The organism is Muribaculum sp. An289 (assembly GCF_002159555.1).
In the GTDB taxonomy this organism is placed as follows: domain Bacteria; phylum Bacteroidota; class Bacteroidia; order Bacteroidales; family UBA932; genus Merdivivens; species Merdivivens faecigallinarum.
The window spans coordinates 1-57,671 of record NZ_NFIV01000008.1; the positions used below are offsets into that span (position 1 = coordinate 1).

General features: G+C 51.0%; 46 protein-coding genes (1 of these 46 running past the window's edge). 16 read left to right on the top strand and 30 right to left on the bottom strand.

The window, feature by feature from the left end:
• The first annotated feature begins 390 nt into the window (after positions 1-390).
• From B5F83_RS07410 to tsaB, 5 genes are all read left to right on the top strand, one after another.
• Positions 391-2,403, top strand: a complete 2,013-nt coding sequence (locus B5F83_RS07410; RefSeq protein WP_087279282.1) for an oligopeptide transporter, OPT family — start codon at positions 391-393, stop codon at positions 2,401-2,403.
• A 16-nt stretch (positions 2,404-2,419) separates the two neighbouring features.
• Positions 2,420-3,640 carry a peptidase T gene (gene pepT, locus B5F83_RS07415; protein WP_087279280.1) on the top strand — a complete coding sequence of 407 codons (1,221 nt, stop codon included), beginning with the start codon at positions 2,420-2,422 and terminating at the stop codon, positions 3,638-3,640.
• Positions 3,641-3,658: 18 nt separating this feature from the next.
• Positions 3,659-5,065: an MFS transporter gene (locus B5F83_RS07420; protein ID WP_087279278.1), complete on the top strand. Its 1,407-nt coding sequence runs from the start codon at positions 3,659-3,661 to the stop codon at positions 5,063-5,065.
• Positions 5,066-5,126: 61 nt separating this feature from the next.
• Positions 5,127-5,624 carry a CvpA family protein gene (locus tag B5F83_RS07425; RefSeq protein WP_087279274.1) on the top strand — a complete coding sequence of 166 codons (498 nt, stop codon included), beginning with the start codon at positions 5,127-5,129 and terminating at the stop codon, positions 5,622-5,624.
• A 4-nt stretch (positions 5,625-5,628) separates the two neighbouring features.
• Positions 5,629-6,345 (top strand): tRNA (adenosine(37)-N6)-threonylcarbamoyltransferase complex dimerization subunit type 1 TsaB, encoded by a 717-nt coding sequence (gene tsaB / locus B5F83_RS07430; protein ID WP_204207355.1) that lies wholly within the window; start codon positions 5,629-5,631, stop codon positions 6,343-6,345.
• A 1-nt stretch (position 6,346) separates the two neighbouring features.
• Here tsaB and B5F83_RS07435 read toward each other — a convergent pair whose 3' ends face one another.
• The 12 genes from B5F83_RS07435 to xseA form a co-directional block, all read right to left on the bottom strand.
• The gene (locus tag B5F83_RS07435) at positions 6,347-7,498 is read right to left on the bottom strand and encodes a TlpA disulfide reductase family protein (protein ID WP_087279269.1); all 1,152 of its coding nucleotides are present in this window, start codon (positions 7,496-7,498) and stop codon (positions 6,347-6,349) included.
• A 16-nt stretch (positions 7,499-7,514) separates the two neighbouring features.
• A complete protein-coding gene (locus B5F83_RS07440; RefSeq protein ID WP_087279266.1) occupies positions 7,515-7,928 on the bottom strand; it encodes an HIT family protein in 414 nt (137 codons plus the stop codon).
• A gap of 19 nt (positions 7,929-7,947) precedes the next feature.
• Positions 7,948-8,421 carry a transcription elongation factor GreA gene (greA, locus tag B5F83_RS07445; protein ID WP_204207360.1) on the bottom strand — a complete coding sequence of 158 codons (474 nt, stop codon included), beginning with the start codon at positions 8,419-8,421 and terminating at the stop codon, positions 7,948-7,950.
• 209 nt (positions 8,422-8,630) lie between these two features.
• A complete protein-coding gene (locus tag B5F83_RS10640) occupies positions 8,631-8,780 on the bottom strand; it encodes a hypothetical protein (protein WP_156455348.1) in 150 nt (49 codons plus the stop codon).
• 31 nt (positions 8,781-8,811) lie between these two features.
• Positions 8,812-9,726: a riboflavin biosynthesis protein RibF gene (gene ribF / locus B5F83_RS07450; RefSeq protein WP_087279261.1), complete on the bottom strand. Its 915-nt coding sequence runs from the start codon at positions 9,724-9,726 to the stop codon at positions 8,812-8,814.
• Positions 9,717-13,952 carry an alpha-glucan family phosphorylase gene (gene glgP / locus B5F83_RS07455; protein WP_087279257.1) on the bottom strand — a complete coding sequence of 1,412 codons (4,236 nt, stop codon included), beginning with the start codon at positions 13,950-13,952 and terminating at the stop codon, positions 9,717-9,719. The genes ribF and glgP overlap by 10 nt, the downstream gene beginning before the upstream one ends.
• Before the next feature lie 35 nt (positions 13,953-13,987).
• On the bottom strand, positions 13,988-15,235 hold the full coding sequence (locus B5F83_RS07460) for a glycoside hydrolase family 57 protein (protein ID WP_087279254.1): 1,248 nt from the start codon (positions 15,233-15,235) through the stop codon (positions 13,988-13,990).
• A 13-nt stretch (positions 15,236-15,248) separates the two neighbouring features.
• Entirely contained in the window at positions 15,249-16,535 is a 1,287-nt protein-coding gene (locus B5F83_RS07465; protein WP_239383841.1) for a glycosyltransferase family 4 protein, read from the bottom strand.
• Positions 16,536-16,537: 2 nt separating this feature from the next.
• Positions 16,538-18,472, bottom strand: a complete 1,935-nt coding sequence (locus B5F83_RS07470; protein WP_087279251.1) for a glycogen debranching enzyme N-terminal domain-containing protein — start codon at positions 18,470-18,472, stop codon at positions 16,538-16,540.
• 21 nt (positions 18,473-18,493) lie between these two features.
• Positions 18,494-20,470 carry an alpha amylase C-terminal domain-containing protein gene (locus B5F83_RS07475; protein WP_087279249.1) on the bottom strand — a complete coding sequence of 659 codons (1,977 nt, stop codon included), beginning with the start codon at positions 20,468-20,470 and terminating at the stop codon, positions 18,494-18,496.
• Complete coding sequence (locus B5F83_RS07480) at positions 20,463-20,672, bottom strand: exodeoxyribonuclease VII small subunit (RefSeq protein WP_087279246.1); 210 nt, start codon at positions 20,670-20,672, stop codon at positions 20,463-20,465. The genes B5F83_RS07475 and B5F83_RS07480 overlap by 8 nt, the downstream gene beginning before the upstream one ends.
• Positions 20,650-21,798 carry an exodeoxyribonuclease VII large subunit gene (xseA, locus tag B5F83_RS07485; RefSeq protein ID WP_158094184.1) on the bottom strand — a complete coding sequence of 383 codons (1,149 nt, stop codon included), beginning with the start codon at positions 21,796-21,798 and terminating at the stop codon, positions 20,650-20,652. The genes B5F83_RS07480 and xseA overlap by 23 nt, the downstream gene beginning before the upstream one ends.
• A gap of 102 nt (positions 21,799-21,900) precedes the next feature.
• Here xseA and yihA point away from each other — a divergent pair, with 102 nt between their 5' ends.
• Genes yihA through der form a run of 4 tightly spaced genes read left to right on the top strand, consistent with a single transcriptional unit; the run spans position 21,901 to position 25,069 of the window.
• Positions 21,901-22,518 (top strand): ribosome biogenesis GTP-binding protein YihA/YsxC, encoded by a 618-nt coding sequence (gene yihA, locus B5F83_RS07490; protein ID WP_239383845.1) that lies wholly within the window; start codon positions 21,901-21,903, stop codon positions 22,516-22,518.
• A 14-nt stretch (positions 22,519-22,532) separates the two neighbouring features.
• Positions 22,533-23,483 (top strand): ribose-phosphate pyrophosphokinase, encoded by a 951-nt coding sequence (locus B5F83_RS07495; RefSeq protein WP_087279236.1) that lies wholly within the window; start codon positions 22,533-22,535, stop codon positions 23,481-23,483.
• The gene (locus tag B5F83_RS07500; RefSeq protein WP_087279233.1) at positions 23,483-23,755 is read left to right on the top strand and encodes a hypothetical protein; all 273 of its coding nucleotides are present in this window, start codon (positions 23,483-23,485) and stop codon (positions 23,753-23,755) included. The genes B5F83_RS07495 and B5F83_RS07500 overlap by 1 nt, the downstream gene beginning before the upstream one ends.
• 6 nt (positions 23,756-23,761) lie before the next feature.
• Entirely contained in the window at positions 23,762-25,069 is a 1,308-nt protein-coding gene (gene der / locus B5F83_RS07505) for a ribosome biogenesis GTPase Der (protein WP_087279230.1), read from the top strand.
• On the opposite strand, the gene B5F83_RS07510 is transcribed toward der, so the two are convergent.
• Together B5F83_RS07510 and rlmH are read right to left on the bottom strand one after the other, a co-directional pair.
• The gene (locus B5F83_RS07510; protein WP_158094185.1) at positions 25,056-28,700 is read right to left on the bottom strand and encodes an ATP-binding protein; all 3,645 of its coding nucleotides are present in this window, start codon (positions 28,698-28,700) and stop codon (positions 25,056-25,058) included. The genes der and B5F83_RS07510 overlap by 14 nt on opposite strands.
• Positions 28,701-28,734: 34 nt before the next feature.
• Complete coding sequence (gene rlmH, locus B5F83_RS07515; protein ID WP_087279224.1) at positions 28,735-29,208, bottom strand: 23S rRNA (pseudouridine(1915)-N(3))-methyltransferase RlmH; 474 nt, start codon at positions 29,206-29,208, stop codon at positions 28,735-28,737.
• A gap of 75 nt (positions 29,209-29,283) precedes the next feature.
• Here rlmH and B5F83_RS07520 point away from each other — a divergent pair, with 75 nt between their 5' ends.
• Positions 29,284-29,709 carry a DUF4783 domain-containing protein gene (locus tag B5F83_RS07520; protein WP_087279221.1) on the top strand — a complete coding sequence of 142 codons (426 nt, stop codon included), beginning with the start codon at positions 29,284-29,286 and terminating at the stop codon, positions 29,707-29,709.
• 88 nt (positions 29,710-29,797) lie between these two features.
• Here the strand turns inward: B5F83_RS07520 and efp are convergent, their stop codons facing one another.
• From efp to cmk, 3 genes are read right to left on the bottom strand one after another with little or no spacing between them, the layout of a single operon-like run.
• Positions 29,798-30,364 carry an elongation factor P gene (efp, locus tag B5F83_RS07525; protein ID WP_087279218.1) on the bottom strand — a complete coding sequence of 189 codons (567 nt, stop codon included), beginning with the start codon at positions 30,362-30,364 and terminating at the stop codon, positions 29,798-29,800.
• A gap of 32 nt (positions 30,365-30,396) precedes the next feature.
• Complete coding sequence (locus B5F83_RS07530) at positions 30,397-31,287, bottom strand: 4-hydroxy-3-methylbut-2-enyl diphosphate reductase (RefSeq protein ID WP_087279215.1); 891 nt, start codon at positions 31,285-31,287, stop codon at positions 30,397-30,399.
• Positions 31,278-31,976: a (d)CMP kinase gene (cmk, locus tag B5F83_RS07535; RefSeq protein ID WP_087279211.1), complete on the bottom strand. Its 699-nt coding sequence runs from the start codon at positions 31,974-31,976 to the stop codon at positions 31,278-31,280. The genes B5F83_RS07530 and cmk overlap by 10 nt, the downstream gene beginning before the upstream one ends.
• 112 nt (positions 31,977-32,088) lie before the next feature.
• Here cmk and B5F83_RS07540 point away from each other — a divergent pair, with 112 nt between their 5' ends.
• The 4 genes from B5F83_RS07540 (at position 32,089) to B5F83_RS07555 (ending at position 35,925) form a co-directional block, all read left to right on the top strand.
• A complete protein-coding gene (locus B5F83_RS07540) occupies positions 32,089-33,237 on the top strand; it encodes a sigma-54 dependent transcriptional regulator (RefSeq protein ID WP_087279207.1) in 1,149 nt (382 codons plus the stop codon).
• A gap of 89 nt (positions 33,238-33,326) precedes the next feature.
• Entirely contained in the window at positions 33,327-33,695 is a 369-nt protein-coding gene (locus tag B5F83_RS07545; protein WP_087279204.1) for a hypothetical protein, read from the top strand.
• 40 nt (positions 33,696-33,735) lie between these two features.
• Positions 33,736-34,506, top strand: a complete 771-nt coding sequence (locus tag B5F83_RS07550) for a hypothetical protein (protein WP_087279199.1) — start codon at positions 33,736-33,738, stop codon at positions 34,504-34,506.
• A 9-nt stretch (positions 34,507-34,515) separates the two neighbouring features.
• Positions 34,516-35,925: an aldehyde dehydrogenase gene (locus B5F83_RS07555; protein WP_087279197.1), complete on the top strand. Its 1,410-nt coding sequence runs from the start codon at positions 34,516-34,518 to the stop codon at positions 35,923-35,925.
• Between the two features lies 1 nt (position 35,926).
• Here the strand turns inward: B5F83_RS07555 and B5F83_RS07560 are convergent, their stop codons facing one another.
• The 3 genes from B5F83_RS07560 to B5F83_RS07570 all read right to left on the bottom strand — a co-directional run bounded on the left by B5F83_RS07560 (position 35,927) and on the right by B5F83_RS07570 (position 38,966).
• On the bottom strand, positions 35,927-36,442 hold the full coding sequence (locus B5F83_RS07560; protein WP_087279194.1) for a hypothetical protein: 516 nt from the start codon (positions 36,440-36,442) through the stop codon (positions 35,927-35,929).
• 76 nt (positions 36,443-36,518) lie between these two features.
• Complete coding sequence (locus B5F83_RS07565; RefSeq protein WP_087279190.1) at positions 36,519-38,219, bottom strand: putative transporter; 1,701 nt, start codon at positions 38,217-38,219, stop codon at positions 36,519-36,521.
• A gap of 6 nt (positions 38,220-38,225) precedes the next feature.
• Positions 38,226-38,966, bottom strand: a complete 741-nt coding sequence (locus B5F83_RS07570; RefSeq protein WP_087279187.1) for an acyl-ACP thioesterase domain-containing protein — start codon at positions 38,964-38,966, stop codon at positions 38,226-38,228.
• Between the two features lie 101 nt (positions 38,967-39,067).
• Between B5F83_RS07570 and B5F83_RS07575 the strand changes: the two genes are divergently transcribed.
• Positions 39,068-40,153: a glycosyltransferase family 2 protein gene (locus B5F83_RS07575; RefSeq protein WP_087279184.1), complete on the top strand. Its 1,086-nt coding sequence runs from the start codon at positions 39,068-39,070 to the stop codon at positions 40,151-40,153.
• Between the two features lie 11 nt (positions 40,154-40,164).
• On the opposite strand, the gene B5F83_RS07580 is transcribed toward B5F83_RS07575, so the two are convergent.
• From B5F83_RS07580 to B5F83_RS07595, 4 genes are all read right to left on the bottom strand, one after another.
• Positions 40,165-40,917 (bottom strand): energy transducer TonB, encoded by a 753-nt coding sequence (locus B5F83_RS07580; protein ID WP_087279181.1) that lies wholly within the window; start codon positions 40,915-40,917, stop codon positions 40,165-40,167.
• A 141-nt stretch (positions 40,918-41,058) separates the two neighbouring features.
• Positions 41,059-42,213, bottom strand: coding sequence for a mechanosensitive ion channel domain-containing protein (locus B5F83_RS07585; RefSeq protein ID WP_087279178.1), 1,155 nt, complete (start codon positions 42,211-42,213; stop codon positions 41,059-41,061).
• 675 nt (positions 42,214-42,888) lie between these two features.
• Positions 42,889-44,217, bottom strand: a complete 1,329-nt coding sequence (locus B5F83_RS07590) for an ATP-binding protein (RefSeq protein ID WP_087279173.1) — start codon at positions 44,215-44,217, stop codon at positions 42,889-42,891.
• A gap of 122 nt (positions 44,218-44,339) precedes the next feature.
• Positions 44,340-45,749, bottom strand: a complete 1,410-nt coding sequence (locus B5F83_RS07595) for an MATE family efflux transporter (protein ID WP_087279170.1) — start codon at positions 45,747-45,749, stop codon at positions 44,340-44,342.
• 54 nt (positions 45,750-45,803) lie between these two features.
• Here B5F83_RS07595 and B5F83_RS07600 point away from each other — a divergent pair, with 54 nt between their 5' ends.
• A complete protein-coding gene (locus tag B5F83_RS07600; RefSeq protein ID WP_204207357.1) occupies positions 45,804-47,177 on the top strand; it encodes an MATE family efflux transporter in 1,374 nt (457 codons plus the stop codon).
• A 4-nt stretch (positions 47,178-47,181) separates the two neighbouring features.
• Here the strand turns inward: B5F83_RS07600 and B5F83_RS07605 are convergent, their stop codons facing one another.
• From B5F83_RS07605 to B5F83_RS07630, 6 genes are all read right to left on the bottom strand, one after another.
• Positions 47,182-48,099 (bottom strand): DUF4249 domain-containing protein, encoded by a 918-nt coding sequence (locus B5F83_RS07605; RefSeq protein ID WP_158094186.1) that lies wholly within the window; start codon positions 48,097-48,099, stop codon positions 47,182-47,184.
• Between the two features lie 42 nt (positions 48,100-48,141).
• Positions 48,142-50,256 carry a TonB-dependent receptor gene (locus B5F83_RS07610; protein WP_143822498.1) on the bottom strand — a complete coding sequence of 705 codons (2,115 nt, stop codon included), beginning with the start codon at positions 50,254-50,256 and terminating at the stop codon, positions 48,142-48,144.
• Between the two features lie 102 nt (positions 50,257-50,358).
• Entirely contained in the window at positions 50,359-51,033 is a 675-nt protein-coding gene (locus tag B5F83_RS07615) for an ABC transporter ATP-binding protein (RefSeq protein ID WP_087279161.1), read from the bottom strand.
• Positions 51,034-51,058: 25 nt separating this feature from the next.
• Entirely contained in the window at positions 51,059-53,395 is a 2,337-nt protein-coding gene (locus tag B5F83_RS07620; RefSeq protein WP_158094187.1) for an ABC transporter permease, read from the bottom strand.
• Positions 53,396-53,412: 17 nt separating this feature from the next.
• Entirely contained in the window at positions 53,413-55,737 is a 2,325-nt protein-coding gene (locus tag B5F83_RS07625) for an ABC transporter permease (protein WP_087279155.1), read from the bottom strand.
• A gap of 23 nt (positions 55,738-55,760) precedes the next feature.
• Positions 55,761-57,671, bottom strand: the 3' portion of a protein-coding gene (locus B5F83_RS07630) for an ABC transporter permease (protein ID WP_087279152.1). The gene runs 456 nt beyond the window's last position; 1,911 of the gene's 2,367 nt are visible here — the last part of the coding sequence; the start codon falls outside the window, past its right edge — the gene reads right to left on this strand; it ends in the stop codon at positions 55,761-55,763.

Consider the following 57,671-nt stretch of genomic DNA (forward strand, 5'->3'; position numbering starts at 1 on the left):
CGCGTCCTTCATCGCCTCCGGAAGCCCAGGCATCCACCGTGCGCCCTTTTCCGTTTCGCTCCGGTCTCCCGCGCGGGCGTCGCCGCCGGCGCGGGACCCCGGCGGGGACGGACATCCGTCCCCGCGGTGATTCCTTCAACCTATTATCTTAATTACATAATCTGTTTTGCCTCTCGTGTTCTTTCCTGGTAAGTCAATGAACTGCCGTTTTTCTCAAACGGGCTGCAAAGATACGGCTAATTTTTAATTGTGCAAATTTTTTTAAAGCATTTTTCTAAAAAAACATCCATTTTTTCGAGTATCCCGAAGAAAAGTCAAAACCCGCCTCATGTATTCCGATTTTTTCGTAGGTTTGCACATTATTATTAATCCTGACATACAATTTAATATATGGAAGAACAAGAAAAAATCCCTACGAAGCTCCCGGAAAACGCGGCGAGAGAGTTGAAAAAGGGGGAAACCTACAAACCCCTGCTTTCGCCAGACAGGACATATCCGGAAGTGAACGCATGGTCAGTATCCTGGGGTCTGGTCATGACGATAATCTTCTCGGCCGCAGCGGCTTTCCTCGGACTGAAGGTCGGACAGGTGTTCGAAGCGGCCATACCTATAGCAATCATTGCAGTAGGACTGTCAAGTTCATTCAAAAGGAAAAACGCCCTCGGTGAAAACGTCATAATACAGTCCATAGGCTCCTGTTCGGGAGCAATTGTGGCAGGTGCTATTTTCACTCTTCCGGCACTTTATATCCTTCAGGACAAATATCCGGAGCTGACGGTGGATTTCACGAAAATATTTTTCAGCTCCCTCCTCGGAGGAATCCTCGGAATACTTTTCCTCATTCCTTTCAGAAAATATTTCGTAAAGGAAATGCACGGGAAATACCCGTTCCCGGAAGCCACGGCGACTACACAGGTGCTTGTCAGCGGACAAGGCAACAGCAAAAACGCCAAACTGCTGCTTGTCAGCGGACTCATCGGAGGACTTTATGATTTTGCCGTATCGACTTTCGCGGCATGGAGCGACACCGTCACTACACGTATAATACCGTTCATGGAGACAGTGGCCGACAAAGCCAAGGTCGTATTCAAGATAAACACCAGCGCGGCGGTTCTCGGACTGGGCTACATAATCGGATTCAAATATTCGCTCATAATCTGCTGCGGAAGTTTTCTAGTATGGCTGGTAATCATACCTCTTATAAATATAATCTGGGGAGGGAACGTCATTGACCTGATGGGGTCCGGGATTACCCAGACCATCGGCCAGATGACACCGGAACAGATATTCGAAACGTATGCAAGGCACATCGGCATAGGAGGCATAGCTACGGCCGGAATCATAGGAATCATCAAATCGGCCGGAATCATCAAATCGGCGGTAGGCCTGGCCGCAAGCGAATTCAAGGGCAAGAAAAATGCGGCGGACAAGGAAGTGATGCGCACCCAGAGGGACATTTCGATGAAATTCATCGTCATAGGAATCGCCTTAGCCCTCGCTGCAATATTCGTATTCTTCTGTTTCGGAGTCGTTGAAAACCCATGGCATGCGGTCGTGGGCCTGCTGATTGTGGGAATCATAGCATTCCTGTTCACGACAGTTGCCGCGAATGCCATAGCGATAGTGGGTTCGAATCCGGTGAGCGGAATGACATTGATGACCCTGATACTCGCTTCGATTATCCTCGTGGCCGCCGGCCTTAAAGGAGTAGCCGGAATGACCGCATCATTAATAATAGGAGGAGTGGTCTGCACGGCCCTTTCAGTTGCAGGGGCATTCGTCACGGACCTTAAAATAGGTTACTGGATAGGTACGACCCCTAAAAAACAGGAAAGCTGGAAATTCCTCGGTGTACTTGTCGCGGCAGCAACCGTAGGAGGTGTCATGCTCGTCCTCAACAAGGCATACGGCTTCACAGGAGAGGGAGCCCTGATCGCCCCTCAGGCAAACGCGATGGTTGCGGTGATAGAGCCGTTGATGAACGGAGGAAGCGCACCATGGCTTCTCTACGGGATAGGCGCCGCCATAGCGATACTGCTCACAGTCTTCAAGGTACCGGCACTGCCGTTCGCCCTCGGAATGTTCATTCCTTTACAACTCAACCTCCCGCTGCTCGTCGGAGGAGCCATCGCATGGTTCGTCTCTTCACGCAGCAAGAACAAGGAAATCAACGAGGCACGGAGCGAAAAAGGCACACTGATTGCTTCGGGATTCATCGCCGGCGGAGCACTCATGGGCGTTGTCAGCGCAATCCTGAAATTCGCGAATGTGGATTTGGCGATAAAGAGCGAAGTTTGGAGCAGCACATTCGCCGAGCCCGTATCACTGGTCCCTTACATCGGACTGATGGCTTTCATGATTTGGATGATACTGAAAAAGAAAGGAAAACAAGTTTCGGAATAACAATTACTCGATAAAAATGGAAAAATTACTGGACAGATTCCTGCGCTATATAGCAGTGGACACGCAATCGGATCCCGGAAGTGAAACCCAGCCAAGCTCGAAGAAAGAGCTCGACCTGCTGAGGATTCTCAGGGACGAATTGGAAGCCATGGGCGTAAAGGCCGAACTGGACGAATACGGTTACGTCATGGGGACAATACCTTCCAACATCGGGGAGGACATACCTGCAATAGGGTTCATCGCCCACGTGGACACGTCTCCCGATGCCTCGGGCACAAACATCAAACCGCAGATTATCAGGAATTATGACGGGAAGGATATCCCATTGAAAGGAGTTGAAGGGCTCGCTTTAAAGACGGAGGAGTTCCCGGAATTGCTCAAATACAAGGGACAGACGATAATAACCACCGACGGCACGACCCTTCTCGGAGCTGACGACAAGGCCGGAGTCGCCGAAATAATGGATGCCGTGCAATATATCATGGCACATCCCGAGTTCAGGCATGGTGAAATCAAAATCGGCTTCACCCCTGACGAGGAAATCGGTCGCGGAGTGGTAAAATTCGATGTAAAACGCTTCGGGGCCCGCTACGCATATACGATGGACGGCGGAGAAATCGGCGAACTCGAATATGAAAATTTCAATGCCGCGGCAGCGGAAATCCACATACAGGGAAGAAACATCCATCCGGGATACGCCAAAGGGAAAATGATTAATTCGATGCTCGTCGCCATGGAGCTTAACGCACTCCTTCCGGTCGAGCAAAGGCCTGAATATACGGAAGGATATGAAGGGTTTTTCCATCTTACCGGGATAAACGGTACCGTAGAGGAAACGACCCTCAGCTATATCATCCGCGACCATGATATGGAGTTATATGAAAGCAAAAAGAGGCTCATGCAGGATGCCGTGGACTTCATAAACAGGAAATTCGGGAATGTCGCGACATTGAAACTGAAGCACCAGTATTACAACATGCGCAAAGAGGTGGAGCCTCATTATTTCATAGTAGAGAAAGCCTTCAAGGCCATGCAGATGGAGGGCATAGAACCGAATGTCAAGCCTATCAGGGGAGGCACGGACGGGGCAAACCTGTCATTCATGGGCCTTCCTTGCCCGAACATTTTTGCCGGAGGCCACAATTTCCATGGAAAAATGGAATTCGTGCCACTCGAAAGCATGGAAAAGGCCAGCAGGGTAATACTGAACATCATTTCGCTGTTCACGGAAAAATAGGATATCCCGTCCACCGCGATGATTAAACGAATCAGGCATTTTTACAAAATCAGCGGAATGTCCCAGACAAGGGTTCCGCCTGAAAAGGAAAACAGGAAATACAGACATCTACGGCTACAGACACTGATTGCGGCAATTATAGGCTACAGCCTGTATTATATCTGCCGCATCAGTCTGAGCGTAGTGAAACAGCCGCTGATAGACAGCGGCACATTGACGGCTGCCCAGCTCGGCGGAATAGGCGCCGCCCTGTTGTTCACATACGCGGTCGGAAAATTCGTCAACGGCTTCATGGCCGATTACTGCAACATCAAGAGGTTCATGGCTACGGGACTCGTCGTATCGGCGTTCATCAACCTCGTCATGGGCCTTACGGGACTGTGGGAATCGGCTGCCGGGATATCCAACATCGCGCTTTTCCTGTTTTTCGCAATAATCTGGGGCATGAACGGCTGGGCACAGTCCATGGGCTCCGCTCCGGCCGTGATTACACTGTCGAGATGGTTTCCGCTCAACAAGAGAGGTACCTATTACGGCTTCATCTGCGCGACCCCGAGCCTGGGCGAATTTCTGTCCTTCCTTTACATAGGAGCGCTTGTCACGGCTTTCGGCTGGCAATGGGGCTTCATCGGAGCGGCCGCCGCGGGCATTGCCGGTGCCGTAATAATCGCCGTTTTCATGCACGACAACCCTGAAAGCAAGGGTCTTCCTCCTGTAGAGGTCATCAATAAGGAAAAATTCGACCCACTCAGAAGGAAAAGCATCAAGCAATCTCAGAAACAGGTCCTGCTCACGTCGGGAATCTGGATTATAGCCATCTCGTCGGCATTCCTTTATATATGCCGGTACGCCATAAACGGATGGGGAGTGCTTTTTCTTCAGAAAGTAAAGGAATATCCGCTTGAGACGGCCACACAGCTGATAGCAGTGTATTCCCTCCTCGGAGTAGTCGGCACGGTGTTTTCGGGATGGATTTCCGATACGCTGTTCCGCGGGAAGAGGATGGTTCCGGCCATTCTTTTCGGAATCCTCGGGACCGGAGGGCTCCTGCTGTTCCTCTACGGAGACAATACAATGTTCACTAATATCACGGCCTTGGTTGCCTGCGGCCTGTCCATAGGCATACTTATGAGCCTGATAGGAGGGATAATGGCCATAGACATCGTTCCGCGCCGGGGCACAGGGGCCGCCTTGGGAATCGTCGGCATCGCAAACTACATATCGGCCGGCATACAGGACATTTCTACAGGCCTGCTCATCGATGCGAACATCACGGAAGTCACTACGGCAGCCGGGAAAATAGTCAAAGAATACGATTTCAGCCAGGTATCTGTCTTCTGGATAGCGGCATCGGCACTGTCTTTCCTGATTCCCGTGATATTCTGGAAGAAACTCAAGGCCAAGGGGGACGAAGATTTGTCATGACCGTTTTGTATACAAGAGTTTTTTTGATTAATTTTGGACTTTAATTCTAATACATCCATACATGAATCCGGTAGACATAGTACTTATCCTGTGCTTCATCCCGGCCGTAATCAGCGGGTTGCGGAAGGGCTTCATAACCCAGATAGCGGGGATAATCATCATCATAGCAGGCATCTGGCTGTCCTTTGAGTTTTCAGAAACAGTCTCCGCCTGGATTTCAGGCTGGTGGGAAGCCGCAAACCCTGAAGTGCTGAAGATAGTATCGTTCGCCGTCATCTTCATCGTCGTGGCCTTGCTGCTCACATTGGTGACACGGCTGATAGAAAAGCTGCTGAATGCCATACTGCTCGGCTGGCTTAACAAATTGCTCGGCTTCCTGTTCGCCATACTCAAATATTCAATCATACTCGGGATTCTTGCATATTTTTTCAACATCATAAACGGCTCCGGGAAAATCGTTCCGGTACATTTGCTGGACAATTCGGTAATATACGGGCTGTTGTGCAAGCTCAACGAGCTGATTTTCCCTTATCTTCAAGGATTCATAAACTCATTCTAACATAATGGGGAAATATAAAAACGGAAAACCGGTGCTGATATTGATTGAAACAAGCACCGTGGCCTGCTCGGCCGCCATAAGCTGCGGAAACAGAATCATAGGATACAAAGAATCCGACGAGCCGAAAGCCCACGCCTCGAAACTTGCCGTATTCATAGACGATTTGTTACGCGAAAACGGGATTACTGCGAAGGACTGCGACGGGGTAGCCGTAAGTAAGGGGCCGGGGTCATACACAGGACTGAGGGTCGGGGTATCCACGGCAAAGGGCATAAGTTTCGGAGGCGGCATACCCCTCATTTCCGTAGGTACGCTCGACACGCTGGCATTTCAGGCTATTACCGAAAAACTCCTGCCGGAAGGCTGCCGCCGCATCGTTCCGATGATAGATGCGCGGAGGATGGAAGTGTATTGCTCCGAATTCGATGAAAAGGGAAACGAGACAGGGGAAACGGCAGCCGTGGTTCTTGATGAAAATTCGTTCCGTGAGAACCTGGCGGCCGGAAAAACATTGTTCATCGGAGATGGCGTTGAAAAATTTTCAGAAATAATGGCCGGAAACGCCAACGCATATTTCGTGCAATGCTGCCCGAAAGCCTCGGCGATGCTGCTGCCGGCACTCAGAAATCTTGAAGAAGGCATCATCGAGGATACCGCCTATTTCGAGCCTTTCTATCTGAAGGAATTCGTAGCGACGAAAAGCCGCAAGAAAATACTGTAACCTATATTTCGGCCCTTATTATCCTTTCGAGCTGCACCTTGTTGAAGGAGCCGCTGTCCACCACGGTAGAGCCTGCAATCACATAAGTACGCGGAAGTTCGGTCACATTATAAATCCCGGCGGAGGACGAGGTGAAATCGTTCACGTTAATCCACCCGGTATTCTGTTCCTTTACTATTCCAGCCCACAAGGCCTTGTCCGTGTCGAATGACACTGCATAAATCTCAAGCCCTTGTCCTTTGTACTTGTCATACAAAGGTTTCAGCACCTGCGTATTGTAGATATTATGGGAAGCCTCGGAGGCTGTCCAGAAATGCAGGAGCACCAATGGTTTTCCAACGGATGAAAGCTGGACATAGTTTCCATTTATATCCGGAAGAATCAAATCCGGGAAGCCTGTTTCACCGGAATTCTCGAGTTTGATGCGAAGCGCAAGGGCGTCTTCGCGGGAAGATATTTCCTCATCGAGGGACGGGAGGTATTTCGAGTGGGGATAAACCGCCGCAATCGAATCGCGCACCCTCTTGAAATGGGCGACATCGGTATCGGTGGCAAAAACGCCGAGATTGTCGCCTACCCTCTGGAAGAGCACGCTCACCGAAGCCATGGACGAAGGATGTTCCATGACGAAGGCCACACATTCACGGTAGTGCGACACGAAGAGTTTTCCCATTTCCCGCCTGAACCCGTCGGCCTTGTCCACATCCTTGTAATTGGCGACAAGCCTGTCCGACAGAATCTCGAACTGCTCGGTCACCTCGCGGTACTTCGCTTCGGCTTCCTGCAACAGGGAACAGTCACTGGAACCCGTCACACTGAAATTGCCGGAACCGTCGGCCTTGACTTCCACCTTGTCACCGCCGGCAAGGACGAGCGATGCAATCTTGTTTCCGTCCTCATACAGATAGAAGAAATCAGGATTGTCCTCCGGCACTTTCACGGCATACCTCAAATGCCCCGACTCATCACAGACAAGTGTGTCCACGACACTGTTCTTGTTTACATCCAGCCTGGTAAGCACGACCTTCTTTCCTCCGCCATCTTCGATGTCGAGGTTTATGACCGCCTTGCCGCCCGGCTGGCAGGAAAACAGGAAAAGGGCCGCGGCTACAAGCGCAGCCGCCCTTCCGAGATTGCCGATGAGATTTCCCATAACTGTGTATCAGCGATTATTGTTTGTGTTGCGATTCGTAGACTTCCGATATCCTGCGGGCGGTCTCCGCAAAAGTCTTTTCGTCAAGTTTCAGTTTTTCCTTCCGGAAATCCATATCCGCCTCGCTCTGCAACGGGACAAGATGGATATGGGTGTGGGGGACTTCCATGCCGAGTACGGCCACGCCTATCCTTTTGCAAGGCACGGCCTGCCTCAAGGCCCTTGCGACTTCTGCCGCAAACTTCATGAGGCCGGAATATGTCCTCTCGTCAAGATCGAAGATATAATCCTTTTCGGTATGCTTCGGTATTACGAGCGTATGCCCTACGGCCATGGGATTTATATCGAGGAATGCGTAGAAATCGTCATTCTCCGCAACCTTGTAGGAAGGAATCTCCCCTTTCGCTATCTTCGTGAAAACAGTTGCCATCTTTTACTATATCGAATTATTATATCGAAATATCCAACACTTCAAGCCTCAGCATGCCGGCAGGCACCTGCACGTCAACGATATCCCCTTTGCGGTGGCCTATCAAGGCCTTGCCTATCGGAGTGGTCACGGCAAGTTTTCCGGCCGCAAAATCGGCCTCGCTCTCCCCTACGAGAGTATATTCCACAACCATCTTGTTGTTGAGATTGCGGAGTTTCACCTTGTTCAGCATCTGAATCTGGTCCGTAGTTATCTTCGACTCGTCGATTACCCTCGCATTGGCGATAAGGTCCTGAAGCTTGGATATCTTCAGTTCCAGAAGGCCCTGGGCCTCCCTTGCCGCATCGTATTCGGCATTTTCCGAGAGGTCGCCCTTATCCCTCGCCTCCGCTATCTGTCTCGAAATCACAGGCCTGTTGGCCAAAGCTTCCGCCAATTCCTTTTTCAGGCTGTCCAGACCTTCCGCTGTAACATAGTGTAAATTAGCCATAATCGTTATTAATCCTTCTTACTGTTTTTATTATAAAAACTGTTCAAACATCCTAGAAGCTGTTTTAAACAACTTCAATAAAATTATTAAAAAAAGGAATTCCGTCTGCGGACGGAATCCACTCCTGTTTTCATAAACCTCTGCAAATATAATTATTTTTTCTTTTCTTTGTCAAAGGATGTTAAAAATTTTCCTACCGGCCGGACACCACTTCACTCACGGAATTTCGGAGACATTATCTCTGAAAATATGATGAGTTTTTTGGGGTCATCGACAAGCCGTGTCTTTTCGGCTTCCTGCTCCGCTCCGGACGGCCTGTCCGCCGGTTCGTCCAATCCGTCAAAAAAAACGTCCGTTTCCATTATCGTATTTTTATATTTTCTTTACAATTTCCTAACATTCAATAAGTTCCTCCACAACCGCCCTGTCCACGGCAAGCTGCTTCCTCAGCTCCTCCATGGAACCGAAGCGTATCTCACCCCGTATCCTGGACAGGAATTCCAAAGTGATGTCGAGCCCGTAAATGTCGGAAGAAAAACCGAAAATGTTCGTTTCTATCGTCCATTTGAGGACCGGAGCCTGTAAAACGTCAGACGATACGGCGGAAACCGTAGGGCGGCAACCGATATTCGTCATGCCGGCATATTTCTTCCCGAGCACATCCGTATAAACGGCATAAACGCCGTCTCCCGGAATGAGTTTCAGAGGTTCGTAAAGTTCCATGTTGGCTGTCGGGAAACCGAGTTCGCGTCCGATTCTGTTTCCGGAAACCACTACTCCATGAAGGCTGTAACGGTAACCGAGCATGGTATTGGCCCGTTCCACATCCCCAGCCGACAGGGATTTCCTTATTGCCGTGGAACTTACCGCCATACCGTCGAAATCCTCCTCGGCAAGCCTGAAGGTTTCGAGCCCCAGACGGCGGGCAAGGCATTCGAGCTCCTCCCGGGACATGGGCGGACCGCCGCCGAGACGATGGTCGTAGCCGAGAACCAGCGTCGTCGCCCCGAATTTCCCGATAAGGTAATCGCGGATAAATTCTTCTGCGGTAAGACGGCTGAACCCGTGCGTAAATCCGATTACTTCAATCCTGTCGACACCAAGGCCGTACAGCATCCGCTTCTTTTCCTCCAGGGAAGTCAGCAGCCTGAGTTCGGCGGCATCCTGTTGCAATACGGTCCGTGGATGAGGCCAGAATGTGACGACCATGCTCTGCTCGCCACGTTCCCGCGCAATACGGCACAAGGTGGAAATCACCGCCCTGTGCCCGATGTGTACGCCATCGAAAAATCCCGTAGCTATAACCATCTCACCAAATCAAAATCCTGTCTGTGCGGCAATTCCGGGCTCTTGGCATAAAACCTCCCGGCGACTGAGAACTGACCTGAGCGGTCCGGAACGATTTCGACACTGTATTTCGCTATGCCGTCCTTGTACTCCACCGGAGTCATTTCATATTTATCCTCAATCCGGATATTCCCGTTTCTGTCGGTAGTGGCCACGATTATTTCAACGCCTATTTCTTCAGGGGAAATGTCACCTATGCTGAGTTCCACCTCCGAATGTATTTTCTCCCCGAGGAAGACCGAATGGTGCGAAGAATCGAAACGCACGAATGACAATGCCTCAACGTTCTTCCAGTCGCGCTTCATGCGGCGCTTCCACTCCGCAATGTCTTTGGCCGCCCTGAAATCATCCTTTATCAGGTGCGCCCCTCTCACGGACAACGGAATATAATATTTTTCGAGATAATCGTTCAACATCCTGTTGGTGGTAAAATTGCAAGCCACCATCGCCACAGTATTCTTGATATATCTTATCCAGCCTGAAGAAAGCCCGGACCTGTCTTTGGCATAATACAAAGGCACGATTTCCGACTCCAGCATATTGTATATGGTAGCGGCATCCAGTTCGTCCTGATAGCTCTGGTCTTCATAGGTCCGCTCCATCGGAAGGGCCCAGCCGGCACCCTCCTTGTAACCTTCTATCCACCAGCCGTCAAGCACGGAAAAATGCATGACCCCGTTCATGGCCGCCTTCTCGCCACTGGTGCCAGAAGCCTCCAAAGGACGGGTAGGATTGTTCATCCACACGTCCACTCCCTGGACCATGAGCTTGGCAAGGGAGATGTCATAATCCGGAACAAAGACAATCTTTCCTATGAACTGGGGCATCTTGGATATGTTCGCTATCTTCTTTATCAGATCCTGGCCTGCCTTGTCGGCCGGATGCGCCTTTCCGGCAAAAATGAACTGAACCGGCCTTTCCGGGTTGTTCACTATGGCACTCAGGCGGTCGAGGTTGCTGAACAGCAGGTGCGCCCTCTTGTAAGTGGCAAATCTGCGTGCGAAACCGATTGTAAGTATGTCCGGCCTCAACGTATTCTGTATCGTGACAATCTGCCGCGGGGAATAATGGCTCGAAGCCTTCGGGTCGGACAACTTGTCCTTGATATAATCCATAAGCCTGCGGCGGAGGACGTTACGCACGTCCCAGACGGTCCTGTCGTCCACTTCGTATATGCCGTTGAAGCAGCTCTTGTCATAATGATGGCTCATAAACTGGCTGCCGAATACCTTGGCATGGATGTTCTTCCATTCGGGTGCCGTCCAGGTGGCATAATGGACTCCGTTGGTCACATAACTGATATGCAGTTCTTCCGGAAGATATCCGGGCCACATGCCTGCAAAAATCTGCCGGCTCACCTTGCCGTGCATCCAGCTGACACCGTTTATCTCCTGCGAAAGATTGGCGGCAAGTACACTCATGGAAAATTTTTCATTCCCGTCCGAAGGATTGAAACGCCCGAGCCCCATAAGGGTCGGCCAGTCGATTCTCAGACGAGAAGCATAATGGGCAAGATACGTCCGGAGCATATCCTCCGAGAAGGAATCATGGCCTGCCGGGACAGGGGTATGGGTCGTAAAAAGCGATGTGGCCCTGACTACCTCCAGGGCTTCCGTGAAAATCAGTTCCGACTGCTCCACATATTCCCTGAGCCTCTCTATGCCGGTAAAGGCCGCATGTCCTTCGTTGCAATGATATACATCGGCATTTATGCCGAGCCTGCGGAGGGCGGCGATACCGCCTATTCCGAGAAGTATCTCCTGTTTCAGCCTGTTTTCCCAGTCCCCTCCGTAAAGCTGGTGGGTAATGGCCCTGTCGTCCTTGCGGTTATCCTCGAAATCGGTATCGAGAAGATAAAGGTCCGTCCTGCCCACTTCCACCTTCCAGAGACGGGCATAAAGGTTCCTTCCCGGGAAAGCCACGCTGATTATCACCCAATTGCCATCGGAATCCCTTACCGGGGATGCAGGAATACGCATGAAATCCTGGGCATCGTAGGTGGACACCTGGTCTCCCGAAGCCGAAAGTTTCTGGGTAAAATATCCGTAGCGGTACAGAAGGCCCACGGCAACCATGTCCACATTCATGTCGCTGCTTTCCTTGAGATAGTCGCCGGCAAGGATTCCGAGACCTCCCGAATATATCTTCAGGGAAGTATCGAGGCCGTATTCCATGCAGAAATAGGCAATCGAAGGGCCCTTCCTGTCCTTTTTTTCCTCCATATACGCGGAAAAGGCGGCATACACTTCGTCCATCCTTGCGAGGAACCCCTTGTCCTCCGACAATTCGACATAACGTCCCATCCTCACCATATCCAACATCGCGATAGGATTATGGTCCGACAAATCCCACAGATCCGGGTCTATGCTCGCAAAAAGTTCCTTTGCAGGCTCGTTCCAGCACCACCACAGATTGCGCGAAAGCTTTTCCAGGGCGGAAAGCCTGTCCGGAAGGTGGCTGTTTATCATTATCGAGCTCCATACGGGCTTATTGACTTCGGCTTTCGCGAAAGTGTCAGGAACGTCCGGTACCATGTCTGGATACTCTCCCCTGGCCTTTACCAGATTGTCTATGGACGTGGAATAAGCTTTCCAATAGAACTCCATATTGTTCTTCCACAAAGCTATTTTCGAAACCTCCACGGCATTCTCCCTCCATGAAGCCAGCTCCTCATCGGAAAGCCCCGCCGCTTCAAGCATGCGGGCCACCGTGCAGTCCACGACATGCTCATAACCGGCATCATCCCTGTCGACGACGGCAAGCCCGGGATGTTCCCCTTCGTAATGTTCGCTTACCCAAAGCCCGAAACCGGCAAGTGTGGTCGTAAGCGAAGGCACATGGAAAGCCAGGCTTTCGAGCGGGGTATAGCCCCAAGGCTCATAATATGACGGGAAAACGGTCAGATCCATTCCGGCAAGGAGTTCGTAATAAGGCATGTCGAAGACCCCGTCGTTCCCGTTCAGATATGACGGAACGAAAAACACCCTTACCTTGTTTGAGGACGAATTGACAAGGCCGCGCGCACACAACGTCTTGGTAATTATATCGTTTTCCTGATCTACGAGATAATGTGTCGTAAGTGTCGAATAGCCGCTCTGCTTGCCCGACAGCACGGAAAGAAGGTTTCTGTCCGCCCCCTTGTTTCCCGAAGGTATCATGAAAAAAGCGCAAATCCGTTTTCCGGAATATGCCGACGAATCTATCTTCGACAAAGCATCGATGAACACGTCTATGCCTTTGTTCTTGAATTCGTAACGTCCCCCTATGCCTACTATCAGGCTGTCATCCGGCATCACTTCGGAACACATAGCCGAAGCCACCTTCAGCAGCCGCGCCCGGGAGGCCGCCCTTATTCCGTCCAGACGCCCGTCGGAAGGGACCAGCTCTTCGGAAAATCCGTTAGGCGTAATGATGTCAGGTTCTTTTCCGAGAAAACGGGCGCACTCCCTTGCGGTTATCCCGCTGACCGTGGTAAAGACATCGGCATTGGCGGCCGATTGTTTTTCAAGGGAATGACGTGCCTGCACACCGAGCTCCCTCGCCTTCTCGTCGGGGACATAATTGTCCAGACCGCTGTAAAGAGGCAGATTGTTCCCTGCGAGGCAGCGGCCGAGCACAGTGGCATGCGTGGTAAAGACGGTAGCCACCGGAAGGTTCCTTTCCTTTATATAAAGAAGCCCGGCTCCCGTCATCCATTCATGAAAATGGGCCACGACCTTATTGTGGGGGCTCAGATTGAATTTTACGAAACTCTCGATTACCATCCCCGAAGCATAACCGAAGAGGGCCGCCTCAATGTAATCCCAGTTGCCGGTAAGCGAATCCACCCCGAATTTTTTCCACATCGACGTGAGTATCTCGTCCTTGCGTGAAATGTACGGGGTAAAATCCACAAGAAAGGCCACGGGATTCCCCGGGATGTTCCACCTTCCGATACGGACATTGAGCCCTTCCTGCGAAAGTTTCTGCTTCCACGGACGGAAAAGCGACTTGTCTTCCGTAAACTCGGGATTCTGCTCCGTATCCATCCACACGTCCGGCCCTACCGTAATATAATTTTTCTTCAGTTCTCCTTCGACAAGAGCGGATTTTGTCGACAATACAGTATGTATGCCTCCGATCTTGTTGCAAACTTCCCAGCTTACCTCGAAAAGGCAATCCGGAAAAGACTTTTTGATTTGCTCCATCTGACTCGATAATTGTATATATTAAAAACCAACCTTCAGGCCAGCCGCCTCTTTGTTTTCACGGGAGTTGGCCCGGCCTCGGACGATGCCGTGGAAACAGCCTCGTCCACACGTGCGATAAAATCGCTCAAAACATTCATGTAATTGATAAAAGCCTCATACGGGGTATCGTAAGGGTTGAAGTACTTATGCACGGCCCCGTCCGAGAAAAATTTGGTACACATATAATAAAAATGGTCGCTCTCCTGGAGTTTTCCGAAATCGGAACGTATCGACATATCCTTTATATCGGCCATTTTTTCTTCCAGGGCGTACAATTTCGAAAACGCCTCGTTCTGGAGCTCGTTTCCGAGCCACGCCGAAGTATCCCTTTCCTCATCGGCCCAGGATATCGGATGCCTGACCTCAAGGCTCCCGACGGACTCATGCTTCGCGACAGCCTGGGAAGGAGTGAGGAATTCGAAATTCCCCGAAGAAACCACCGTCTGCGGAAGCCATGAAAGAAAATCGAAAATGCCCGTCTGGGCTTGCTGATGCTCGCCGAAGGTCTCATAGTCCATGAACAGATTGACTATCTCGCCGTTACCGGCATCATCTCCCAGCCATGACACGAATTTGTCCGCCGTGACCGGCCACCCCTGCCAGGACGTGTCAGAAAACCTGAAAGCGATGTCATCGCTCAGGGCGAAATTGCGCAACAGGAGCTTCTGGTCGGGATGTTTCGGACTGTTATAAACGAAATCCGGGCTCTTCCAGCCGAGTATGTGCTTGGCGCCTTCAGTCAGAACGGTCTTGAATCCCAGGTCGTACAGCATCGAGGCTATGTCGTCCGAATAAATCAGCTCCGTGTTCCTGAATGCCGACGGTTCCTTGCCGAAATATTCCCTGACGGTCCGCCTGTGCTTCTCGACCTGCGAAGCGAATTCCTTTCCGGAAACGAGGCTCGCAAGGGAATGATAATAAGTCTCGCAAAGGAACTCCACGCATCCGGTATCGGCAAGAGCCTTGAAACTGTCTATCACCTCGGGAACATAACGCTCGAACTGTTCCAGTACGGAACCTGAAATGGAAAAGGACACACGGAAAGCCCCCTTGTGCCTTTCAATCAAATCGAGCAACAGCCTGTTTGCCGGGAGATAACATCTCTCCGCCACCCTTTTCAGGATAGTCCTGTTTGCGAAATCGTCATAATAATGGGAATCGCGGCATATATCGAAAAAGCGGTACAGCCTCAACCTGTCCGGCTGATGTACCTGAAAATACAAACAGAGAGTCTTTTTCATAATATTTTATCTTTTATTGTTTTCCAGTAACCGATTCATATACTTTTTTTATACGGGCGGCAGCGGCGGTCCACTTGAGGGCGTTGACCTCGTCCATCCCGCACCTTGCCGCCATTGCAGCCATGGCCGGATAATTTATCAGGGCATATATGGCATCGGCCATCGCGTTTATATCCCAGAAATCCACCTTGATGGCATATTTCAGCACCTCAGCCACTCCCGACTGTTTGGAGATTATCGAAGGGACATTGGTCCTCATGGCTTCGAGAGGCGATATGCCGAACGGCTCGGAAACCGAAGGCATCACGTATACGTCCGAAAGGGCGAACATCCTCTGCACATCGGCCCCGCGCAGGAATCCGGTAAAATGGAACCTGTCGGCAATCCCGAGCTTGGCTACATGCCTGACACATCTGGCGAGCATGTCGCCGCTGCCGGCCATCACGAAACGCACGTTGTCGCACCTTTTAAGTACTTTGGCCGCCGCTTCGATGAAATACTCGGGTCCTTTCTGGAAAGTTATCCTTCCCAGGAAGGTAACTACCTTTTCCTTCACGCTTCTGGACACTTCCATGTCGTCGCGGCCCCCGAAATCCACGGCATTATGGACCGTAACCACCTTGGCCGGGTCTATGCCGTACTTGTTTATGACGATGTTCCGGGTGAGGTCGCTGACAGTTATGACCCGGTCCGCCTCCTCCATCCCCCGTTTTTCGATACCGTAGACTTCCGTATTTATGTTTTCCCCGCTCCTGTCAAATTCCGTTGCATGGACATGGATTACGAGCGGCTTTCCGGAAACCCTTTTTGCGGCAATCCCGGCAAAATACGTAAGCCAGTCGTGCGCATGAATCACATCGAAATCGTTTTCCATGGCAATTTCGGCACCCACGGCGGCATAACGGGCGACCTCTTCCATGAGATTCTTGCCGTATTTTCCCGAAAACCTGTATTTGGAACCGAACTGTATGCGGAACTCGTTTTTCTGCCTGAGCCTCTCCTCCTCAACGACGTATGGGAATTCTTCCGGAGAGACGTACGGAACCATATTCGAGCCTATATGCAGGAAACTTACTTTTCCGAGGAACTCGTCTATGTCATCCGACACCATGCGGCAACTTACATCGCTGGCATTGATAATCCTTACGCTGCTCTGGTCTTCATCGCCGGAAGCCGACGGCATGACGAACAGGACCTCCACGCCGTTTTCCGCAAGGCCCTTTGTCATTCCGTAACATGCCGTACCGAGACCGCCGGCTATATGAGGCGGAAATTCCCAACCGAACATAAGCACTTTCATAACTATTCCCCCCTGTTTTTATCGATTAAGGACTTTACTCTTATGATTTCGGCCACCGTCAGCGCCGAAGATATGGCTCCGTGAGGGGAATGAGGGGGATCGCCGTCGTATATTTCGGAAAACGTCCCTATGCCGTGGACATTCAGGTCTTCGCCGAAGCCCTCTATAAGGCTTTCTGCCTGAGATTCAGTGGATTTTCCGAAAAGCCTGTATGCCGCCTTGACATAGATGCCGAGAAGGAAAGGCCGTGTACATCCGTTGTATGAAGCCTCGTCCCTCATGTTCTGATTGCCCTCGTAGACCCCTTTGTACCTCCTGTCCTTAGGGGAAAGTGTCCTTATGCCCCGGGAGGTTAACAGTTCCCGTCTGACCACACGCATGACCGCCGCCTGGACGAATTCATCGACAGGGGAATAATCCAAGGCCACGGCATAGAGCTGGTTCGGCCTTGTCTCCTGGCTCATGCCGTCCGGCCCGACATAATCAGCAAGATGCCCCAGGGAATCCGACCAGAAGGTTTTGGTGAAGTTGTCCTTTATGCTGTTCCTGACGGAAGTCCAGAAAGACACGGCACCTTCGTCCGTACCGTACCTGGACTCCATGTCCACGACGAAGCATACCGCATTGTACCACATCGCATTGACCTCTACCTGATAACCTGGACGTTCATTGACGGGACGCCCGTCTATATACGTATTCATCCATGTCAGTGCGACATTGTCCTTCTGCGCCCATATCAGGCCGTTCGGATGCATTGCGGCCTCGGCGCGTTTTCCCGGAAGATAACTTTCCAGTATACCTTTCAGGGTGCTTCCGTATTTGGCCCACAGCTTGCGCGGGTCCGCCCCGTAATGCATGTACTGCTGGATGGTATCCGTAAGCAGAAGAGGCGCCTCTATCTGGGTAGTCCTGAAGAAAAGCCGCTCCTGATTGTCCGCTATCAGGCTGTCGAGTATCTCCTCGAAAAGTTTTCTGTCCTTCAGCCCGTACAGGGCTATGCCCGGAAGCGCAATGACCGTTTCCCTCAACAGCCCCGGCTTCAGCCACGAGTAGCCTGCATATATCTGCCTGCTTCCGCGAGGAGTCTTCCATACCATCATTCTTGCGGAGGCGAGGAGAAGGTTTTCGTATGAATCGGCAGGAATCATACCGGACAGGACCCGTGTAAAACGGCTTTTGATACCTTTCGGATTCACCATGTCGGTAGAAGCCGAGACCACCACCGTTGTGCCCCTTTTGACCTGGAACGTAAAACTGCCGGGAACCAGCAGATCTTCCTTGCAATCGAAACCCCTGCGGTATTCGTCGCTATAGGTGATTCCCATATACCATAACGGATTATGGCTGTATTCGAATTTTTCGCTGAACTGTAGGTTCAAATCCGGAAAACCTCCGTACATGTTATAGGCGACCCCGTTGTCAATCTCCCTGTAGGAAGTGTTGGCCTCCCCGTTTTTATGCGTAAGGGCATGTGTCCTTCTGAAAGCGAGGAAAGGCGAAAGCGACATCGTCGTGTCGGCCGGAGCGTCCACAAAGGTATATTTGATCATTATCTGGTTGCTGTCAGGGGAAAACAGGAGTGATTTGCGCAGCACCATCCCGCCCACCTCGTAAGTGATTACCGGATTCGGATCCATCTCGAAGTCCCTGATGTACTTATGCCCGCGGGGTTCGTAAATGTCCCCGTAGGCATGTATGCCGAGATGGAACTCCTTGCCTCCGTGCCTCAGGGTCTCGTCCAGCGAGGACAGGAGCACGTAACGCCCGCCGTCGAAATTGTACACCGGGACGGCCAGCAGGGCATGGTACTTACGGGTATTGCACATGCAAATCGTGGTATTTCCGTAAGACCCGGTGCTGCTCCCGGCGATAAGTTCGCGCCTGAGAGCATACTCCAGATTGACCAGTTCGGATTTGTTAAACTTGATATATGCCATAAAACAAAATTTTGAAGCCGATTACATTTTTTTCAAAACCAACGCGCTCCGGCAAGGGAGGTACAGCGAAACCCGGTCCTTTCCGTCCTTCGGGAACGTAAAATGCTCCACCTCCGGATTGTTTCTCCCGAAACCGCCGTACCGGGGCGAATCGCTGTCCAGCACTATCCTGTAACTGCCTGGAGCCGCATCCAGCCAATAATCGCCGAATGACTCTTTTACATTGAAGTTCAATGCAAATATACAATTTCCGCGCTGGAATGCCAATATCTTTTTCCCTTCATCGCAGCAAAGCATCACTACAGGTTCCGACAATATCCGCTCCGACAAAAGCAGGTGAATCATGTCCCTGTCGAATTCCCACAGAAAACGGTATCTGAGATTGCCGTCATCCACAAGATGCCACTGGCGGCGCGCATATTTGTAGGACCAGCCGTTCCCCTCCCTCGGAAAATCTATCCATTCGGGATGGCCGAACTCGTTACCCATGAAGTTGAGATAACCGCCCCCGGCAGTAGCCGCCGTTACGAGGCGTATCATCTTGTGCAAAGCCATTCCCCTATCGATGACCGGACTTTGATAGGATTTCTCCATACCGGTATACATCTCCTTGTCCATAAGGCGGAAGGCTATAGTCTTGTCCCCCACCAGGGCCTGGTCGTGACACTCGGCATAACTGACGGTCCTTTCATCCGCGCGCCTGTCGGTAAGGGCCCAGTAAATGTCCCCCATGCTCCAGTCCTCATCCGGAACCTCTTTCAGGAGCTTTATCCAATAGTCGGCTATGCCCATGGCCATCCGGTAATCGAACCCCAGTCCGCCGCGTTCTACCGGAGAAGCGAGTCCGGGCATGCCGCTCACATCCTCCGCAACCGTTATGGAAGCGGGATTGATTTCCTTAACCAATATGTTTGCAAGGGCAAGATATGTTTCAGCGTCCCTGTCGGTATTTTCACCGAAATAATCAGCATAACCGCCGAATACACGCCCGAGACCGTGGTCGCGGTAGAGCATACTCGTCACGCCGTCGAAACGGAAACCGTCCAGATGATATTCTTCCATCCAATATTTGCAATTGGACAAAAGAAAATGCCTCACCGGCCATTTGCCGTAATCGAAACAAAGCGACCCCCATGCGGGATGCAGCCCCCTTTCACCGGAATGGAAATAAAGGGAGCGGGTACCGTCAAGCAGGCCTATGCCCTCCTCCGTATTGGCCACGGAATGCGAATGGACAATGTCCATTATCACGGCTATGCCCATCGAATGCGCCTCGTCGACAAGCCGCTTGAACTCTTCCGGAGTGCCGAAACGGGAACTCAGGGCGAAAAAACTCGAAACCTGATAACCGAAAGAGCCGTAATACGGATGCTCCTGCAAGGCCATGAGCTGCAATGTATTGTATCCGAGCTGCGAAATACGCGGGAGCACGTTGGTGCGGAATTCATCGAAACAGGCCACCTTCCCTTCCTCCGAGCTCATGCCCACATGGGCCTCGTATATCAGCGGCGAGGAGATTTCGACCCTCGGATTTTTCCATTCATAGGGCCTTTCCGGCTCCCACACCTGGGCACAGAACACCTTGGTCTGGGGGTCCTGCACGCATCTCGTGGCGTATGCGGGAATCCTCTCCCCTCCGCCCGAAGGCCATTCCACATAAAGTTTGTACAGCATCCCGTGCGAAAGGAAGAAAGGCCCGAGACGGATTTCCCAGTCTCCGTTCCCGAGAGGCGACAACTGATAGGCCGGGACCCTTTTCCAATTGTTGAACTCGCCTATCAGATATATTCTTACGGCATTCGGCGCCCATTCGCGGAACACCCAGCCATCCTTGTCACGGTGCAGCCCGTAATAAAGATGGTTGTTCACCGCTCCGGATATTTTCCCGTCACGGGACAGTACGGAAACGGCGGCGGCAATGTCATCGCGGCGCCCGTCTATCGCCCCGCGATAAGGCATAAGCCATTCATCGCCTTCATATATCATTGTCCTATCCATCCAGACCGCAGGAGTCCTTTGCCTCCCTCAAATATGCACGACATCTGCCAATCAGCCCCGCGGCCTCTTTCAGCAGGGCCGCCGAAGACGAAATCCGGAAATCGGCAGACTCGATTATGGATATTATCTCCTCGACCCGTTTTACCGCCGCATCATAATCGAATCCGTTCCCTTCCTTTTCAAAATCCTTTATTTTTTCCATTTTCCTGATTTTTTCCGTTCTTTTCAACCGACTCGACCTTGCATCCGAGCACTCCGTCCGACATCATCACCGAAATCCTCTCTCCCTCGCTGCGCCCTTCCACCGAACTGAACCTCCGGCCGGAATCGTCGAGAAGAAGCACATACCCCTTTTTCAGGATATTTTCAGGAGCCGAAGACTGCAAACGCTGTTCCAGCATATCGAGTTTCGCTTCCATCGACATGAATTTCATTCCTACGACCTGCCTCAGGGACACGGCCAACGATTCCAGCCTCGCGTCCTCGGAAATGAAACAGTCCAGAATCAGGTCGGCTATCGCCGTAGGTGTCTTGACACTGTAGGCAGCCACCATGTCGCATATATGGTTGTCATGGTCATGGCCGATTCCCGTAATGACAGGCAAAGGGAACTGGGCGACGTTCACGGACAGCCAGTAATCGTCGAAGCAGGACAGGTCGGCTCCCGAACCTCCGCCACGAAGAAGGACGAGGGCATCGAATTCGTTTTCGCGCAAAGCCGCCCTTTCCATTGCGGAAACGATGGAAACCGGAGCCTCACGGCCCTGCATCACGGCAGGGAAAAGCTCGGTGTAAAACCTGAACCCATATTGGTTTTCATGCAGATGTTTCATGAAATCCCTGTATCCTGCCGCTGTTTCCGAAGAAACGACGGCGAAACGGCGGGGCAGACGTGGCAGCCGCAAGGTGCCGTTCATTCCGAACATGCCTTCCTCTTCGAGCCTCCTGACGGTCCTGCGCCTTTCAAGCTCGGCCTCGCCCACGGAAAACGAGGGTTCTATGTCGGTCACCGACAGCGTAAGGGAATAAAGCTCGCTGTACGAAACCTGGATTTTTACCAGTATTTTCATTCCCGGTCCGAGGGAACGCCCCGTCTCGTTTTCGAAATACGGAGCGATGACACGGTAATTGGAGTTCCATATCACGGCCTGGGCGCGCGCCCCTGCACCCGAATCATCTATCAATTCCATGTAACAATGCCCGGAAGAACGTTGTTTGATTTCGGCGATCTCCGCTGATACCCAGACGGGAAAGGGCATCGCACCCTCCACCCCCTTCTTGACTGTCAGGAGAAGTTCCTTTAGCGTAAGAGCATTTTTTATATCCATATTCTTTCCCGTATACGGATGCATATCGGTGCAAATTTACAAAAAATTACAAACATTTGATTACCTTTGCGGATAATTAGAATTGAGACCGAAATGCCACAATTGAAAATCAAGACCGCCGTCTACACGGACAGCAGCACGGGTGTTCCGGCACGGCAGGAGCGCAATTTGCCCGAATTCGCCTTCATCGGACGGTCGAATGTCGGAAAGTCGTCGCTTATAAACATGCTGAGCGGCAACAGGAAACTCGCCCACATATCGTCCACGCCGGGAAAGACCCAGACCGTGAACCGGTTCCTGATAAACGAATCGTGGTACCTGGTGGACCTTCCGGGTTACGGTTTCGCCAAAGTGTCCAAGAGCCAGCTTGCCAAACTTGACAAGATGATATGGGACTATATAGACAGGTCAGAAAACATGATACTGCTTTTCGTCCTCATCGACAGCCGCCACGAACTGATGAAGACGGATCTGGAGTTCCTCATAAGACTGGGTGAAAAAGGAATCCCGTTCTCGATAATCTTCACAAAAGCCGACAAAAGCGGGCCTGTGGCGCTCGCCGCGAAAATAGACTCGATAAAACGGAAAATATCGGAATACTGGGAAGAACTCCCGCCGTGTTTCGTGACCTCGGCGGAAACGAGGGCCGGAAGGGAGGAAGTCCTGGAATACATAGCGCAGACAATAAAATCAACGGCAAACACAAGTAAAACTGAATAATCACATTACAAACCATGGAGCACGAACACACATTGAAAATCTTTGCTTGCAGCGGTTCCGAAGAACTCGGGGCCAAGATTGCGGCAAAACTCGGACTGTCCCTCGGAAACTCGCAGCTGATGAAATTCAGCGACGGCGAATTCGAACCTTGCTACCTTGAAAGTGTCAGGGGAGCCACTGTCTGCATAATACAGTCCACCTACCCGCCTGCCGACAATCTGATGGAGCTGCTTCTGATGATTGACGCGGCGAAAAGGGCATCGGCGCACAGGGTAATCGCCGTCATGCCTTACTTCGGCTGGGCACGCCAGGACAGGAAAGACCGTCCGAGGGTTTCCATCGGAGCGAAACTCGTAGCCAATCTCCTTGAGGCGGCAGGCTGCGACAGGGTCATGACTATGGACCTGCACGCTGAACAGATACAGGGATTCTTCGACCTTCCTGTGGACCATATATACGGAAGCATGATACTTCTGCCTTACATCAGGGAGATGAAACTTCCGAATCTTGCCATAGCCGCGCCTGACATGGGAGGAGCAAAACGCGCCAACGCATATTCGAGAACCCTCGCCTGCCCTATGATAATATGCCACAAGTCAAGGGAAAAGGCCAATGTGGTAGGTTCCATAACCGCCATCGGCGACGTTGAAGGGAAAGACATCGTGATAGTGGACGACATGATAGACACCGCCGGCACCATCTGCAAGGCAGCCAACGTACTCATGGACATGGGCGCATCGAGTGTCAGGGCCATAGCCACGCATCCGGTATTCTCCGGGCCAGCATACGAAAGGCTCGCCGAAAGCAAGCTGGAGGAAATCATCGTGACCGACACCATCCCTCTCCTGCGCAGCCAGGACAAGGACATTTCGAAGATAACAGTGCTCTCTGTCGCCGATATTTTCGCGACAGCAATAAATAAAGTATACAATTACGAATCCATAAGCGAAGACTTCGTATATTAATGACGGCGACAATACTCATAGCTGCTGTAATATTGACGGGATTCGCTGTTTTCGCCCTGTGTTTCAACATCATTTTCCGCAAGAACGGACAATTCCCCGACACGGAAATCAGCCATAACAAGGAGCTGAGGAAAATGGGGATAATCTGCGCCAAGGAAGAGGAACTGAGACTTTGGGGAAAGAAAAACGGAAAGAAGGCCGACGGTTCCTGCACCCCCGACGGGTGCGGGGACTGCCATGCCTGCTCAATCGGTAACATAGAAAAAAATTAAATCTTCATGAGTTTAGTAGCCATAGTCGGACGCCCGAACGTAGGGAAATCCACACTTTTCAACCGCCTCGTAGGAATGAGGCAAGCCATCGTAGACGAGACTGCCGGAGTGACACGGGACAGGCATTACGGAAAATGCGAATGGTGCGGCCATGAATTTTCAGTGGTCGACACGGGAGGATATACTTCCAATACGGACGATATTTTCGAAGACGAAATCCGCAAGCAGGTTGAAATCGCCGTGGAAGAGGCCGACCTGGTACTGTTCATGACGGATGCCGATACGGGTATAACGGACTATGACGATGAAATCGCCGCCATGCTCAGGAAAAGCCGGAAACCGGTAGTCGTGGCGGCAAACAAGGTAGATACGGGGCGGGACCTGTCCGACTCGTATCAGTTCTATTCATTGGGACTCGGCGAAGTATGGCCGATAGCGGCAGCCACCGGAAGCGGAACGGGAGACCTGCTCGACGACATAGTTTCGAAACTTCCCGAAGAAAAACCGGCCGAAGACGGACATGAAAACCTTCCGCGGATAGCCATAGTAGGACGCCCGAACGTAGGAAAATCCTCCCTGACGAACGCCCTCCTCGGCAACGACAGGAATATCGTCACGCCGATAGCCGGGACTACGAGGGACTCGATAGAAACATATTACAACAAATTCGGGCACCAGTTCATGCTCATCGACACCGCCGGGATGAGGAAGAAAGGGAAAGTAAAGGAAGATCTGGAATTCTACTCCACACTCCGCTCCATCAGGGCCATAGAAAACTCCGACATCTGCGTGCTGATGATTGACGCACAATGCGGAATGGAAGCCCAGGACATGAACATCTTCAACCTCATCCAACGGAACAAGAAGGGCTGCATCCTCGTAGTGAACAAATGGGATCTCGTGGAAAAGGAATCCAACACGATGAAGGTCTATACCGAAGGGATACGCAAGCGCATGGCGCCGTTCAACGACGTGCCGATAATATTCACCTCGGTCATAACCAAACAGAGGGTGTTCAACATACTTGACGAAATAGACAAGGTATACGGCAATTATTCCCAGAAAATACCTACGGCCAGGCTGAACGAAGCCATCCTGCCGGAGATTGAAAACTTCCCTCCGCCGGCATGGAAGGGAAAATACATCAGAATCAAATACCTGACCCAGCTTCCGACCAAGAGCCCGTCATTCGCATTTTTCTGCAATCTCCCGCAATACATCAAAGAGCCGTACAAACGGTTCCTCGAAAACAAAATCAGGGAAAAATTCGATTTCTGCGGCTGCCCTATCCAAATATATATCAGGCAGAAATAGATTCAGGGACAATGACACGGAAATCAGCGCCTCCGAGTTCTTCAGAGGTGCTGTATATTATCGTACCCCCTATCTGCTCCACTACGCTCTTGCAGATGGCGAGTCCGAGTCCCGAACCGCTGTTCTTCGTCGTGAACTTAGGGGTGAACAGCTTGCTCCTGTTCTCCAGGGACACGCCAGGGCCGTTGTCCTCGACATCCACCCTCACGTACCTTACTCCCGGGATGCCCCATGCGGAGTCCTGGTCGGCCGTATATTTCGTCAGAGTCACATAAATCCGTCCCCGCGCGGAAGAAGTGAGCACTGACGGCTCCAAAGCCTGCACCGCATTGGTGAGTAGATTCACGAACACCCTGATCATCTGGGATTTCGGCGCAAAAATATGATAGGTCTCCCCTACCATCTCCCCGGCACGGCGGTATTCTATATCGATACCCTCATAGCTTCCGAACAGCACTATCTGCTCACGCAGGGTAACATCGAGGTCCACATCCACGCTCTCCTCGACATTGAACTTGGCGAATGAAGAAAACTCGGTGGCGGTATCGGCCAGGACGTCAATCTGTTCAAGCAGGGAATTGCATATCTTTTCGAGCTTGTCCCCCAAATCCGGGACTCCGTTCTGCTTCATCCTGAGCAAATGCTGTATATTCAGGCGCATAGGCGTAAGCGGATTCTTTATTTCGTGGGCAATCTGGCGGGCCATATCCCTCCACGCCTGCTCCCTCTCGGTAATCGCGAACCTCCGGGTACTGTCGGTCATATTGTCAATCATCCTGTTGTACGCCTTGACAATATAGGAGACTTCGTCATTGTTGTCATAATCGATTTTTTCCGGAGACGAGAACAAATCCGTCTTCTCCATACGCTCGTACAGCTTCAGCAAAGGCCGGAAAAGCGAAGTCGTCAATGCTGCCCCTATTATCACCACCACTATGATCATGATGACGAATATGTTTATTATCGCCGCCGTCGTCGAAATCAGCTCTTTCCGGAAACTTTCGGTCTGCTCGAAATACGGGATATTGATTATCGCTATCAGGTTTCCGGCATCGTTTATCACCGGGGCATACAGCGAATAAAAACTTTTTCCAGCTATCTCTTCCTTGTTGAAGAAACTCTTCCTGTGTTCATGGACGATGTTGTAAAACGCATCCGGATCTATCTTCGAGCCGGCCAAAGAAAGGTAATAGAGTTCATTCCTCGTAGAACGCATCAGATGCCCGTGTATGTCGTAAAGATTTATATCCGTATGGGTATAGGCCGCTATCCTGTCCATGGCAGTTTTCACGTCGCCGTTCATCAAAGCCTCGATGGAAGAAGCGTTCCTGCTCACATCCATGAACATGGACTGGACGGTATGCAGCTTCTCCCCCATCTGTTCCGAGCGCACCCTCGCGTTCCTGCCGGCATAGAAAAGCACCATTGAAACGGTAAGCAGAAGCACCGTACCGGATATGGTTCCAAGCAGCAGAACCATTATCTTTGTCCTGAACGAATTGAATTTCAATGGTATATTGGCCCTTTTGGGTTTCCACAGCAAAAGCAGCATCATCAGCGGAATCGTAAACAGGGATATGTATGAAAACGACACGAAATACGGGAATACCGACCTGCGCTCCCGCGTTATGATGATAATGTCGCCTGACGAAAGCTTGTTCACGAATACGACATCCCGTCCTTTGACCCTGTGCGAGAACCCCTCAGGAAAACTGCCGGAAAATTCGCTGTCGGCAGATACCGGAAAATTGTAAACTCCCCTGTAGAATACCAGCGAGCCGGAAATATATTTCGCATAGGAATAATCCGACGGAATATTGAAGCCCATCCCTCCCGTTTCCGGAAAAATGTCAGAATAACCCCTCTGCTCCTTCATCAGCCTCGAATCTATTTCGATATACAGGCGCATCAGCCCGACATCGCGCACCCGGTACATGAACAGCCCGAGATACCTGATACGGCCCGACTGGTCATTGATATAGAAAAAATGCGAATCGTTATTCAAAGGTATGCCCTGCGAAAGTATGTTGTTGAAATACGCAAAGCAATCCCTGTCGTGACTCCCGTCCCCGAGAAGCAGGCGGTCCTTTTCGCCGCATACCGTAACTGTAATGTCGTATCCTGTGGAAAGGCTTGAAAAATAGCTCTCTCCGAGATGTTCGGCTATAATCATGCTGCCGTTCGGAATGGCCATGTACAGATGGATGAACCTGTCCTGTTCGATTCTCTCCTCCACCATGCGGAGCAGGAGCTCTGTGCTCAGATCCCTTTCCACCGACAGCCTGTTAGTCCAGGCCCTGACCATCTTTATTTCCTTGTTATGGCTGAAAAAACTGACGGTCGCGACAAGGTAGAGGGCCACGCACAACGAATACCTCAGCAGGAAACGCCCCGAAAACACGGTAAATTTCTTCCCGGCGACAAGCGGCAAGGCGAGCTGGATGATGAACAGCAGGCCCATGAAAAGTATCATGTAAGAGCCGTAAACGAGGAACGAATATATCGAAAGTTCATCCAGACGGAAGACCTCAAGCACTATGTTCGAGTTGAAAATCAGAGATTTCAGAGAAAAATGGATATACACCATCAAGGCCGCCGCGAAAAACGATACGGCAACGGCGTAAACCGTCTTCAACGGTCTCGAATGCTTCGAATACCACAGCATCAGGCGCTTCCTCGAAATGAAGACGGCCAAAAGGACAATGAAAATATAGAGATTGCTCAGAAGAAAGGCTCCCAAAGAGGCATGCAGCGACGAATCGGCATAAACCACAGGGGAAAACAGTCCCGAATAATCCCTCATGCGGGCGGCCCAGCCGAAAGTGAAAAATGTGCTTGCCCCGGCCGCCACGACAAACGCCAGGAAGGAAAGAGGATTGCGTTTTTTTACATAATAGGAGAAAAACGCGCCTAAAACGAGGAAAAGCGCCGTCCATTTGAACCATGAATAGGCCGGGCTCCAGTCAGGAAGCCCTCCTTTTTTGAAAACAAGGTTGAATACGGGGACATCCCCGTCCTTTATCGTGCATCCGTCGGAATAGGCCACCGGACAGACGGTCATGTTTTCCGGAACCTTCAATTTATTGTTTATCCCGCCGAAAGAAGCAATCATCGGCTCGGCATCTTCCTTTATGAGGATTCCGCAAATCAGTTTCACCCTGCCCTTCTGATATGAGCGCATTACAAACCACTGCGACCCTATGTTCATATAGGACGGTGTCTCCGTAACCCCGGAAAGAAGAGGCATGAAAAGCGTCTGCACACGGCTCAGACGGTTGTATCTCACCCCGAAATGCTCCCCGTCTATGATTTCATCGTTCCTCAACGGGAAATGGTTTATCCAGGAATGCAGGGTGTCGTTCACATATTTGTATATGACGATATAGTCCGGCACCTTTCCGGCATCGGCCCATTGGGAAGCCGGCAACTCCAGCACTCTGGAAGCATATTTTTCCATCTTGCCGTCAAGACGTCCGAGCCTCCGCTCCACAGACCGCGCCGCTTTGCCAATATCGGCGGTCTCGCCTTTTTCCAGAATGGAAAGGCAGAAGAATACGGCCGCCGCAAGCAGGAATACGACATGGATGTTCCTGCCTGTCCAATGGAAAAATTTGTTCAGTTTCTCTTTCATAACCGTCCTAATGCCTGTCCGCACCATTCTTCATTCATTCGTGATGGTACGGTTCGCCCTTCATGATTGTGAAGGCCCTGTAAAGCTGTTCAAGGAACACCAACCGCACCAACTGGTGCGAAAAAGTCATCCTCGACAAGGAAATCATGGAACCCGCCCTGTCATACAGCCGGGAGGAAAAGCCATACGGCCCGCCTATCACGAAAACCATGTCCCGGGTATCATGCAAAAACCTTTCCTCCAGCTTCGAGGCCCATCCCAAAGAATCGTATTCCTTTCCATGCTCGTCCAAAAGCACTACCTCGTCGGCCGGTTTTATGTATTTGAAGACATTGTCGGCCTCCTTTTCCTTAATCTGTGCCCTGGACAGCGACGAAGCCCCCTTCACATCCGGTATCTCTATCATGCGGAAAGCGGCATAGTGCCCTATGCGCCCGCAATACATATCGATACCTTCCTTCAGATATCCCCTGTCCGTCTTTCCTACCGTCAATAACGTAATCTTCATGTAATCCAGTTTAATGCAAAATTAATCATCTGGCTTGGTATTTGCAAGATTGGATTGTCGAAAAATTGCCACGGGATGAAGATTGCAAACATCATACTTGCGATGACCGCCCTTTTTGCGGGCGTGTCTTTTTCCGCAAAAGCGCAAAGCCTCGCCACCATACAGGGTAACGAGGCCGATGTTTTCGTCCCTATCGGCAAATACATCCAGCAGGGAAACGCCGACAGGCTTTCCGCATGGTTCGCCGACAACCTCGAAGTCACCATCCTCGGCAATTCCAACGACTGTTGCAGCAAGAACCAGGCAAAGGAAATCATGCAGGCGTTCTTCGATGCCAACAGGCCGTACCGCTTCAACATCATCCACAAAAGCGGGGAAAGCATAATGAAGCACGCCATCGGCAGGCTGTACTGCAGTCAGAGCAATTATTCCGTCACAATTTCCGTAATGATCGGCGAAAACGGAAACCATATCCAGATTCTGAGAATAGACAACGAATAATAGGACAGGGGCCGCCTCCATCGGGCAGCCCCTGTGATTTTTTTTGCAAAACGGCTCAGGAAAACGGCATCCGTTTTCCTTTTACGCCTTATTTTACCCTTTCACCGTAAGACCTGTCGGTCGTATTGATACGGATTTTGTCGCCTATGTTCACAAACAGCGGAACCATGATTTCCGCACCGGTCTCCACGGTCGCAGCCTTCATCGCGTTGGTGGAAGCGGTATCGCCCTTTACGGCCGGCTCGGTGTAGGTCACTTCGAGTTCCACGTATGTTGGAAGCTCGCAGGTAAGGCAACGCTCCTCATCGGCAACGAACATCATTTCCACCTTCTGGCCCTCTTTCATAAGGTCCGCATTCTCAATCATTTCAGGCTCAAGGCAAATCTGCTCGAATGTCTCGCAATGCATGAAGTTGTAACCGTTCTCATCCTTGTAAAGATACTGGTAAGGCCTCCTCTCGACATTTATCACATCGATTTTCGCACCGGCCGTGAAAGTGTTCTCGAGTATGCGGCCGTTTTCAAGATTGCGGAGCTTGGTTTTCACGAATGCAGGGCCCTTGCCCGGTTTTACATGCTGGAACCATACGATAGAACATGGTTTTCCGTTGTAATTAAGATAAAGTCCGTTTTTAAAATCAGCTGTAGTTGCCATAAAATATTTCTGTTTTTATTGAAGTTGCAAAATTACAAATATTTTCGCATATAATCAGCAATTTTTTCGAGCAGCCATTTCGGAGTCGAGGTCGCTCCGCAGATACCCACATTGTCCCCATCCGAAAACCATTCTTCCCTTATGTCGCCTTCGTCCCCGATGAAATGGGTACGAGGATTGACATCGAGGCAAAGGCGGTAAAGCACTTTCCCGTTGGAACTTTCCTTTCCCGAGACGAAAAGCACGACATCGTGGTTTCCGGCAAATTCGGCGAGCTTCCTGTGCCTCGAAGCCACCTGCCCGCAGATGGTATCGTTGGCCTTGGCGGACGGGACGGCAGCAATGAGCTCCCTGCATATTTCCCGGTACTCCGCAGGGTCCTTTGTCGTCTGGGAAAATATTTCAATGCCGCTGAACCGGGCAAGTTCCCCGCCGGCAATCAGGGAACGGAGCATGCCGGAATTTTCCACCACATATACCGGGCAACCCTCCGCTTCGGCCTGGCCCACGAGGCCGTTCACTTCCGCATGGCCGGTTTTCCCGAATATCATTATGCAGCCGCCGCTTCCCATGCGTTTTGCGGCCGCTCGTATTTTTTCCTGGAGCCTGAGCACCACGGGACAGGTGCAGTCGATGATACGGTACCCTTTTTCCGCGGCTATGGCGTATGTCTCAGGAGGCTCGCCATGGGCACGTATCAGTATGTCGGTACCCTGTCCTGCCTCCCCCGACAGAAAATCCGCGTAAGATATCGTTTCGAGCCCTTTCCGGGCAAGCCTCTCCATCTCGGTCTCGTTATGGACGATTGCCCCGAGCGAATACAGCCTTCCGTGCGCGGAAAGGAACTCCTCCGCCTTGCCTATGGCCCTTACCACACCGTAGCAAAAGCCCGAATCCCCGTCTATGTCGATTTTCAGATGCATATTCCGAATTTTGAAAACAGAATCCCGCGCAGCCAGTCCATCTCCCCTTCCAATGTCATATCGCTGTTATCCAGTTCAATGGCATCCGCGGCCTTGGTCAGCGGGGATGTTTTCCTGTGCGTATCTATATAGTCCCTTTCGTCTATGTTGGCAAGGACTTCCTCAAAACCGATTTTCTTTCCGGCCTCTTCCATTTCATTCATCCTCCTTTCCGCCCTCACTTTCCTGTCCGCGGTCATGAATATCTTCAGCTCAGCATCCGGAAAGACAGTCGTTCCGATATCCCGGCCGTCCATGACAATGCCCTTTTCCCTGCCGTACTGCTGCAAAATGCCGTCCACGAAGTCCCTTACGAACGGAAGTTCCGCAACCGGGCTCACCAGCGACGACACCTCTATCGAACGTATCCTGTCTTCGACATCCGTCCCGTCCATAAAGGTGCGCAACCTCCCCTGCCCGTCTCTTCCGAAGGATATGTCCAACCCGTGCAGACATTCTTCGAGCCGTGCGGCATCGATTCCGTCCCTGCCTACGCAACCCGTTTCTATGCCTTTAAGGGTCACGCCCCTGTAAAGCGCCCCCGAGTCGAGATAAACATAGCCGAGCCTTTCCGCGGCGGTCCTCGCGAAAGTGCTTTTCCCTGTAGAAGAATATCCGTCTACGGCAATGATGATTTTCCTTGCATCCATGTCGCATTCATTATGAAACCGAAATACAAAAATAACAATTTTCCCATAGTGATAAAAATTCCGTATATTTGCCTTTCCTGTTCCGGAAGGTTCAGATTAAAAACCATATAAAATGAAATTGCTCGTAATAGATGACGAGAGGAGCATCAGGAACACTCTCAAGGAAATACTGGAATTCGAAGGCCATACGGTCGATGTGGCCGAAGACGGCCGTGCTGGCCTGGAAATGGCCATGCAGAAAAAATACGACGCCGTATTCTGCGACATAAAGATGCCCAACATGGACGGCATCGAATTTCTTGAAAAATTTTCAGACGCCTCCCTCGAAGAACCCGTTATAATGATTTCGGGACATGGCACGATAGACGCCGCCGTGGAGTGCATAAAGAAAGGCGCTTACGACTTCATACAGAAACCCCTGGATCTCAACAGGATACTCATCACGCTCAAGAACGCCACCGAAAAATCGGATCTGGTAAAAGAAAAAAACCTGCTGAAAAAGAAAGTCAAAGGCGTGCCGGAGATGGTCGGAGAGTCGCCTGCAATGATGAAAGTCAAGGAGATGATAGACCGTGTCGCCCCGACAGACGCCCGGGTGCTCATAACCGGCGCCAACGGAACGGGAAAGGAACTGGTGGCCAAATGGCTCCACGAGAAAAGCGAAAGGTCGGGAATGCCTTACGTGGAGGTCAATTGCGCCGCCATACCATCGGAACTTATCGAAAGCGAGCTCTTCGGGCACGAGAAAGGGGCGTTCACTTCAGCAATCAAGCAGCATAAGGGCAAATTCGAGCAGGCCGACGGAGGCACCCTCTTCCTGGATGAAATCGGGGACATGTCCCTTGCGGCCCAGGCCAAGGTGCTGAGGGTGCTTCAGGAGCACAAACTGTCGAGGGTAGGCAGCGACAAGGACATAGAAGTCAACGTACGTGTCATTGCCGCCACCAACAAGGACCTGAAGAAGGAGATAGAGAAAGGGAACTTCAGGGAAGACCTTTATCACCGCCTCAGCGTGATAGTAATCCAGGTACCTTCCCTGTCCGAGCGCAGGGAAGACATACCTCTGCTCGTGGAATACTTCATAGCCGACATCTCGGCCGAAGCCGGCAAGCCTGTCAAGAAAATAGACGAGGATGCCGTAAAAGCCCTGATGTCCAAGCCTTGGACCGGAAACATAAGGGAACTCCGCAATGTCGTGGAGCGCCTCCTCATACTGTCGGGGAACGTCATCACGCTGAAAGATGTCGAAATGTACGTTTAAGGTTTGCACTGCGGACGGCGCCGCGAATCGCATAATATCCGCTGCAAATCACATAGGGAAACGGAAAAAATTTTGATAAAAATATTGTTATGAGAAAATTGTTCATTCTGGCATTATTGGCTCTTGCCCTTGCCTCCTGTGAAAAATTCGGGGATGTGAATACAGCTTTAAAGGGAAGGACTTTCGAATATTGGAACGGAGAAACAGGTTCCATGGAGATAAGCAAGACCTACACATTCGGGAATGACGGGAACGTATTCTATGAAAGCAGAGTAGGATTGATGTCCCCGTTCAATACCTCAGGGTGCGATTTGTATTACAAGATGGACGGTAATTCGTTTACGATATACCATGGTGTCAAAGGATGGAAAAAAGAGGTAAGGCACACCGTATTTTCTTCCGGAGAATATTTTGGCGACTACATAACCGTGGACGGCGACCGCTATGACGAAATTTAATTTCAAATAATCCCAAATAATCCCAAATAATCCAGATACGATGAAACGACTGATAACGGCACTTGCACTCCTCGTACCGGCAATATTGTCTTACGGGCAGAATGTCCCGGCTCCCGTGGCTGCGGAAAAGGGCCTGGTACTCGAATACAAGACTACGACCGCGGAGGGCGCGGAAATGCTTTCCAAGCGGGAAGTGGTCTACGTAAAAGACGAAGGAAACCGGAAAATAGTAGGCATCAAAGACATAGGGACTCCTTTAGAAGGAATGTCGCAGGAACAGTTCGACAGGCTGTCCACCACTGAATACGTAATTACTGACGACAGCTGGTACATAGATGTCATCGGCAAGACGGGAAATATGATGAAAGAGATGATGGAGGCCGCCGGAGAAATGGAAGAGGCGGAACTGTTTAAAAACATCGATATAAGAGTCGATGCCGGTGAATCACGGAATCCCGTTTTCCCGAATGTCATGTCTCCTGGCGAGAGCTGCGAATTCGACCCCGTGAAAATCAAAGTCAAAATCGCCTTCTTCTCCGTCACTTGCGAGATCAGATACGAAATGTACGAATGCATAGGGACCGAATCCCTGACAGTCCCGGCCGGCACATTCGAAACCTATATAGTGGAACAGCAGGTATTCGTCAAACAAAAGTCTTTGCTCGGCGGCGACAAGCAGAGGGAATACGAAAGGACATGGTACGCTCCGGGAATAGGGGAAGTAAAGACCCAGTCCCTCGACAAAAACGGAATCATGGTGGAGGAAACGGTCCTGAATGCCATTACCCGAGGAGTAGAACGTCGGCAATAATACTGCGGCATGGACATTATCGGCAGTTCCATAGAAAGGGCAAGGGGATTTTTCGCCTCGGGAACGACACGCGACCCGAGCTTCCGGAAAGAGGCCCTGAAAAGACTTCGTGACAATATCCGCTCGATGGAAGACGAAATCTTCGCCGCACTTGACGAGGATCTCGGGAAATCCGCCACCGAATCATACATGACAGAGACCGGGATGGTGCTCGAAAGCATCGGTTACATGCTCCGCCACCTCGGAAACCTGAGCCGCCCGCGCCGCACGGCCCCATCCATAGGACAGGCCCCCGGAAAAGCGACAATATATCCTGAACCATACGGAACGGCACTTATAATCAGCCCCTGGAATTATCCGCTGCTTCTTGCGCTCGACCCTCTTGTCGCGGCGATAGCGGCCGGCAATTGCTGCATATTAAAGCCGAGCGAATATGCCCCTGCCACAAGCCTCCTTTTGCACAGACTCATTTCCCGCACCTTCGACCCGGGACACGTATGCATCATCGAAGGAGGCAGCGATGTCGGGGAAGCGCTCCTCGAGTGCAGATTCGATTACATTTTCTATACCGGAGGAAAAACAGTAGGGCGCATCGTAATGGAAAAGGCCTCCCGCCATCTTACCCCGGTAACCCTCGAACTGGGAGGGAAAAGCCCCGTAGTAGTTCTGGACGATGCCGACGTAGATGTCGCCGCAAGGCGCATAGCCTTCGGCAAACTGCTCAACTGCGGGCAGACCTGCGTGGCTCCGGACTACCTGCTTGTCGGGAAAGGAATCAAGGAAAGGTTCATCCGGGCATTCATACGTGAAACCGAAAAAATGTACGGAAGCCAGCCGATGGAAAGCCCGGACTACGGCAAGATAATCAACCGGCGGCATTTCGACAGACTGTCGCGCTTCATAAGCATGGCCGACAGGAACGGAAGTACGGGCAGTACTGGCGAAGGGCATGTAGTATACGGAGGCATGTGCGACCCTGAAAGGTCAAAGATAGCGCCCACCCTGCTTACAGAGGTGACATGGAACTCGGCAATCATGCAGGAAGAGATTTTCGGACCGATCCTGCCGATACTGGAAACAGAATCACTCGAAGATGCCATTGCACATATCTCATCAGGGGAAAGGCCGCTTGCCGCATACATCTTTACCGGAAACAGAAAACTCGCAGAGAAATTCATACGCACCGTCCCGTTCGGAGGAGGATGCATCAACGACACCATAATGCAACTCGCTTCCCCCAGGCTGCCTTTCGGCGGCACTGGAGAAAGCGGAATCGGGACTTACCATGGGAAATGGGGCTTCCGTACCTTCACACACTATAAAAGCATATTGTCGAAAGGGACCTCGATAGACCCTCCGTTCAGGTACGCCCCATATAACCGGGTCATTTCACGCCTGATACACAGGCTTATAGGATAAACTACAAATAGAATACGCAAGTAAGGGCGAAGTTGGCAAGCGCAAGGCCGTTGTAACCGGCTTCCGTATGCCCTCCTCCATACACCATAGATACGCTGATGGCAGGCGACCAATCGAATGAAAGGGCAATAGGCGCGCCGTTGAACCTGATTCCGAAACGTGCCATACCCTGAGGGCCTACATAAGCATAATTCTCACCTCCGCCGACATTGAGCCCGACACCGGCATCCAAGAACCACTCACCTGCCGAAGGAGTCCAGTTCCAGTTTGCAAGCTTGAAGTTGTACAGTACGGAGAAGTCCGCACTGGCACCGTAAGGGAAACGGCCGTCAAATCCGTCTCTCATGAAATTGTTGGCAAAGCCGGCACCGAAACGGGCTTCGATATAATTCGCGCCCATATCGTACTGGCCTACAACCTGGGCAGTCGCACCCAAACGGGCTCCCACCGCCCAATCCTGAGCACTCAGACCCAATGATATGAGGCTGAATGCGATCGCTACAAACAATTTTTTCATATCGCAAAAAATTTAAACAATTCACAAATATAGCAAGAAGACGGGAGCAAAACAAGCAAATCCGTCCAATTTGCACCTAAACAAGAGCGAACAGAACCAGCAATTGCGCCACGAGAACCCTCATGAACATGGATATCGGATAGACAGTGGCGTATGCCGTCGACGGGTATGCCGAGCCGTAAGCCTCATTCGTGAATGCCAGTCCAGGAGGGCTGGTGTAACTTCCGGCCATGAGTCCCATTATCTGGTAAAAATTGAGCTTCATCACTCCCCTGCCGATAAAACCGACTATCAGCAAAGGGATTACGGTAATGATGAAGCCGTAGATGACCCACATGTAACCGCCGTTCACTATCGTATCCACGAAACTCTCGCCGGCGGACAGCCCTACGGAAGCGAGGAAGAGCGCTATGCCTATCTCGCGAAGCATCTTGTTGGCACTCACGGTAGTATAGGTAGGAAGCTTGAAATGGGGACCGAAACGGCTGAAAAGTATGGCCACAATCAGAGGACCGCCTGCAAGGCCGAGTTTGACTGGCTGGGGGATTCCCGGAAAGATGAAAGGAAGCGAGCCGACTATGACACCGACTGCGATTCCGAAAAATATAGGGACGATATTCGGCTCACGGAGTTCGTCCATCGAATTGCCGAAAAGTTCTTCCGCCTTGTTTATCGCCTCTTCGGTACCGACAACCGTAAGCCTGTCGCCGAGCTGAAGTTCAAGGCTCGGGGAAGGGACTATGTCCACATCGGCCCTGTTCACGCGGGTGATGCTTATACCGTATGAAGACCGCACCTTGAGCGAGCCGAGGGTACGTCCCGTAAGCTCGCGGCGCGTAATTATCAGGTGTTTGTATATGTGCGAAGAATCTATTTTCTCCCACTCCGCGAAAGGCATGTCTATCTGCGCCCCGAAAAACGCCGCCACCGCATCGGCCGAAGATTTGGAGGTGATTACCAGTGCCTTGTCGCCTTCATCCACGACCGAATCGGAAGAAGGCATTATGGCCGTCCCCGTAGAGGCCTTGAAAAGACGGGACACCACATATTTTTTCCCGATATAACCGTCTATTTCCGAAAGGGTCTTCCCGAAAATGGCAGGGTTCTTTATTTCAACGGCCAGCCTCCTCGCCGTATCGAGATTGACACTGACGGCATCCATTTTTTCCTTCTCGTCCTTGACCTTGATATGGAAAACGCCCTTAATCAGCAGAATGGAGGCTATCACACCGAGCACGCCGAGCGGATAGGCCACGGCATAACCGGTAGCAATGTTGTCGGCCATCGCCGCCGCCACATTCGAATCCACCCCCAAGGCCGCCTGGGTATCGATATAGGTCTGCTGCGCAGCACCGAGGCCCGGGGTATTCGTAACCGCACCGGACATGATGCCCACCATGGTAACGAGGTCCGTTCCCGTCACAAGATGGATGATGTAGGCGGTAAGGGCCGCAAGCAATACTATCACAATCGCAAGCAGGTTCAGTTTTATGCCGCCCTTCTTCAATGACGAGAAAAATCCGGGGCCTACCTGCAAGCCTATGGAATAGATGAAAAGAATAAGGCCGAATTCCTTCACGAAATGGGATGTCGTGGAATCTATGCGCATGCCGAAATGGCTTGCAAGGATGCCCACGAAAAGCACCCAGGTTATGCCCAAGGACACTCCCTTGACCTTAAAGCGCCCGAGAACGATTCCTATGGCAATCACCAATGATATGAGAAAAAGCGAATGGGCCACGCCGTTTCCGATGAAAAGCTCCTCTAACCAATTCATATCGTATTACTTAAACCTGATCAAAGTTGTAAAGACCGCCTTGTCGGCAATCCTGCCTTCTATATAATGATCGTTTCCGCAGCAGGCGCGGTAAATCGAAACGCGCTCCCCGGCCTTGGACTCATGATTGAAGTTTATGGTAAAATCCAGGACCTCCCTTTCCAGAGAGACATCCAGCCCCACGGCATCCATTGCCCAGCCCATGTAGGAGGCGTTGTTCGTATGCCCGTTCATGTCGATATCGGAATAGGCCACGACATGTTCCGCGACAAGCTCTACCCCTTCGCGCGGCATGACCACCTTCTCGGCGGAATGCTCCACGGCATTTTCCTTACATACCGACCCGTCCCTGTCCACGGCAAAATGCTCCCTTGTGAACTGGCGGGTCTCGATATTGACGATTACCCATGAGCTCGTGGCCGCAACGGCGACATTCCCGTCCTTGTCCAGAATCTGGAAATCCCTGATGGACATTATCCTTTCCAGCCCTTTGTGCCAGGTCCGCAGGGTAACTGCATCCTTCCATTTGGGAGGATTGATGAAACGGGCGTAAAAACGGGTCACGACCCAGGCGAGCTTGCGGGATATGAAGTCGTCATAACCGAAATGCAGGCGCTCGGCATGAAGCTGGGCCATTTCCTGGGCCCAGTCCATAAAGGCCTCCGGCCGCAGAATCTTGTTCGCATCCGTCTCGAAACAGGCCACCGTATGGGCCCTTTCCAAAATCTTGTTTTCCATTTCTTCCATAAGGCAAATGAATGCGGCCGCAAAGGTACAAAAAGAAATTATGACTATTTTTGTTTTTCAAAAAACAGTTTTGAAATTTTAGGATTTAAAATATCGGTAAAATGTCGAATGTCGCTGTCGTGATTTTGAATTGGAACGGGGTGGATTTTATGAAAAAATTCATTCCCGGAGTTGTCGCCTCCTGCAACCGGCTGAGTGAAAGGCTTCCCGGATGGACCGCCCGCACGGTCGTGGCGGACAATGGCTCTACGGACGGTTCCGTGGAATGGATGAAAGGACTCGGAGAGTGTGCGGACACCTTATTTTTCGACAGGAACTACGGGTTCACCGGAGGTTACAACAAAGCGTTCCGGGAGCTCGGAGGGAAAGGCTTCGACTATTTCCTGCTGCTCAATTCCGACATAGAAGTCACGGAAGACTGGCTGGTCCCGCTTGCGCAGTGGATGGACTCGCATCCGTCATGCGGAGTGGCCGCTCCGAAACTTCACGGCTACACGGCACGGGACAGCTTCGAATATGCCGGAGCCGCAGGCGGCTTCATAGACAGATGGGGCTTCCCGTTCTGCCGCGGAAGGGTAAGGTCGGCGATAGAGACAGACAAGGGGCAGTACGACAAGGCATGCCGGACATTCTGGGCCACAGGGGCGGCAATGATGGTACGCCGGAGCGTTTTCGAACAGTGCGGAGGGCTCGACGAGGCATTTTTCGCCCACATGGAGGAGATAGATTTCTGCTGGAGGGCGCAACTGCTCGGATGGCAGGTCTGGAATGTGCCGCAATCCGTCATTTACCATGTAGGCGGAGGGGCCCTGCCGAATGAATCGCCGAGGAAACTGTACCTCAACTTCAGGAACAACCTGCTGATGCTCCACAAGAATCTTCCACGGCGCGGCCACGGCCCGTTCATCTTCTTCAGAATGGTTCTCGACGGGGCGGCGGGCGCCGTGTATCTGCTTACGGGAAAACCTGCCTACTGCAAATCCGTAATGGAGGCGCACCGCGATTTCAGAAAGATGAAACGCGAAATGAAGATTTCCCCGCGGCTGTCGCCTGAAATGCTGCATGAAGCCGGAATCACGGACAGCAAAGGCCGCATCATGACGATATGGCGGAGAAGCATACTCCTTCCTTTCAGCCGCAAGGCTTCCGGCAACATGGCTTCGTTTTTCCGGAAACTGGAAGAATGACAAAACCGCTTTCAGCGGATATCAAACATAACCGGCATTATAAAGGACATGCTTACAGGTTCGCCGTCCTTCATTGCCGGAGTCCATTTCGGTGAGGATTTCACCACCTTCAAAGTCTCGTTGTCCAATTCCGCCGAGAGCCCTCTTATCAGGGATATGTCGGTCAGATATCCGTCCTTGCCTACGAGGAAACCCACCATGATGACACCCTTGTGTTTCTGTTTCAGGGCTTCCTCTGGATAATCCATATTCTCGCTTACCCATACGGCGAAAGAGTTCTTGTCGCCGCCCATGAACTTCGGCATCTCATCGACATAATCTACCTCGTATGCTGCCAGGGGATTTCTCTTTGTACAGGAAACCTCAATCGATTTCGGCGCGTAACCGTCTTTTGAAATAACTATGTCGCATCGCACATTACGGCGCCTGCCGGCATCCATGGATAGTACGTATTTTTCTCCGTCATAAGGCTGGACCTCCTTAATCCGGGTCCTCTGATTTTCGTCCGCCATTTCGAATTCAAGCCCTTCCAGATCCGAGTACACAACCAGCGTAGGGGTTTCCGGGGCAAGCAGGTTTTCAGGAAGATTTTCCTCAGCCAGCTCCTTGTCGCCCAAAGGACGGCTTGCAATATGCCTTTCCTGATTGTCCATTGCACTGTCCATTGCGCTGTTCATTGCGCCCGAAACGGCCGGTGCGCATAACGACATGGCTGTCAGAACGTATACGGCAGCCATAAAACGATTGTGAGAAAACGGTTTCATAATTTTATCGCTATATTTGGTTTAAATGTTTCCGCCATAAAATTATAAAAATTTCCGTCATGATGTTCCGAGAATCCGGGAAATTTTCAAATTTTCTTGATGGCGAGTACTGTTGACTCGAGCAGGTGGCGGGAGCGGGACCTACCTTTTGACCGACTGGACATCCATCCCGGAAGGTTTCTGGAAGACTCTCAGACCGAACCGCGGCAATGAAGCGATTACATGCTCGATTACATCGGAGGCCATGCGCTCGTAAGGCACCCAGTCTTTTTCTTCCGTGAAGAAATAAAGCTGGAGAGGCAGGCCCTCGGAGGTAGGCTCCAGTTGCCGCACCATCAGCATCAGGCCACTGTTGATTCCGGAAAGCGTGCGAAGGTAGTATTCCACCGCCGTCCTGAAAAGTTTGAGATTGACGATGTCTCCGGCCAGAACCATTCCCTCCGCCCATTTTTCCGAAGAAAAACCTTTCAGTTCTTCTTCCGTACAGAACCTTATGGAATTCATATCGATACGCAGGGAACGGGCTACACGGCGGCCGCCGCTCTCGCGCATGCCGCGCCAGTTTTTAAAAGAATCGCTCACGAGCACGTACGGGGGCACGGTGGTTATGGTTTTGTCCCAATTCCTCACCTTGACGGTATTCAAAGTGACTTCTTCTACTATGCCGTCCACGTCGTATTTTTCAAGCATTATCCAGTCGCCGGGCCGCAGCATGTCATGGGCGGACAGCTGGACTCCGGCCACGAGACCGAGTATGGTGTCCTTGAAAACCAGCATGAGTACGGCAGCGGAAGCGCCGAGCCCGGCTATCAGGGTGGTAAAGTCTTTCTCTATCAGAACCCCTACCGTAAGGATGACACAGATGCCTATTACGATGACTTTCAGCATCTGGTAAACACCTTTCATCGGCTTGTTTTTCAAAACCTTGGATTCGTTGGAAATCCCGTACAGGGAGGTTATGAATTCGCAGACCAGCCGGCACGAAACGACTATGATATAAACCGTAAAGGCCTTCGAAAGCAAATCCGTCCACTGGGACTGCCCGGGGAAGAGCAGAGGAAGCGCGACCTGGAATGTCACCGGAGGGATAAGGTGGAAAACATTGTGGAGGACATTGCCGTTGGTGAGGTAATTGTCCCAATTGTAACTCGTCCTGAGGGCAATCCTGCGCATGAGGGGAACGAGCAACCGACAGCAAAGAAAATCAATCAGATAAGCCGCAATGATTATTGCGCATGCCACAATAATGCGGACGTGCCCGCTCATTCCCGAAATTACTGAAGTATCCTCAAACATTTTGTTTCCGTTTATGCAATGTTCGTTATGCCAATTCGCTATGCTTATTCGTTATGCTAATTCGTTATGCCAGCTGATGTGCAACTATTGGAGCGCGACGATTTTAGGGCGACCATTTGAGTACTGCCATTTGAGTACTGCCATTTGAAGTACGACTATTTAAGCGCGGCAACAATAAATGCAACTGCAAAATTACGAAAAATCCGTGTTCCTAGCGAGGTCGAGGTGGATTCCGCTCGGAACATCAACATTTCTCAAAGGATTAAGAAGCTGTTGAAAATTTTTACTCAGAAAATTTGAGACATGCTTCTAAAATTTCCTGCCCGAATCTACATTTGCGAAGGAATACAATCCAGGCGCACGGTCCGATTTAGTCATTTTTCGCATAACTTATTGTAAATCAAGAAATAATAAGACACACACCTCAAAACAGCTGTGGATTCTGAAGGGTTTGGAACACCCCGAAATCCACAGTCATAAATTTTTACAACAGTATCAACCAACTGATTATCAGTACATATCAATACATTTAGGTTAAGTCGGGGTGTGCTCTGAACTTTTCCGTTTTGCGGCTTCGCCAACTTATCTTAGAAGTCCTCGTGTTCCCGGCTTTGCAATCCTGACCAAGGACGGTCGCGGAAACATTTTCAGAAATCACAGTTCATGGGTATCTTGCTATTCGGAAAAACTGTCATTCATGACACTTTTTTCGAGTAGCCACTTCCACGCCGGTACTACTATGATCCGCTTGCCGTCACGAAGAATGGTTTTTTCTTCATCGTCCGTTATTATCAGCATATTATCGCATCCCGTGGCCGATGAAGCCTCCAACAGACCTCTGATCTCACGCTCAACGGTTTGTTCATCAGCAATGTTCCATGCAACCTGAATAAGTCGGATTACCTTATCCTCCCTCTGAAGGACAAAATCGCATTCCGAGTTATCTTGATAATACGAAATCTTGTCCGACGGAAGCCTGTTACGGTTCAATTGCATGAAAACCGTATTTTCAAGATACTTCCCGTTATCATTGCTTTGAGACATCAGTACGGCGGCGCGCAGTCCGTTGTCTATGCAATAATACTTATCAAACGACCTCCGTTCTTTCCGCAATGAACGACTGTATTTGGGAATACGTATAAACATGAAAACATAACATACATAATCGGCCCACAGGTACAAGTCGTCCTTACTTACTTTCAGGCCCTGTGACCTGATGTCATTGTAAATAGCATTGACCGACGTAGGTTTTGTAAGGTTCGACATGATGCGTTTTACAAAATAACGCAGCACCCCGATATTCGCAATGCGATAATGTTCTGCAAGATCGCGTAAAATCATTGTGTCGAAGTATCCGTGAAGCAACTTCAGCTGTTCCGATTGTGATCGTGCAAGCACGATTTCGGGGAAAGCACTGGATTGGTTGTATAGCTCGAATGCGTTTTTCAAGCGTGCCCTGTCCTGTTCTAAAAAAGCATCCGTTTTAATACCTTTAAAGCGACAGAATTCTTTAAAAGAAAGGGGATATGTTTCATATTCCAAAGGATAACCGCGTAAAGCGGAGCCGAGTTCCTTGGAAAGCATAGTCGCACTGCTTCCGCATATATAAATGTTCTTGCAGTATGACTTATATACGCGCAAAACAAAATATTCCCACCCCTTTATCAACTGAATCTCATCAAAAAACATGTGTGCTTCCTTTATCGGGACATCAGGGAACATTTCCATATAAGATACTATTATCGTATCCAATTCATCGGAAGACATTCCCACAAGACGTTCATCATCAAAGCCTATCCACAAGATGTTCCGTTTTGGCACCCCGCCTTGGACAAGGTCATTGACCGCTATTTCCATCATTGTGGATTTTCCGCACCTCCTCACTCCCGGAACCGTTATTATTTTTTTCCGATTTACAGGCAATTTCATATCCCTTTCTATAACGCTAAAGGGAATTTCATTCTGCCTTATGGCTATCAAAGACTTAATAACATCTTTATTCATAATATTTCCTAAATTACATGACAAAAATAAGGATTTTTTCCTAAAATAAAGGAAAGATTTTAAAAATTTTTCCTCTTTCTAAGGAAAAATACATCCGGAGGCCGCCTCTAAAGAACTGTTCCTTATCCCAGCCATTTTTTACGGTAGAGGCGGAACAGGAATATAGCGCCACGGAAACAGAGTTCTATGCACATGGCAATCCATACGCCTTCAAGCCCGTATCGCGGAGCAAGGACGGCGGCAAGCGAAAGCCTTACGCCCCAGATGCTTGCGAGATTCATGATGCTTGAGGCCAATGTGCTTCCCGCACCGACAAAGACACCGTAAACTACTATCGCGGCCGCATACATCGGCTCGGCAAAGGCCTCGATGCGCAGTATCCTTGCGCCGAGGTCCACAACCTCGTCCACGGGAGTCATTATCCCCATGATGAACGGGGCGGTGACATACATGACCACGCCCATTATGGCCATGACCGCAATGCCCATCCACACTGATATGTTGGCAAACCTCCACGTAAGTTCTTTCCTGCCGGCACCGATGCTCTGCCCGACAAGCGTAGTGGCGGCATTGGATATACCGTAACCCGGCATGTAACAGATGCTTTCAGCTGTTATCGCGAAAGAGTTGGCGGCAATCGCTATCGTTCCTAACGGGGCTACAATGACTGTGGACATTATCTGGGCACCGCACATGACTACCCTTTCGCATCCCATGGGCAGGGCTATCTTCATGGCATTCACAAAACATTTCTTAGTGGGGCGGAAACTGCCTTTCTCCTGTGTCAGCCGGAGCTCAGGAGACTTGATGCAAAGCGAACGCATCAGCAAGGCCGCGACCACCATATACGCAAGAGCGGTTCCGATTGCAGCTCCGGGGACTCCGAGACCGGCACCGGGGACAGTCAGGGACACGCCGGCGATGTCTATCATCCTCGTAGGGAAAATCAGGAAAAAATTGAAGACTACATCCAGCAGGCACATCAGTATGTTGAGCGCCGTAGGGGTATACATGTTGCCGCAACTTCTGAGCATCCCGCTCGCAAGCATGTTCAGCTGAAGGAATGGCAACGAAAGTATGAAAATCATGAAATACACCGACGCATCGCCGCAGATGGCCTCCTCCCCTCCAAGCCACCGCGGGAGCGGACCGCAGACCGCAAGCCCGGCCGCCATCAGTATAAAACTGAAGATCAACGTCATTGTTATGGACTGCCTCAGAACGCTTCTCGCATTTGCCGTATCTTTAGCCCCGAGAAAATGCGAGACCATCACATAAAATCCAGTAGCACAGGCGGTCGCAAGACCTCCGAAAAGCCATGTCGTAGTGGAAACAAGGCCTATGGATGCAGAGGCTTCCGCGCCAAGACTTCCGACCATGGAAGCATCGATGAACTGCATCAGTATTGAAGAAAGCTGGGAGATGATGGCGGGAATGCTCAACTGGACAGTCAGCATCAGCTGCTGCCCGAACGTCATCCGATGACCGTCCTGCACCATTTTCAGAAACCTGTATGACTGTTTGCCGTTCATAGGGCGCAAAGATACTCAAAAGCCATTTAAAAATTTTCGTAATTTTGCACTCCGATGAAAAACAGGGACAATTTCGGGCGCATGACTTCCACGCCGGTACCGCGGCTGATACTCGGGCTGGCGGTGCCGACAATCATCAGCATGCTGGTGACCGCCCTTTACAATGTGGCAGACACTTATTTCGTGGGAAGGATAGACACGCAAAGCACCGCGGCGGTGGGCATATCGTTCTCGGCAATGTCCGTCATACAGGCGATAGGGTTTTTCTTCGGGCACGGGTCGGGGAACTACATCTCAAGGATGCTCGGGGCGAAAGAAACCGGAAATGCCGAAACGATGGCATCGACAGGCCTGTTTTCGTCATTCGCAATAGGACTCCTGATAGCAATCGCCGGCATCACATTCATCACCCCGCTCTGCTACGCGCTCGGTTCCACGCACACCATACTTCCATACGCAAAAGACTACCTCGGAATAGTGCTGATAGGCACGCCTTTCATGACGGCCTCGCTCACGCTGAACAACCAGATACGTTTCAAGGGGAATGCCCGGTATGCGATGTTAGGCATCATTTCGGGAGCGGTATTGAACGTGATACTCGACCCGATTCTGATTTTCGGTTTCGGAATGGGAGTGAAAGGGGCGGCGATAGCGACCGTGATAAGCCAGATTACCGGATTCTTCATACTGCTTGCCATCGACCGCCGCACCGGGACTTTCTCGGTGTCGTTCAAGGCTTTCAGGCCTACGGCAAGGCTGTATGCCGAGATTGTGAAAGGAGGGCTGCCTTCGCTGCTCAGGCAGGGGCTCATGTCGATATCGACGATATTGCTGAACCTGGCAGCGAAAAATTACGGGGACAGCGCGATTGCGGGCATGGCCATCGCCACAAGGGTGATGTACATACTGAACGCCATAGTGATAGGCCTCGGACAGGGCTACCAGCCGGTCTGCGGTTTCAACTACGGTGCGAAACTGTACGGCCGTGTACGGCAGGGATTCTGGTTCTGCGTGAAAACCGGCACCCTGTTTTTCCTGATAAGTTCGATTGTCGGCTATATCTTCGCGCCCGAAGTCGTCGCGCTTTTCCGTAAAGGGGATGCCGCGGTGGCGCAAGTCGGAGCGGCGGCTTTGAGATGGCAGTTACTGGCCCTGCCTTTCGGGGCCTTCACACTGATAAGCAACATGATGCTCCAGACCATAAGGAAAGCCGGGAAAGCCGCTTTCCTCGCTTCGGCACGCCAGGGACTGTTCTTCATTCCCTGCATACTGACTCTGCCCCATCTGCTCGGCATGACCGGAGTCGAGATAAGCCAGGCAATAGCGGATACGCTTTCATTCATAGTGGCATTGCCGCTCACTCTCGGAACCTTGAAAGAAATGCGCTTCCTTGAACGGAAAGCCCCGGCAGGCACTCATGCAGAATGATATCTCACTCGCACTGAATGATATAGTTCCCGTTTCGGATACATTCGGCCAGGTCTATTCTGTATTCCATGGCCCCATAGCCGGCCCAATATCCCTGTCCACCGTCGATATTGCTCCTGATTTTCGAATCCACAAAGAAAAACGGATTGCGGGAAAACGAAGCGAGCTCCTCGAAATCATTCCAGTAATTGTATGAAACCTCATCGATATGGGCGAATTTTATATTCACCACCTCGTCGGGATAGTAAAACGACTCGAACTCGTCCCATGGTATTTTCACGCCCTTGTACACAGGCACTTCCGTATCGTCGCCCAAAACACTTCCGTTAATCAGGCCGAGAAATGAAGACAGATAGAATTTGTCCTTTCCTTCGATTTTAACGAAAAATTTATAATAATTCCCTTCCGCCTTGTCGTCTTCGAAGAACGCGTTTATGCCATAGAGGCTGTCGGCCCCGTCCTTGGGTTTTATCTTGAAAAACGATATCCCGACCGGAGCGGGTACCGTAGTCACGGCTACGGCATGATGGCCGTCGTAGTCCACCGTAAGGGTATATTCCTTCCCGGCCTCGCCCGTCAGTTCCTCGCTGGTATAGACAAAATCCGGAAGATAATTGTCGTCCTGCCGGCCTGTCAGCACATAATCCCTCTGCCCGTCATTCACGACGACCCTCGCATCCCTTACGGCGTAATCGTTAAGCACCGACATGTCCTGATATTCCATCGAAGGCTGTATCGTCTTGGACAACAACACTATGGGGTGGCCGCCGGCATCTATCCAGCCTTCCACTACGAGCTGGGGCTCGGCATAAATCACGTTGTCCCCGTCGCAACTTCCGCAAAACACGGCTGCAACAGCGAGCAAAGGCGATATCAGCAGGGCTGACTTTATGCGGCAAATGGTATTTTTATCCGTTTTCATAACATCCATTCTTTTTTTACCTGTTTTCCTGTCAAATGAAAATCAGAATTTATGATAATAACTGATGGACGGCACGAGGTTCAGGAAAAACGACATCGGTGCGTATGCGAACCTGTCGCCCTCTATTTTAAGACGGTACATTACATCATTTTTCCTGGCAAGCACGTTGTACAGCGAGAAATTGACACCGCACTCCTGGCGCTCGTCCTTGATTATGTTATAATTGACCGACAAATCCAATCTGATATACGGCCTCATCCTGTTGGCATTGTGCTCCCCGTATTCCGGGACAAGGAACCCTGATGTGATGTAAAACGATTTGGGAGCGGTGAACGGATTTCCGGAAGCGTATACGAAATTGGCCCCGAAGTCCCATTTTTTCAAATGATAAGTGGCGGTTACCGTAAGCTTGTGCGGACGGTCGTGATTGGCTGGGTACACGGACGGATATTCTGGATAGTCGAAACGGCGCAAAGCCCTGGAATAAGAATAGCTGATCCATCCGGTCAGTTTTCCCGACTGCTTGTGGAGCATGATGCTTGCCCCGTAATTGGTACCGCGGCCTTTGAGCAAAGCGTCTTCGAGGCTGTAGGACGAATTGAGGAAATCGAAAAGGTCTCCTTTGTACTCTACCTGATTGTACAATTTTTTATAATAGAGTTCCGCCGAAAGGGCAAGCCCTCCGTTCAGGAACACCGCCTCATAGCCGAGTGAGACGTATTGCGAAATCTGAGGACGGCTCAGTTCCCCACTCAGGAACCAGAATTCGGTCGGCAGGCCTATCCCTGTCAGCCCTGTCTGGAAAAGGTACTGGTGCTGCCAGCCGTAACCGAGGGTAATGGCTCCGTAAGGCGGCATCAGATACGAAAGCGAGACGGACGGGGAAAGGCCCCAGAAAAATTTCCGTTCCGGTGTCATGAATGCCGAGCCTGTCAGCCCGGCCTCCACCTTCCATTTGTAATTGAAGGTCCGGCTATAATTCGTATAGAGTGAAAGTTCGAGACCCGTCTGGCTCTCCTGGCTATAGTCCGACTCATTGTACGTACCTGTCAGCTGCGGATTCTGAGGCAGGACATGGTACCATGTCGCATTCAGTCCGGAATGGAAATCCCCGTGCGCCACTTCGGCCTTATATCCGATGCTTTCGATATGCGACGGCATTTTGAGGTCGAGCTCGTCCTGAATGAGCGACATGTTGAAACGGAAACCGGAATTGAACCATGTCTGGACAAGTTTCACCTTATCGCTGAAAACATGTTCCCAATGCACCGCCTCAAGATGGTTTCCCCACCGCATACCGGCCTTTGCATCGTAGTGTATCTCGGTCAGCGAAGCATAATCACGCCCGAAATAGAAGTCGGCCCATACCTTGTCGTTGTCTCCCGGGGCAAAGAACCATGTCATATTGTAGTCCCCGAAATCATACCTTATCGGAGAGCCGTCGAGTTTGAGCCAGCGTTTGTAAAGAAGGTTCAGATAAGACTGCCTCGCCGATATGAACAGCCCTCCCTTCTTGCCGAGAGGAATCTTCAGGGTACCCTGCGCGGACATGATTCCCACATTCACTTCCCCGCCGACCTTGGCAGGCACCTCGGACGGCAATTCCATACGTATCATGCCGCCTATCATATTGGCATTCTTCGGGCCGGTCGCCCCGGTAAAGGTCATTTTGGGAAAATGCGAGGGGTTGAACACGGAGAAGAAGCCGAAAAGGTGGCTTACCCCGTAAAGGGGCACACCGGCTATGGACACGTCGTTGTGGGCGTTGTCGCAACCCTGGATATAGATGCCCGTATCGAATTCCGAATTGGTCTGCACTCCGGGAAGCGACTGGAGATACCTCAACGGGTCCGAGTTCCCGAGAACCTTCGGAAAAGCGTTTATCATGTCGAGGTCGACATCTATTTTCGACAACATCGTCCCCCTCATCGAGGAGGTAGGCCTTTCGTAAACGACTGTGGCCCTATCGATTTTGAACACTACGGTATCACCGTCCAAAATATAGCTCTCCGTACCGTAGCTTTCGGTACTGTCGGCAACAACCTGAACGCCATGCGGCACCTGAGCCGCCGAACAATAAAACATTCCCCATAGCGATACTATGGGGAAGATTACGGCAAATGCCATTACTGAACGATGGCTTCTTTTGCTCATCATAGGTATCGCTGATTGTTTTCAAGGCGCTAAGATAGTAAATATTTCCCATATTCACCCGCCACCCGAATTTTTCGTAACTTCCGTAATTTTCCGGAAGAAACTCTACAGCTCGGCCTTGTCAACAATCTTACCGTCGAAGAGGTTGATTACCCTGTGGGCATAGCCTGCATCACGCTGGGAGTGTGTAACCATGACGATGGTAGTGCCCTCGGCGTTGAGTTCGCTCAACAGTTTCATTACTTCAATACCGTTCTTGGAGTCGAGGTTACCTGTAGGCTCGTCGGCAAGAATCAGCTTAGGGTTGCTTACTACCGCACGGGCGATGGCGACACGCTGCTGCTGACCTCCGGACAGCTGCTGGGGGAAGTGCTTTGCACGGTGCTGGATGTCCATGCGCACAAGCATGTCGTTGACAAGGCGTTTGCGCTCGGATGCCTTCACTTTCATGTAAATCAGAGGAAGTTCTACGTTTTCATAGACTGTCAGTTCGTCAATCAGGTTAAAACTCTGGAAAACGAAGCCTATGTTGCCTTTGCGGTACATCGTACGCTCGCGCTCGCGGAGTTTTCCCACTTCCTTGCCGAGCAACTCGTATGAGCCGGATGTCGGGTTGTCAAGGAGGCCGAGAATGTTGAGGAGGGTCGATTTGCCGCAACCCGAAGGTCCCATGACGGCCACGAATTCGCCCTGTTTGATTTCGAATGAAACATTGTCCAATGCGACTGTCTCGATTTCTTCCGTACGGAAGACTTTGCACAAATCAGTAACTTTAATCATAATCCAAATATTTTAAATGTGTTTGTTATTCTGTTTTAAGGGCTTCTGTAGCGTTTTCCGAAACCGCCTTCATTGTCTGCCACAATACCGTGAGGACGGCCATCACCGCCGTAAAGATTCCCGCCGCGGCGAATATCCACCAGTGCAGACCTATCCTGTAACTGAACTGTTCCAGCCAGCGCGACAGGAGCCAGTACGACACAGGCACGGCCGCTACAAATGCCACGCCGACTATGGCAAGGAACGACGACAGGATTCGCCAGAGCATCTGCCTGCGGCTGCTGCCCATTATCTTGCGCAATGCTATACTCTTGCGTTCCTGCCGCACATAATAGGTCGATATGGCCAGAAGTCCGAGCGAGGAAACTATTATCGCCAGGACGGTAAAGACCGAAACTACAATCAGCACCCTTTGCTGGTCCTTCATGAACATCCTGATTTCATCCTCGATATACGAGGCTTCAAGCTCCCTTTCAGGCAACACCCTGTTGTAAGCCTCGGAAATCTGTCTGTACGCATCATCCGGGTCTCCGGTAATCTTCACAAGGACATTCCAAGGAAAATTTCCTTCCGGAAGGTCGCCGTAATTCATTATCATCGCGGCAGACTGGTCGTAAAGCACCGGCCTGATTTTAAAATCATAATATATTCCGCCTATGTCATACCTGCGCGACCAGGTATCATCACCCACTGTAAAGTAGACAGTGTCTTCCCCTATGCCGAGTTCCTTGAAAGCATATTCGTTCAGCCACCATGCTTCAGTAGCAAGATGATTGTCCTGCTTGATTTGCAGGCCGAGGATATTGAAATAAGCGCTGTCGCCCTGGATCATCTGGAATGACACCATGCCTCCGTTATAGGACATGGTATTGTTATTTGAGCCGTAAAGCGGCGTACCGTAACCGAAGCCGACAGACTCGACACAGGAAAGTTTCAACAACTCGTCCCTGAAATTGTATATGGAACGGCTGTCGGAAAAATTGATTTCAGACCGCACATTGAGTATGTTTTCGGTATTGTATCCCAACGGAGCGTTAACCACGGCGCTGTACTGCAACTGCATTGTCAGCGCGACGGCCACCATCGCGATTGTAACGAAATTCTGCACGCCTATCATTATTTTTCCATAGACGGATTTCGTCTTTTTGCGGAAAGTGCCGCGCACTATGTCGATTGCCCTGACATTCGAAATTGTCATCGCCGGAATGAAACCGGCAAGGAAACCGAGAACGAGTGTCATGGCCACGACAAGGGCTACCGATGAAAACGAAACCGAGTCCCACACGGAAAAATCATATTCAATCAGCCTCGATGCGGCCGGCGAAAGCCATTGCGCGATGAACACCGCCAGCAGCATGGAAACGGCGCACAAGAACGTCGATTCCCGTATCATCGACAGGAACAGCACCCCGCGCCTGTCCCCGAGCAGGCTCCGCATCGCCATCTCCTTGGCCCTGAAACCGCTCTGGGCCGTAGTAAGATTGACATAGTTCAGCACCGCAAACAGCAGCAGGCAGGCGCACACGGCTATAAGCAGCATCACAAGAGAGCGGTTGCCGTTCTCAAGACCGCTCCATTCCGTCTGGTTTTCATAGAAATACAACTCATCAAGCGGTATCAGTTCCACCTTCGTCGCCAGTCCGTTTTCGTATGTCCAGTATATCTCCTTGAAATATTCAAGCATGTCGTCTTTCTTGGAAAGTATGTCCATGCCCGGATAAACCATGATGAACGAAACGCATGAGCCCGCATTCTGCATGTCGGGATTGTTGGCACCGTTGAAACGCTCCATCCATTCTCCCCTCATGAAGACATCCTTGTAAGGTATGACGGAACCGGAAATATCCTCCACGACCGCCACCACCGTAAATGCAAAATCCTCCCCGTATTTACGCAATGTGACAGTCCTTCCGACAGGATCGAGGCCCGGGAAGACCTTGCGGGCGAAACTCTCGCTGACGACGATGTTGTCTATTGAAAATTTGAAAGCCTCCTTGTCGCCTTGGGTAAATCCGAAAGAAAACATGTCGAAAAACGACGAATCCGCACAAGCCACGGAAGCCACGAATTTGTTCCCGCCAACCATAAACTCCTCGTTCTCGCCGGAAGCGAACGCCGCAGAAGCCTCTATCTCGGGATAACGCTCCGCGACATACCTGTTCAGATAGTATGCGCTTATGATATCCTCCCCATCCCCTATGGCATAAATCCGCGAGGCGTTTTCCTGAAAGGAATCCACCGAAAACTGGTGTGCGGCATACGAAGCGAGCAGCAGCACGAAAGCCATCGAGACCGCCAGCCCGACTATGTTTATCGTGCTGTACAGTTTGTTTCGCCACAAAAATCTGAAAAAAGTCTTCATATTATCAATATTTAACATTATTCAGCCTTCAACACATCCGCCGGATTGGCCCGGGCCGCCCTCGTCACTTGCCACAGCACGGACAGCACCGTGATTGCGAGCGACAGAAGCACCGCGACAACGAATATCCACGCTATGGAATCTATCCTGTACGCAAACTCTTGCAGGTATCTTCCTGCAAGAAAGACCGCCACGGGCACGGCTACGATGTCCGCAATCAGTGTCATGACTATGTACAGCCGGATGTTCCTCATGATTTCGCCGCCGACCGTACTGCCGAACACCTTGTGCAGGGCGATGCCCTTCATGTTGCTGTCCGCATAGAAGATGCTTATCGCCACAAGGCCGGAGAGGGACAGGAGGATTGCTACCACCATGAACATCTCGACGAGCCTCATGTTGCGTTTCGTCCCTTCAAGGCTGTCCTCTAAATAATCAGTCATATAATCATTGCAATACGGCTCCAATACAAGTCCGCGGCACTCCCCGCAGAAATCGTTGTATGCCTCGGTTATCATGGCCCTGGCATCTTCATGATCGCCTACCGTCTTTATCGCGAAATCGAAATAATACATGCCCTCCGGTCCTGTTATGTGGATCCTGGCATACTCGAATTTTTCCGAACGGCTGGCATCCGATATTATGAAATCCTCCACCACTCCGCCAAGATTCTCTACATCGTCGGCCATCACCTTGGCCGCGCTGCTGTTAAGCCAGACTGTTCCGGGAAGGGCATTCACATACTGTTCGACAATATTGAAGTCCAGCATGTTGAAAGTCGTGCTGTCGCATTGCATAAAACTCACCATCACCACATTGCCGTCTTTGTCCTCGGCACCTATCATAGAGCCTATCATCCCCGGGAGCCCTGTGGTACGCCCTACGCTTTCCACACAAGGCAAAGCCTTCAGTCTTTCCTCGAAAACCCGGCCTTCATCTATCGAGAAATCAGTGGAAAGCCAGTAAACGTCCTCAAGATTGCAGCCGGCAGGACGGCCGAGCAGGTGGTTCATCTGCACTTCCATAGTCAGCGCCACGGCTATAAGGATTACCGAAAGTGCATTCTGCACCACGATGAACACTTTCGAAAACACCATCTTGCTCTTCATCCTCAACGCCCCGCGCACTATGTCTATCGGAGCGAAACGCGAGGCTATCACCGCCGGGATGATACCTGCCAGCACTGAAACAAAAGCGATTGCAAAAACATACGAAACTATGGCGGCCGGAGCGAACAGGTCTCCGACACCCAGCCCTGAAGTAACCGAATCAAGCGCCGGGTCGGATATCAGCCAACCCACGACAGGCACAAGGGCATAGGCCAGCACTAAGGCAAGCACGAAACACAAGGAAGTGAAAACGAATGACTCGGATATGTACTTGAACATTATATCCCGCGAAGTGGAGCCGAGAAGCCGGCGCGTAGCCATTTCCTTGGCGCGTTTTCCCGTCAGGGCGGTATTCAGGTTGATATAATTGAAAAGCGCGGACAATATCAGGGCAAGTCCCGCCAAAGCAAGAATCCGGATGATTTTCAGTTTTCCCGTATTCAGGAACTGGGCGCCCGGCCAGAAATAGAGTTTGTCTAAACGGACAAGGCACGGACGGTAACTTTCCCACACATCCTCGGAAGGCAGCCGCTCTTTGAAGGTATCCTTGAAAATCTCTTCCACCTTGCTTTCCAAGGACTGATAATCGGTATCGGGATAAACCTCTATGAAAGTCACGATATCTCCGAAAGACAGGAAAGGATTGGAGATGTATTGCCCGTTGAAATCCGTATTGGCGACATTGGCGATAACATCCGCATACGGGACAATGTCCTTGCCGAAATCCTCGGTCACGCCGGCTATCACATACTGATTGCCATCAATGACGATCTGCCGGCCTATAAGGTCGCCGTACCCTCCTCCCAGTTTTCCGGCAAAACTTTCGGAGACAATCACCGACGAAAGGTCTTTGAAATCATCCTTGCCGCCTGCAAGGAACCTGACATGGAACATGTCGAAGAAGCCGCTGTCGGTTTCCATGACTGCCGTGTTGTATTTCATCCCGTCCCACTCTGTGATGAAGCCGTCCACGGAAGTGGACAATTGCACGACAGAGACGGCATCGGGCAGAGAACTTCTGAGCACATCCGCCATCCCGTAACACATGAGAGTGCTGCCATGGACTCCCACGGCATAAATCCGCTCATGGTCGGGATTGGAACGGGCTATCCTGAACTGCCCCGCCGCGTATGTGAAGATGATTATCGAAAAGGCAAGCGAGACCGCCAGCCCGACTATGTTTATCGTGCTGTACAGTTTGTTTCGCCACAAAAATCTGAAAAACGTCCTCATGACCTATTCGTTTTTAACATAACCTACTCGTTTTTGATGGAGTCCACTGGATTTTTCGACACCGCCCTGTAACTCTGCAAAGTAACTACTCCTGCCGTGATTGCAAGCAGTGCAGCATACGCGACTATGAATATCCATACATGCACAGTGCTCTGGTATGTGAAACCTTCGACCCATTTGCGTGCTATGAACCAAGCCGAAGGGGCTGCCACGATGAAACATACCGTACAGATTATCAGATAATACCTGTTTATCATCCTCAGCACTTCGCCGACCGTCGCCCCGTGTACGCGCCTGAGTGCAATCTCCTTGCGGCGGAACTGGGTCTCGAAATATACAAGGCCGAGGATGCCTATGACACAGATAAGCAACGAAAGCACCGATGCTATGGTAATCAGTTTGTTCAGATTGGTTTCCTTCTGATACAGATTGCCAATCGCCTCATCGAGAAAACGCACGTTCACATTATCCGCCGTCATCTGAGGATTGAACTCGCTGACGGACTGCCGGATATAATCCATAGTCCCGGCCACGTCTTCGGGAGAGATTCTCGCATACGCCCATGTCAGAGGCCACCACGGCTCGCTTCCGAAAACATAGAGGGCTATAGGCGACACCCCGTACTGCAAAGGCTTGAAATTGAAATCCTTGACCACGCCCACTATGTCAGCCGGCTCTGCCGCGTGTCCCGACAGTTTTGTGTCTAATTTCAAGAAAGGATAAACCTCCATTGTAGCCTCGTTCATTATGAAAGTCCCGTTGGATTTCATCTCGTCCGACGGCATGAAATCCCTGCCCTGCACCACTTCCATGCCGAAGAAGTCTATGAAGTCGGCATCCACCGGAAGGCAGTCTATATTCACGCTTTCGCCGTCATACATCCTGCCCCAGCCCATTTTTCCATTGGAAACCAGTTCATTTCCTGCAAAAGTAACATCGAGGACATGAGGGTTTTCCTTCAGATGCGCCTCGAAAGCCTGCCTGCGCTCCCCGACAGAGTTCCCGACATAGAAAGTCACTATCTGCTCACGGTCGAAGCCCATGTCGAAACTGTTCATGTAACGCCTCTGGCAGTAAATGAACAGAGTCATGATTATCAGGATGAAAGAGACTACATACTGGAAACCGACTATGATGCTCCTGAGCGAACGCCCCTTGGCCGAAAGTGAAAACGAACCTTTAAGCACCATTGCAGGAGGGAACGATGTACTGTAACTTGCGGAAAATATGCCGGCAAGCGCGACCATGACCAATGAGACAGCCGCGCCCGCACCTGTCAGGGCGAGGTTGTCGGCAGGATCGAGAGAGCCGCTTATCATCGAAGCCACCAAAGTTCCCGACAAAGCCCTCATCACTATCACACTGAGAATGAAGGCCGCAACCGCTATCAGCAGGGACTCGCCCACCTGACGGCCTATCAGACGGCCGCGGGTAGCACCCAACACCCTGCGCGTATTGATGCCCTTTATCATGAACGGCACCGAAGCCATCGAGAAATTGATGAAATTGATGATGGCCACTATGATGATGAGCAGCGAAACGGTAAAACAGGTTATCGTGGTAAAACGGTTGCCCTTTCCCATGTTGTCGTACTCGACATCGGTCGAATAATAGGCATCGTGCAGATTGACAAGCCTCAAGGACGACATGTATTCAGACATCTCTTCCTCCGTCCAGCTTTCAGCATCATAGTAGGACATCAAAGTCTGAAGCATGGCGGCGGCAACATCGTCAGCCGCCTGCGGAGTGCGCAACTTTACATAAAATGACTGGTTCCATTCACTCCAGTCGTCAAGCTGACTGCCGCCTATATTTCCGAAAATCCCGCAATCTACGCTCGAATTTTCAGGAAAATCCTTATAAACCGCCGCCACCGTATATGGCTCGGGCCCATTATCAAGATATAAGGTCTTGCCGATGGCGTTCTCATCGCC

What these genes read in the sequence shown, in the direction of transcription:
- B5F83_RS07410 (WP_087279282.1), top strand. Translation starts at nt 391, where the DNA reads ATGGAAGAACAAGAAAAAATCCCTACGAAGCTCCCGGAAAACGCGGCG.
- pepT (WP_087279280.1), top strand. Translation starts at nt 2,420, where the DNA reads ATGGAAAAATTACTGGACAGATTCCTGCGCTATATAGCAGTGGACACG.
- B5F83_RS07420 (WP_087279278.1), top strand. Translation starts at nt 3,659, where the DNA reads ATGATTAAACGAATCAGGCATTTTTACAAAATCAGCGGAATGTCCCAG.
- B5F83_RS07425 (WP_087279274.1), top strand. Translation starts at nt 5,127, where the DNA reads ATGAATCCGGTAGACATAGTACTTATCCTGTGCTTCATCCCGGCCGTA.
- tsaB (WP_204207355.1), top strand. Translation starts at nt 5,629, where the DNA reads ATGGGGAAATATAAAAACGGAAAACCGGTGCTGATATTGATTGAAACA.
- B5F83_RS07435 (WP_087279269.1), bottom strand. Translation starts at nt 7,498, where the DNA reads ATGGGAAATCTCATCGGCAATCTCGGAAGGGCGGCTGCGCTTGTAGCC.
- B5F83_RS07440 (WP_087279266.1), bottom strand. Translation starts at nt 7,928, where the DNA reads ATGGCAACTGTTTTCACGAAGATAGCGAAAGGGGAGATTCCTTCCTAC.
- B5F83_RS10640 (WP_156455348.1), bottom strand. Translation starts at nt 8,780, where the DNA reads ATGGAAACGGACGTTTTTTTTGACGGATTGGACGAACCGGCGGACAGG.
- ribF (WP_087279261.1), bottom strand. Translation starts at nt 9,726, where the DNA reads ATGGTTATAGCTACGGGATTTTTCGATGGCGTACACATCGGGCACAGG.
- glgP (WP_087279257.1), bottom strand. Translation starts at nt 13,952, where the DNA reads ATGGAGCAAATCAAAAAGTCTTTTCCGGATTGCCTTTTCGAGGTAAGC.
- B5F83_RS07460 (WP_087279254.1), bottom strand. Translation starts at nt 15,235, where the DNA reads ATGAAAAAGACTCTCTGTTTGTATTTTCAGGTACATCAGCCGGACAGG.
- B5F83_RS07465 (WP_239383841.1), bottom strand. Translation starts at nt 16,535, where the DNA reads ATGAAAGTGCTTATGTTCGGTTGGGAATTTCCGCCTCATATAGCCGGC.
- B5F83_RS07470 (WP_087279251.1), bottom strand. Translation starts at nt 18,472, where the DNA reads ATGGCATATATCAAGTTTAACAAATCCGAACTGGTCAATCTGGAGTAT.
- B5F83_RS07475 (WP_087279249.1), bottom strand. Translation starts at nt 20,470, where the DNA reads ATGGATAGGACAATGATATATGAAGGCGATGAATGGCTTATGCCTTAT.
- B5F83_RS07480 (WP_087279246.1), bottom strand. Translation starts at nt 20,672, where the DNA reads ATGGAAAAAATAAAGGATTTTGAAAAGGAAGGGAACGGATTCGATTAT.
- xseA (WP_158094184.1), bottom strand. Translation starts at nt 21,798, where the DNA reads ATGGATATAAAAAATGCTCTTACGCTAAAGGAACTTCTCCTGACAGTC.
- B5F83_RS07495 (WP_087279236.1), top strand. Translation starts at nt 22,533, where the DNA reads ATGGAGCACGAACACACATTGAAAATCTTTGCTTGCAGCGGTTCCGAA.
- B5F83_RS07500 (WP_087279233.1), top strand. Translation starts at nt 23,483, where the DNA reads ATGACGGCGACAATACTCATAGCTGCTGTAATATTGACGGGATTCGCT.
- der (WP_087279230.1), top strand. Translation starts at nt 23,762, where the DNA reads ATGAGTTTAGTAGCCATAGTCGGACGCCCGAACGTAGGGAAATCCACA.
- B5F83_RS07510 (WP_158094185.1), bottom strand. Translation starts at nt 28,700, where the DNA reads ATGAAAGAGAAACTGAACAAATTTTTCCATTGGACAGGCAGGAACATC.
- rlmH (WP_087279224.1), bottom strand. Translation starts at nt 29,208, where the DNA reads ATGAAGATTACGTTATTGACGGTAGGAAAGACGGACAGGGGATATCTG.
- B5F83_RS07520 (WP_087279221.1), top strand. Translation starts at nt 29,284, where the DNA reads ATGAAGATTGCAAACATCATACTTGCGATGACCGCCCTTTTTGCGGGC.
- efp (WP_087279218.1), bottom strand. Translation starts at nt 30,364, where the DNA reads ATGGCAACTACAGCTGATTTTAAAAACGGACTTTATCTTAATTACAAC.
- B5F83_RS07530 (WP_087279215.1), bottom strand. Translation starts at nt 31,287, where the DNA reads ATGCATCTGAAAATCGACATAGACGGGGATTCGGGCTTTTGCTACGGT.
- cmk (WP_087279211.1), bottom strand. Translation starts at nt 31,976, where the DNA reads ATGGATGCAAGGAAAATCATCATTGCCGTAGACGGATATTCTTCTACA.
- B5F83_RS07540 (WP_087279207.1), top strand. Translation starts at nt 32,089, where the DNA reads ATGAAATTGCTCGTAATAGATGACGAGAGGAGCATCAGGAACACTCTC.
- B5F83_RS07545 (WP_087279204.1), top strand. Translation starts at nt 33,327, where the DNA reads ATGAGAAAATTGTTCATTCTGGCATTATTGGCTCTTGCCCTTGCCTCC.
- B5F83_RS07550 (WP_087279199.1), top strand. Translation starts at nt 33,736, where the DNA reads ATGAAACGACTGATAACGGCACTTGCACTCCTCGTACCGGCAATATTG.
- B5F83_RS07555 (WP_087279197.1), top strand. Translation starts at nt 34,516, where the DNA reads ATGGACATTATCGGCAGTTCCATAGAAAGGGCAAGGGGATTTTTCGCC.
- B5F83_RS07560 (WP_087279194.1), bottom strand. Translation starts at nt 36,442, where the DNA reads ATGAAAAAATTGTTTGTAGCGATCGCATTCAGCCTCATATCATTGGGT.
- B5F83_RS07565 (WP_087279190.1), bottom strand. Translation starts at nt 38,219, where the DNA reads ATGAATTGGTTAGAGGAGCTTTTCATCGGAAACGGCGTGGCCCATTCG.
- B5F83_RS07570 (WP_087279187.1), bottom strand. Translation starts at nt 38,966, where the DNA reads ATGGAAGAAATGGAAAACAAGATTTTGGAAAGGGCCCATACGGTGGCC.
- B5F83_RS07575 (WP_087279184.1), top strand. Translation starts at nt 39,068, where the DNA reads ATGTCGAATGTCGCTGTCGTGATTTTGAATTGGAACGGGGTGGATTTT.
- B5F83_RS07580 (WP_087279181.1), bottom strand. Translation starts at nt 40,917, where the DNA reads ATGAAACCGTTTTCTCACAATCGTTTTATGGCTGCCGTATACGTTCTG.
- B5F83_RS07585 (WP_087279178.1), bottom strand. Translation starts at nt 42,213, where the DNA reads ATGTTTGAGGATACTTCAGTAATTTCGGGAATGAGCGGGCACGTCCGC.
- B5F83_RS07590 (WP_087279173.1), bottom strand. Translation starts at nt 44,217, where the DNA reads ATGAATAAAGATGTTATTAAGTCTTTGATAGCCATAAGGCAGAATGAA.
- B5F83_RS07595 (WP_087279170.1), bottom strand. Translation starts at nt 45,749, where the DNA reads ATGAACGGCAAACAGTCATACAGGTTTCTGAAAATGGTGCAGGACGGT.
- B5F83_RS07600 (WP_204207357.1), top strand. Translation starts at nt 45,804, where the DNA reads ATGAAAAACAGGGACAATTTCGGGCGCATGACTTCCACGCCGGTACCG.
- B5F83_RS07605 (WP_158094186.1), bottom strand. Translation starts at nt 48,099, where the DNA reads ATGAAAACGGATAAAAATACCATTTGCCGCATAAAGTCAGCCCTGCTG.
- B5F83_RS07610 (WP_143822498.1), bottom strand. Translation starts at nt 50,256, where the DNA reads ATGATGAGCAAAAGAAGCCATCGTTCAGTAATGGCATTTGCCGTAATC.
- B5F83_RS07615 (WP_087279161.1), bottom strand. Translation starts at nt 51,033, where the DNA reads ATGATTAAAGTTACTGATTTGTGCAAAGTCTTCCGTACGGAAGAAATC.
- B5F83_RS07620 (WP_158094187.1), bottom strand. Translation starts at nt 53,395, where the DNA reads ATGAAGACTTTTTTCAGATTTTTGTGGCGAAACAAACTGTACAGCACG.
- B5F83_RS07625 (WP_087279155.1), bottom strand. Translation starts at nt 55,737, where the DNA reads ATGAGGACGTTTTTCAGATTTTTGTGGCGAAACAAACTGTACAGCACG.